This is a genomic window from Butyricicoccus sp. AM27-36, assembly GCF_003480945.1.
Lineage (GTDB): Bacteria > Bacillota > Clostridia > Oscillospirales > Butyricicoccaceae > Agathobaculum > Agathobaculum butyriciproducens.
In genome coordinates this window covers 229,185-286,855 of the sequence record NZ_QUJR01000002.1, presented here as the reverse complement: position 1 = coordinate 286,855, position 57,671 = coordinate 229,185, and the positions used below count along the sequence as shown (strand labels likewise).

The 57,671-nt window shown below is 55.8% G+C and carries 44 protein-coding genes and 2 riboswitches (2 of these 46 cut by a window edge); of the genes, 18 read left to right on the top strand and 26 right to left on the bottom strand.

Going from position 1 to position 57,671, the window contains the following annotated elements; all coding sequences use genetic code 11:
* The 4 genes from DW724_RS04945 to DW724_RS04930 all read right to left on the bottom strand — a co-directional run.
* Nucleotides 1-746, bottom strand: the 5' portion of a protein-coding gene (locus DW724_RS04945; protein WP_118760836.1) for a hypothetical protein. Its footprint begins 103 nt before the window's first position; the window shows 746 of its 849 coding nt (coding positions 1-746); it begins with the start codon at nucleotides 744-746; the stop codon falls past the left edge of the window.
* Nucleotides 747-767: 21 nt separating this feature from the next.
* The gene (locus DW724_RS04940) at nucleotides 768-10,091 is read right to left on the bottom strand and encodes a prepilin-type N-terminal cleavage/methylation domain-containing protein (protein WP_118760835.1); all 9,324 of its coding nucleotides are present in this window, start codon (nucleotides 10,089-10,091) and stop codon (nucleotides 768-770) included.
* A 231-nt stretch (nucleotides 10,092-10,322) separates the two neighbouring features.
* The gene (locus tag DW724_RS04935; RefSeq protein WP_118760834.1) at nucleotides 10,323-11,684 is read right to left on the bottom strand and encodes an NCS2 family permease; all 1,362 of its coding nucleotides are present in this window, start codon (nucleotides 11,682-11,684) and stop codon (nucleotides 10,323-10,325) included.
* A 62-nt stretch (nucleotides 11,685-11,746) separates the two neighbouring features.
* Nucleotides 11,747-12,271, bottom strand: a complete 525-nt coding sequence (locus tag DW724_RS04930) for an adenine phosphoribosyltransferase (protein WP_118753490.1) — start codon at nucleotides 12,269-12,271, stop codon at nucleotides 11,747-11,749.
* A 440-nt stretch (nucleotides 12,272-12,711) separates the two neighbouring features.
* Here DW724_RS04930 and DW724_RS04920 point away from each other — a divergent pair, with 440 nt between their 5' ends.
* Nucleotides 12,712-12,906, top strand: coding sequence for a hypothetical protein (locus DW724_RS04920; protein WP_117489659.1), 195 nt, complete (start codon nucleotides 12,712-12,714; stop codon nucleotides 12,904-12,906).
* Between the two features lie 81 nt (nucleotides 12,907-12,987).
* Here the strand turns inward: DW724_RS04920 and DW724_RS04915 are convergent, their stop codons facing one another.
* A complete protein-coding gene (locus tag DW724_RS04915; protein ID WP_118760833.1) occupies nucleotides 12,988-13,362 on the bottom strand; it encodes a DUF4186 domain-containing protein in 375 nt (124 codons plus the stop codon).
* A gap of 138 nt (nucleotides 13,363-13,500) precedes the next feature.
* Between DW724_RS04915 and DW724_RS04910 the strand changes: the two genes are divergently transcribed.
* A complete protein-coding gene (locus DW724_RS04910) occupies nucleotides 13,501-15,915 on the top strand; it encodes an ATP-dependent helicase (protein ID WP_118760832.1) in 2,415 nt (804 codons plus the stop codon).
* 139 nt (nucleotides 15,916-16,054) lie between these two features.
* Nucleotides 16,055-16,657, top strand: a complete 603-nt coding sequence (locus tag DW724_RS04905) for a hypothetical protein (protein WP_118760831.1) — start codon at nucleotides 16,055-16,057, stop codon at nucleotides 16,655-16,657.
* Between the two features lie 84 nt (nucleotides 16,658-16,741).
* On the opposite strand, the gene DW724_RS04900 is transcribed toward DW724_RS04905, so the two are convergent.
* The 8 genes from DW724_RS04900 to pflB all read right to left on the bottom strand — a co-directional run bounded on the left by DW724_RS04900 (nucleotide 16,742) and on the right by pflB (nucleotide 25,347).
* A complete protein-coding gene (locus DW724_RS04900) occupies nucleotides 16,742-17,449 on the bottom strand; it encodes a sigma-70 family RNA polymerase sigma factor (protein WP_242988048.1) in 708 nt (235 codons plus the stop codon).
* Nucleotides 17,446-17,883 (bottom strand): anti-sigma F factor, encoded by a 438-nt coding sequence (gene spoIIAB / locus DW724_RS04895; protein ID WP_110435313.1) that lies wholly within the window; start codon nucleotides 17,881-17,883, stop codon nucleotides 17,446-17,448. The genes DW724_RS04900 and spoIIAB overlap by 4 nt, the downstream gene beginning before the upstream one ends.
* The gene (locus tag DW724_RS04890) at nucleotides 17,883-18,203 is read right to left on the bottom strand and encodes an anti-sigma factor antagonist (RefSeq protein WP_117489662.1); all 321 of its coding nucleotides are present in this window, start codon (nucleotides 18,201-18,203) and stop codon (nucleotides 17,883-17,885) included. Before DW724_RS04890 ends, spoIIAB begins: the two co-directional genes overlap by 1 nt.
* A 157-nt stretch (nucleotides 18,204-18,360) precedes the next feature.
* A complete protein-coding gene (locus DW724_RS04885; protein ID WP_158580215.1) occupies nucleotides 18,361-19,665 on the bottom strand; it encodes a bifunctional folylpolyglutamate synthase/dihydrofolate synthase in 1,305 nt (434 codons plus the stop codon).
* Between the two features lie 203 nt (nucleotides 19,666-19,868).
* The gene (locus DW724_RS04880; RefSeq protein ID WP_110435316.1) at nucleotides 19,869-20,309 is read right to left on the bottom strand and encodes a NifB/NifX family molybdenum-iron cluster-binding protein; all 441 of its coding nucleotides are present in this window, start codon (nucleotides 20,307-20,309) and stop codon (nucleotides 19,869-19,871) included.
* Nucleotides 20,306-21,124, bottom strand: coding sequence for a P-loop NTPase (locus DW724_RS04875; protein WP_117489666.1), 819 nt, complete (start codon nucleotides 21,122-21,124; stop codon nucleotides 20,306-20,308). Before DW724_RS04875 ends, DW724_RS04880 begins: the two co-directional genes overlap by 4 nt.
* 1,113 nt (nucleotides 21,125-22,237) lie before the next feature.
* A complete protein-coding gene (gene pflA, locus DW724_RS04870) occupies nucleotides 22,238-22,936 on the bottom strand; it encodes a pyruvate formate-lyase-activating protein (protein ID WP_118760830.1) in 699 nt (232 codons plus the stop codon).
* A 182-nt stretch (nucleotides 22,937-23,118) separates the two neighbouring features.
* A complete protein-coding gene (pflB, locus tag DW724_RS04865; RefSeq protein ID WP_118760829.1) occupies nucleotides 23,119-25,347 on the bottom strand; it encodes a formate C-acetyltransferase in 2,229 nt (742 codons plus the stop codon).
* A gap of 75 nt (nucleotides 25,348-25,422) precedes the next feature.
* A riboswitch (ZMP/ZTP riboswitch) is annotated at nucleotides 25,423-25,537 on the bottom strand.
* Between the two features lie 191 nt (nucleotides 25,538-25,728).
* Between pflB and DW724_RS04860 the strand changes: the two genes are divergently transcribed.
* Nucleotides 25,729-26,808 carry a 6-phosphofructokinase gene (locus DW724_RS04860; RefSeq protein ID WP_118760828.1) on the top strand — a complete coding sequence of 360 codons (1,080 nt, stop codon included), beginning with the start codon at nucleotides 25,729-25,731 and terminating at the stop codon, nucleotides 26,806-26,808.
* Nucleotides 26,809-27,226: 418 nt separating this feature from the next.
* Here DW724_RS04860 and DW724_RS04855 read toward each other — a convergent pair whose 3' ends face one another.
* The gene (locus DW724_RS04855; RefSeq protein WP_118760827.1) at nucleotides 27,227-28,510 is read right to left on the bottom strand and encodes an adenylosuccinate synthase; all 1,284 of its coding nucleotides are present in this window, start codon (nucleotides 28,508-28,510) and stop codon (nucleotides 27,227-27,229) included.
* A gap of 223 nt (nucleotides 28,511-28,733) precedes the next feature.
* On the opposite strand from DW724_RS04855, the gene DW724_RS04850 reads away from it, so the two are divergent.
* The 10 genes from DW724_RS04850 (at nucleotide 28,734) to DW724_RS04805 (ending at nucleotide 42,808) form a co-directional block, all read left to right on the top strand.
* Nucleotides 28,734-29,861 (top strand): cysteine desulfurase family protein, encoded by a 1,128-nt coding sequence (locus DW724_RS04850; protein ID WP_118760826.1) that lies wholly within the window; start codon nucleotides 28,734-28,736, stop codon nucleotides 29,859-29,861.
* Between the two features lie 40 nt (nucleotides 29,862-29,901).
* Nucleotides 29,902-30,576: a hypothetical protein gene (locus tag DW724_RS04845; protein WP_118760825.1), complete on the top strand. Its 675-nt coding sequence runs from the start codon at nucleotides 29,902-29,904 to the stop codon at nucleotides 30,574-30,576.
* Between the two features lie 5 nt (nucleotides 30,577-30,581).
* On the top strand, nucleotides 30,582-30,968 hold the full coding sequence (locus DW724_RS04840; RefSeq protein WP_118760824.1) for a hypothetical protein: 387 nt from the start codon (nucleotides 30,582-30,584) through the stop codon (nucleotides 30,966-30,968).
* A 23-nt stretch (nucleotides 30,969-30,991) separates the two neighbouring features.
* Nucleotides 30,992-32,161 (top strand): tRNA uracil 4-sulfurtransferase ThiI, encoded by a 1,170-nt coding sequence (gene thiI, locus DW724_RS04835; RefSeq protein ID WP_118760823.1) that lies wholly within the window; start codon nucleotides 30,992-30,994, stop codon nucleotides 32,159-32,161.
* Between the two features lie 86 nt (nucleotides 32,162-32,247).
* Nucleotides 32,248-33,477, top strand: coding sequence for a competence/damage-inducible protein A (locus tag DW724_RS04830; RefSeq protein WP_117751043.1), 1,230 nt, complete (start codon nucleotides 32,248-32,250; stop codon nucleotides 33,475-33,477).
* A 243-nt stretch (nucleotides 33,478-33,720) separates the two neighbouring features.
* Nucleotides 33,721-35,940: a 1,4-alpha-glucan branching protein GlgB gene (glgB, locus tag DW724_RS04825; RefSeq protein WP_118760822.1), complete on the top strand. Its 2,220-nt coding sequence runs from the start codon at nucleotides 33,721-33,723 to the stop codon at nucleotides 35,938-35,940.
* Between the two features lie 96 nt (nucleotides 35,941-36,036).
* Nucleotides 36,037-37,245 carry a glucose-1-phosphate adenylyltransferase gene (locus tag DW724_RS04820; RefSeq protein ID WP_118760821.1) on the top strand — a complete coding sequence of 403 codons (1,209 nt, stop codon included), beginning with the start codon at nucleotides 36,037-36,039 and terminating at the stop codon, nucleotides 37,243-37,245.
* Between the two features lie 15 nt (nucleotides 37,246-37,260).
* Complete coding sequence (glgD, locus tag DW724_RS04815; RefSeq protein WP_118760820.1) at nucleotides 37,261-38,388, top strand: glucose-1-phosphate adenylyltransferase subunit GlgD; 1,128 nt, start codon at nucleotides 37,261-37,263, stop codon at nucleotides 38,386-38,388.
* 192 nt (nucleotides 38,389-38,580) lie between these two features.
* A complete protein-coding gene (glgA, locus tag DW724_RS04810; RefSeq protein WP_118760819.1) occupies nucleotides 38,581-40,017 on the top strand; it encodes a glycogen synthase GlgA in 1,437 nt (478 codons plus the stop codon).
* Nucleotides 40,018-40,360: 343 nt separating this feature from the next.
* Complete coding sequence (locus DW724_RS04805) at nucleotides 40,361-42,808, top strand: glycogen/starch/alpha-glucan phosphorylase (RefSeq protein ID WP_118760818.1); 2,448 nt, start codon at nucleotides 40,361-40,363, stop codon at nucleotides 42,806-42,808.
* A 234-nt stretch (nucleotides 42,809-43,042) separates the two neighbouring features.
* Here DW724_RS04805 and spoIID read toward each other — a convergent pair whose 3' ends face one another.
* Nucleotides 43,043-44,002 (bottom strand): stage II sporulation protein D, encoded by a 960-nt coding sequence (spoIID, locus tag DW724_RS04800; RefSeq protein ID WP_118760817.1) that lies wholly within the window; start codon nucleotides 44,000-44,002, stop codon nucleotides 43,043-43,045.
* A 156-nt stretch (nucleotides 44,003-44,158) separates the two neighbouring features.
* On the opposite strand from spoIID, the gene DW724_RS04795 reads away from it, so the two are divergent.
* Both DW724_RS04795 and DW724_RS04790 read left to right on the top strand, forming a co-directional pair.
* Nucleotides 44,159-44,401 carry a hypothetical protein gene (locus DW724_RS04795; RefSeq protein ID WP_118359956.1) on the top strand — a complete coding sequence of 81 codons (243 nt, stop codon included), beginning with the start codon at nucleotides 44,159-44,161 and terminating at the stop codon, nucleotides 44,399-44,401.
* Nucleotides 44,379-44,696: an RNA polymerase sigma factor gene (locus DW724_RS04790; protein ID WP_110435333.1), complete on the top strand. Its 318-nt coding sequence runs from the start codon at nucleotides 44,379-44,381 to the stop codon at nucleotides 44,694-44,696. Before DW724_RS04795 ends, DW724_RS04790 begins: the two co-directional genes overlap by 23 nt.
* 241 nt (nucleotides 44,697-44,937) lie before the next feature.
* Here the strand turns inward: DW724_RS04790 and thiC are convergent, their stop codons facing one another.
* From thiC to DW724_RS04775, 3 genes are all read right to left on the bottom strand, one after another.
* Nucleotides 44,938-46,260: a phosphomethylpyrimidine synthase ThiC gene (gene thiC, locus DW724_RS04785; protein WP_118760816.1), complete on the bottom strand. Its 1,323-nt coding sequence runs from the start codon at nucleotides 46,258-46,260 to the stop codon at nucleotides 44,938-44,940.
* Nucleotides 46,261-46,755: 495 nt separating this feature from the next.
* Nucleotides 46,756-47,946, bottom strand: coding sequence for a 2-iminoacetate synthase ThiH (gene thiH, locus DW724_RS04780; protein ID WP_442861253.1), 1,191 nt, complete (start codon nucleotides 47,944-47,946; stop codon nucleotides 46,756-46,758).
* 22 nt (nucleotides 47,947-47,968) lie between these two features.
* A complete protein-coding gene (locus tag DW724_RS04775) occupies nucleotides 47,969-48,733 on the bottom strand; it encodes a thiazole synthase (RefSeq protein ID WP_110435335.1) in 765 nt (254 codons plus the stop codon).
* Nucleotides 48,734-48,811: 78 nt separating this feature from the next.
* Here DW724_RS04775 and mscL point away from each other — a divergent pair, with 78 nt between their 5' ends.
* Nucleotides 48,812-49,225, top strand: a complete 414-nt coding sequence (gene mscL / locus DW724_RS04770) for a large conductance mechanosensitive channel protein MscL (protein WP_118760815.1) — start codon at nucleotides 48,812-48,814, stop codon at nucleotides 49,223-49,225.
* A gap of 47 nt (nucleotides 49,226-49,272) precedes the next feature.
* Here the strand turns inward: mscL and thiF are convergent, their stop codons facing one another.
* Together thiF and thiS are read right to left on the bottom strand one after the other, a co-directional pair.
* On the bottom strand, nucleotides 49,273-49,908 hold the full coding sequence (gene thiF / locus DW724_RS04765; protein WP_117751049.1) for a sulfur carrier protein ThiS adenylyltransferase ThiF: 636 nt from the start codon (nucleotides 49,906-49,908) through the stop codon (nucleotides 49,273-49,275).
* Nucleotides 49,909-50,116: 208 nt separating this feature from the next.
* Nucleotides 50,117-50,311, bottom strand: a complete 195-nt coding sequence (gene thiS / locus DW724_RS04760) for a sulfur carrier protein ThiS (RefSeq protein ID WP_202183505.1) — start codon at nucleotides 50,309-50,311, stop codon at nucleotides 50,117-50,119.
* 72 nt (nucleotides 50,312-50,383) lie between these two features.
* Nucleotides 50,384-50,486: riboswitch (TPP riboswitch) on the bottom strand.
* 98 nt (nucleotides 50,487-50,584) lie between these two features.
* Between thiS and dinB the strand changes: the two genes are divergently transcribed.
* Nucleotides 50,585-51,799, top strand: a complete 1,215-nt coding sequence (gene dinB, locus DW724_RS04755) for a DNA polymerase IV (protein WP_118760813.1) — start codon at nucleotides 50,585-50,587, stop codon at nucleotides 51,797-51,799.
* 34 nt (nucleotides 51,800-51,833) lie between these two features.
* Here the strand turns inward: dinB and DW724_RS04750 are convergent, their stop codons facing one another.
* From DW724_RS04750 to DW724_RS04725, 6 genes are all read right to left on the bottom strand, one after another.
* Nucleotides 51,834-52,874, bottom strand: coding sequence for a hypothetical protein (locus DW724_RS04750; protein WP_118760812.1), 1,041 nt, complete (start codon nucleotides 52,872-52,874; stop codon nucleotides 51,834-51,836).
* Complete coding sequence (locus DW724_RS04745; protein ID WP_118760811.1) at nucleotides 52,840-53,340, bottom strand: RNA polymerase sigma factor; 501 nt, start codon at nucleotides 53,338-53,340, stop codon at nucleotides 52,840-52,842. The genes DW724_RS04750 and DW724_RS04745 overlap by 35 nt, the downstream gene beginning before the upstream one ends.
* An 87-nt stretch (nucleotides 53,341-53,427) precedes the next feature.
* Nucleotides 53,428-54,834 carry a MocR-like pyridoxine biosynthesis transcription factor PdxR gene (gene pdxR / locus DW724_RS04740; RefSeq protein ID WP_118760810.1) on the bottom strand — a complete coding sequence of 469 codons (1,407 nt, stop codon included), beginning with the start codon at nucleotides 54,832-54,834 and terminating at the stop codon, nucleotides 53,428-53,430.
* A gap of 697 nt (nucleotides 54,835-55,531) precedes the next feature.
* Nucleotides 55,532-56,482, bottom strand: coding sequence for an AEC family transporter (locus DW724_RS04735; protein ID WP_118284652.1), 951 nt, complete (start codon nucleotides 56,480-56,482; stop codon nucleotides 55,532-55,534).
* Complete coding sequence (locus tag DW724_RS04730) at nucleotides 56,475-56,939, bottom strand: MarR family winged helix-turn-helix transcriptional regulator (RefSeq protein WP_118359970.1); 465 nt, start codon at nucleotides 56,937-56,939, stop codon at nucleotides 56,475-56,477. Before DW724_RS04730 ends, DW724_RS04735 begins: the two co-directional genes overlap by 8 nt.
* A gap of 338 nt (nucleotides 56,940-57,277) precedes the next feature.
* Nucleotides 57,278-57,671, bottom strand: the 3' portion of a protein-coding gene (locus DW724_RS04725) for a hypothetical protein (RefSeq protein ID WP_118760809.1). It continues 140 nt past the right edge of the window; 394 of the gene's 534 nt are visible here — the last part of the coding sequence; the start codon falls outside the window, past its right edge; it ends in the stop codon at nucleotides 57,278-57,280.

The following is a 57,671-nucleotide window of genomic DNA, read 5'->3' as shown; positions in this document are numbered from 1 at the left end:
ACATGCTCTTTGCGGGCATCCTCGCCTTCGCCAATGTCCTTGGGTTTTACCGGGTCCTCGCCGTTGGCACTTCGGCAAAAGCGGCCGTTTACCCAGTAGACCGGGAACTGTACGCCGTCTTCCCCTTTCCATGTGTAGATTGGCTGAAAACTGTCCTTTCGGCGGTATTCTGTGGTGTACATGTAGCTGTCCGCTCCCTTTTCCGCCTTGACGCCTACCCAAACCTGATGTCTGTTAAAGGTTGTCTGCTCTGCCTTTTCGGTGCCTTCGTCCCGAGCATCGTATGCAAAGGTATCGCCTGTGATCGGGTCCTGCACATCGGTAACATCACGGAGCAAAATCGTAATCCTGCCGTAGTCATCCTCGGTCGAACCCGCATTATAGCAGGCAGTGGTTTCATCTGAACGGTCCGGATCGTAAATACCCAATCCCGTATCTTCCGCTAAAATGTTGTTCACTTCACGGTAGAAACAGCCTTCCGGCGCAAAATTGGTATCCAATTCCGGCTTTATTGTTTTGTATTCCTGCAGTTCGCTGTCCAGCACCTGTGCAAAGGACTGCGCCAGCTGATAACAGCGTTCCCTGCCGATCTTGCGGTTGGCCCGCGAGAGCAGCATGGATGAGGAATACACGATACTGAGCGAAAGCCCGATCAGGACGGCGACAGCACAAAGTGCTACGATCAGCGAAACACCGCTTCGCCTGCTGCGCCGCAGGGTGTTCCATCCCTGACGTATCCGCTTCATGTCTGCCGCCTCCCTTCGTAACTAAAATCTGCGCTCAGCAGGATCGGATTCCGTATAACGGTCGCTCTTGCTGTCCGCAATGACAGTTACCCTGCTGATCTGTATACCATTCGTCAGCTGCAGGGTCTGATTCTCGTGCGTTACCACGGAGAAAATGTTAGGCAGCTTCAAGGTAAATGTACCGTCCTTCACCTGCAGCATGGTATCCGGCTGATAGCTGTAATAACGAATGCTGCCATTGGTAAGGCTGTATCTGCCGTTGACCGCACTGCCCTGTTTTACAGTATACCAGTCATCCCCTGCAACTGCAAACGTATTTTGACCATTTATGATAATCTCCGGCAGGTTCCCGCTCATATCGACGGTAACCGTCGTGGAATGATCGTCCTTATCGGTCAATTCAATCCGATACCGGTCAGCGTCTGCCACCTCGTCCCACGAGAGCGCGGTAAGCTGTGCAGCCCACTCTGCCGTATTGATAAGACGATTCATCGGACCGTAGCTGACCGCAATCGTCTCATTCACGTTTGCAAGCGACGCGCTCGGCGCTTCCAGCTTCACACACGGGAATACCACATCGCCGCTCGATACCCAGACCGAGCTTACCTGTCCCGCCGACTGCGAAATACGAGCCTCAAACCGTACGGAACAGCCTGCGTATTTCGTATCCAGATCGGTCAGGCTGCAGACGTAGCTGCCGCCGCTTTCGCTCATTGCGGAAACGGGGTAAGTCTCCGTTGTGCCGTCCGTCCCGGTGATTTTTGCCCGCAGCAGATAGGTACTGCCGCCGGGCGGTACGCTGTTCGTGCCGGTTTTCGGCGTAACGGTGACCTGCAGGCCGCCGCTTCGGAAGTCGGCCGCCGGAATCGGGTTGTTTGCTGTCGCACTCCAGTTGTACGACCACTTGACGCTCGGCGTATCCAGACGCATCGGCACGGTCATCGTGTACACGATACCGTTCGGGCTGTCTGCGTAGCCGGAATCATCAGCAGCCACCGCCACCAGATAGAGGTCGATGGTCTTTCCGGCGTAATCCTCCAGACTGCGGCTTACCGAGCAGGTGCCGCCCCTGACGGGCACAAGCGCACCCAGGGCAGCGGCCGTTTCGCCCTCCGGCTGCACATAAATCTGATAGCCTGCACAGCCGTTTTCGCTGCCGATGGCACTCCAGCCGATGGTGTATTCCAGCTCGTTGGTATCCGGGTTGGTTACCGACGGCTGTCCCGGACGCTCAAGGCGCTGCTTGACAGCGTACTTCTTCGTCGTACTCAGGCCAACCTCGCCGTATGCCTGTCCCAGACGGGTAACGGTCAGCTCAACCTCGGCATACTGCCAGTCGTCCGCGCTGATGGTGAACGATTGGGAAGTATTCGGATTCTCCTGCGTACCGTAAACCTCGTTGACCGGAATGCCGATTCTTGCGCCTGCCGCGGTAATACCGGTCAGCTTGACGCTGTAGTGCGGCACTGCAGTCCCCTGCCCGGGCTGCATCCACGAGAACCGGTAGCTGATACTGCCGTTATCTTCCTGTAGCAGTACCGGGTCGTTCAGCTCCGGCGCCGTCAGCGGCTTGATGTTCAGCGCCGCGGTTCTAATGTAGTTTGCAAAGTCATTCGCGTGGCCAAGGACATGACTGTAAATGATCTTGTCTTGCTGCTGAACGCCCTCTGCGCTGTAAGTCCGCAGCGTAACGGATGCATCGCCGGTCTGCTGGGTATCGCCATAGGTGTAAACCGGTCCCAGACCGGAGGCGGCGTACCATGCACGCACCCGACGATTTGTGACATTCTCCGCGAAATACTCCTTCGGCAGGTCGCGGAAGTTTGCCGTAACCGTGTTGCCCGCCGAGGTCAGCACATCCTCATATGCAAACACATACTCATTTGTGCCAACCGTGCCGAGCACCTCGATACGGTAAATCGGCGGTGTTTCCATCTGCGACTCGTTGACCGTCAGTGCAGCCGTGACCGTGCAATCATCCACCGTACTGCCCGAGTACGATACCGACAGCCTGTTAATACTGCCGTCCGGCTTGTACTTCGGCGTGTCAGTCGGGATGGTATCCGTCACGGAAGCCGGCTGAATGCCGTTCGTAATGCCTGCCGCTGCCGTGACGATCAGCTCCTTCAAATCATCGCCGTTGATCTCGGCGGTATGGTTGTTCTGATCAATGGTCACGATCTGCGAGCCGAGCCTGAAGGTGACTTTCCAGTTGCTGAAGACCGCATAATCTGCAAGGTTTTTCAGCGAGATCTGGTATTTCGCGCCATTGTTCCAATGGCTCACCAGTCGGATATTGACATCCGGTGTCGGCAGCACCGACACATCCTGCGTAGCCGCAGTTTTCCATGCAGAAGGCGCGGTATCCTCAAACAGACTGACAGCACGAACCGACAATGTAATGGTCTTGCCTGCTGTGTCTGCCGCAAGGCTTGCCGGCAGCTGGAACGAACCGCCGGTCGTACCGGAGCCGTACGCCTGTGTGCCGTCCAGCTTCGGGTCCCACTGTCCCTGTCCCTTTCGGTTCGGGATAAAGCGCAGATTGGACAGCACCTCCTCACCGTCAACGAACACCCTGCCTTCGTAGTACAGGGGACGGTCGTCGTCCGTGATGGAGACGTTGAAGGCACCGTCATCGTTCTGCCGGAGCGAAACGTCAAAGGAGTCGTCCAGTGCACCGGATGCCGTCTTGCTGTGCTCCATATCGCGGTAATTGGTGCGGACGTACTCGTCCATCGTGTTGAACTGACGTCCCGGGATCTTGATATCGTTCTGCAAATTGCCGCCGCCGTAGTTGCTGACAATCCCTGTCCATCTGTCCGGCATGTAATAGATCACACGGCCAATAATCTTCTGCACACCGTTTACGGTACCGGTCATAATACCGTGATCGTCAATCACAGTATTATTGTCATTAAGATTATAATACAACGCGGCTCTGGTGCTTTTATTATCCGTATCCTTATTGATATTCAGATCGTCCAGACGCGGACCGACCACAGCGGCGTAAATATTATGATCTGCTGTGCCGTTATACCGCTGACCGTATGCCAGCATGCGCGAATAGCCAACACGCGATTCACCCTGCCCATTGCGGGCATAACTATTATAGATGATTTTTTTATAGGAGCCTCTGCCGCTCGTCAGCAGCCAGTTGTCATCAATATAGTAGTTGTTGCCTACATTATCTGCACTGATCGCCGTAGAATAGCTGCCGTTTGCAAGCGAAACGATTGCCTTATCCGTCCATGTTGCCACGGACAGACAGTTCTGTATATAGGTATTCTTCATCGAGCTCTGCGACGTGCCGTTTTTATAGCGGTCACCGAAAATACCGGCAACATAGTTATTACCGTCCAATGTCTGCGCATAGTTGCGGCAGCGGTCGATGTTCAGAATAATATTCTCGGTTGCCTTGCCGATCTTCGGACCGGCGGTACCGTTGCTCTCATTGCTGCCGATACCGTCGGTCGAGAAAAAGCCGACAATGCCGGAGGCCATGGAGTTGGAATAAATCTTTACACCCGGACCGTTTACGCAATCCACCACGTTGATGGTATACGACTGACCGCCGCCATTATCGGCGCGGTACGCCGTGATATTGCCGAGAATACCCGCACTGTCGTTTGCGCTGTTGCTCTTGTTTTCGCCGTGGCGGCCGTACAGACTGCCGTGGTTCTGACAGCTGATGATATTGAAATCCTGACCGGAGGCCGCATGGTACATTTGCGCTACAATACCGCCGGATGCACCGACCCAGCCGGTTTCATACGTCGTCTGCAGATTGCCGTAATTGTAGCAATCCTCAACCGTACCGCCGTTATTGGTCCACTGGCCGACGATACCGCCCGAATAGTGCGATTGATAGCCGTACACCGTGCCATAGTTGACACAGTTTTCGATCGTCCAGTCGGTTGTGGTCTGGTTGGTCTGTGTGCCGATGATACCGCCTGCAAATCGGCTGGTCGCGCCGTTTGCCAGCTGGCGGCCGACAAACGCCTGATTGAGCAGATAGGACAGGTCCTTTTCGCTCTCGTTCATACCGACAATACCGCCGGTGCCGACACCGATGCCGTCCGACTTGTTGACCAGCAGCCAGCTGCCGCTGACGCAGCGATTCAGCTCACCGGTCGGCGCATTGTAGCCCGCCACGCCGCCAAGGTTGCCGTTGCTCGATACGATGATCTGCATGGTGCGGTCTGCCGCTACGCTCTTGCTGCCGCCGTTGTAGGACAGCTTTTCCACATCCGTCCGGTCTGCCCACTTTACCCAGGCGGAATCCGCAGACAGCTTCTGTGCCTCGGCATTGGACAGCAGGTCGCTCACCTTGCTGACATTTTCCATCAAGGTTTCGGTGCTCTTATCGCCGGACATGGTGATCGTGCCCTTGTTATAGCCGGTCACACCGCCGACCATGCCGTTTTTGACCGTGATCGTGCCGGTTCCGGTATTGTCTATGTAGCACTGCTCGATGATGCCGGTCGTATCATTCTTGCCTGCAATGCCGCCGATATGCGAGGACAGGCGTTCCTTCTCAGCCGCCGAGCTGGTGGAGGTTGCGGTGTACACACCGTCCGCCGTCAGCGTCAGTCCGGAAACGGTGCTGCCCTGCAGCAGACCGCCGTTCAGACCGACAATGCCGCCGTAGCAGTTGCCGACCGCGCTCTTTCCTTCGTCGATCGTGCCGGAGTAAGTGCATTCGGTTACCTTGCCGCTTGCATTATTCTGACCGACTACACCGCCGAGATAGATATACTTAGTGAATTTCTCGAAATCCGAGGTGACCTTCACCTTGCTGACCGTACCGCCCGCTCGATTGATGCCGACTGCACCGCCGACCTGCAGCGTGCTTGCGGAAACGCTGTATGTCGGCTGCTGCGAAACCTCGGTTTCCGTGACCGTACCGCTGTTGTCTCCGACAACAGCACCCAGAATGAATGCACTGCCGGAAATCGTGATATGATCGCCGAGTGTCGCTCCCTGAACCGTACCGCCCTTGTGGTTTACTGCACAGATCGCGCCTGCCGCAGTCTTGTTGCGGGTGATAAGCGTTACCCTGTTATCCGTGCCGACGCCGCAGCTCCTGATCGTGCCGTAGTTTTCGCTGGCAACGCCGCCTGCATAGCCGTCGTTACTGGTGACACTGCCGTTGCCGATACAGTTCTCGACCGTGCTGCCCGCGCTGTTCATGCCGACAATGCCGCCTGCCGCACCGACATTTGCGGTCACCTGACCGAGATTCTTCGCGTACCGCAGAACAGCCTTTGTGCCCTCCTGCGCGCCGACAACGCCGCCTGCACTGCCCGCCGCTGCGCGGACCTCTGCCGCCTGATTGGTCAGGCAGTTGATGCTCGTGCCGCCGAGTGTACCGCGGTTGATGCCGGCAATACCACCGACCATACTGCTGCCGCGCACGGTCAGCCTGTTATCCGCGGCAATGACATCGCCCTGCACGCTGCCGCTTGCCGGATTGAGCGTGCCGGTTGCGGTATTCACGCCGATCACGCCGCCGACACCGCTGCCGCTGCCGTTGACACGGCGCTTTCCTGCCGGTGTGCTCGAAAGCGTAATCGCACCGCCGTTTTCGCCCGCAATACCGCCGACACGGCCTGCACCGCTGACATTGGCGCTGCTGGTATTGTTCTGTATCCTGCCGCCGCTGAGATTATAGCCGACGATGCCGCCGACCGTGTTCCGTCCGGTGACAGTGCAGTTTTTCTCGGTCGTGCAGTTTTCAATCGTGCCCGCCGTCCTGCTGCCGACATTCAGACCCGCGATGCCGCCGATATAATCCTGCGTTGCGCTGCCCATGCTGCCGGAGAGCGTGCAGCCGCGGATGATGCCCTCGTTCAGACCGACCACGCCGCCCATGGCATTCAGGCCGTTCATCGTGCCCTTGCTGGCACAGTGGTCTATCACATGTTTCTCACCGTTGACGCCGATCACACCGCCGATGACGGAAACACGCAGCTCGCCGCCGCCCAGCTCATCGGAGAGCGCCTTCGCGGCATCCGTGTACTTCTGCGCCTGCAGATAGGACACCATATCCACACCGGTTTTCAGCTTACTGTCCGGGAAGGTGTCCTCTGCCGGACGGTCAAAGCCGCCTGCATTCAGGCAGTGCTCCACCTTCATCCGGGTCTGCGGCTCACAGCTGCCGATAATGCCGCCTGCATACGCATACGCGCGGATGGTCATGTTGTTGGAAACCGCAGACAGCCTGCCTGCACTGTTGCCGTCCGCTGTGATGGTGATGGTATGCGTATTGGTAGAAGCCTTGACCGTTCCCGGCACATTGCTGTTGTTTGCCGCGATGCCCGGCAGAAGCGCATACAGCGTTCCACCTGCCCGGTCTTTCTCCGTGTAGGTGCGCTGATAGCCGATCAGACCGCCGCAGAATGCCTCTGCAGTGACCGTGCCAAGGCTGTTATCGACCTTGAGACCGCTGACCGTGACATCCTCTCCCGGATTGACTACATTTGCACCGATCGCACCGCCGACATAGTACCGTCCCTGCACACTGCTCGGCTTGATGGTCAGCTTCTTCTCGAGCAGCTTTGTCGAAGCATTCAGACCGATCAGACCGCCGACGCAGTCTCCGGTTGCGGCAACACGGCCGCCGATGAGCGTATAATTGATATCAATCGTGCCGTCTGTGTCGTTATAGCCGACCAGACCGCCGACATAGTGTCTGCCGACAACGATACCCGCCACACTCCGGTTAGAGACTGCGTTATCCTTGTCACTGAAGGTGATCGTGCCGCTGTTGTAGCCGGTCAGACCGCCCGCATAGCTGCCGACGGCTCCCCAGTCCGTGACACGCCTGTAGATCGCATTATTGGTGTCCGAAACATAGCTTGCACAGTTTATGATGGCCGCATTGTTCTCATTTGCACCGCAAATACCGCCGATAAATACATTGTATCCTGCAACGACACCTGTGTTGACGCAGTTTTTGATCGTCGAACCGCCTTTATTCTCACCAATGATGCCGCCGACATACGAATTGCCGATGACATAGCTTGCGTTAACGGTTGTTCTGGTGCCGTTTTCACTGAGCAGTGCCGTCTGCGTATCAGACTGATTCAGCGCACCGATGATGCCGCCAACATACTCGCTGCCAAGAACGTAGCCGTTTGCCTCGGTCTCGCAGTCATACAGCACACTTTGTTCGCCGTAGCCGACAATGCCGCCGACATATCTGCCGCGCAGCTTGTCTCTATCCTCCTGCTTATAGGTGTAGCCGTCCGCATATCCGGCACGGCTCCTGCATTCCGAAAGAGACGCGTTATGCGCGTAACCGACAATGCCGCCGATATAATGTCCTGCCAGCGAATGATCATCTGCGGCTGTGCTGCTGAGAATCAGGCCCTCATTTTTGCAGTCAGACATATCTTTTCCCGTGGCCTGATCCTTGCCGGAAAAATAGCCTGCAATGCCGCCAACCGAGCGATTGCCCGTTACAGCAGCGCTGTTGGTGAGGGTCTTGACTGCGGCACCGTTTGTTGTCAGGCTGCCCGCAATACCGCCGATACCACGCGCAGTACCGCCGGTCGGCAGCGTACCAGTTACAGTACCCGATGCAGACAGCTTGATTACTGACTTAGAATCGCTGACCTCAATCACACCGGCCACACCGCCGATGCCCTGCGCCTGTGCCGAGGTCAGCGCAGCTTCCACCTCGGCTTCGGTGCCGTCCACGGTATCGCCCTTCAAAGAGCTGTTGCTGTAACCGCAGACTGCGCCGACACCCTTGAGCTTGCCCGATGCGATCTTCACCTGCGGATTGAGCAGGCGCAGATCATGGATCGTGCCTGCGTTTTTTTGGAACAGACCAAGATACTCTGCGTCATCGGCAATCGAGGTCTTATCCAGCTTGAGATTACTGATGACATTCCCGCCGGTAAACACGCCGGCAATGCGGTTCAGCAGACCGCCTGTGCCATCCAGTGTCTGATTGCTGCGCAGCGCAGGGATGCTCGGGAAGCCGATATCCTTGCCGGTGGAAACCGAAAGTGCACCGCGGGCTGCCGTACCGTAAACCTTTACACTGTCACTCATCCAGTCCAGTGAACGCGCGGTAACGGCAAATGCCGTCGTCGTATCCATATAACGGATATTGGACAGATGACGGAAGGTTTCGATCTCGCACCGGCCGTTATCCGACCGGGTGCCGTCACCGAAAAGCGTGTTCGCCTTATTGGATTCTATAGCGTCACTCTTTTGATACTCCTCACCGCGGGTGTTTTCTGCGTTCGGGTCCGGAAACACCTGCACGGCTGCGTAAACATTCAGCGGGGTTTTCAACTTGCCGCCGAAGCGCGTGATGCTAGTATCGCTGCTCTGCCGGAAGGCTGCTTTATCATCAGACAGCTTGTCCAACCGGTCATACAGCTTCGCATTCATCATACCGTCCAGCACGAGTGTTGCCCGCTTGCCGGTCCGGTCATATTCCATGGGGAAGGTATAATTCTTCGTCGCATTATCCTCGGTCGTAACCGCAACCGACTGCGAACCCGTTTTCAAATCCCTGCCCGGAATATTGATCGACAGAAGCTGCGCTTTATCCTCACTGCTGTACAGCTTGACCTCGTAATAAACCTTATCCAGATCCTGATCCTTCACATTGCTCGACCAGTTCAGCGACAGAGTTTCACCGTTTACCAGATTGATCGAGGTGATCTTCAGCTTAGTCGCATCCAGACTGACAGCATTGACTGCATCCTGAACCGAGTAATAGCCCAGCCGTTCTTCCCGGCGCGTATCGCGGCCGCGCTTGCTGTAATCAATATCCAGCCAGCTGCCGGACATATCCGCCGGTTTGCTGTCCTCATTCGATCCGTAGTACAGTCCCTTGCAGTTTGTGCCGTAGAAAACCGAATAAACCTGACCGCTTTCCACGTCGATTTCGATGCAGATTGCAGCATTCAGCACACTTTTATCATAGGTATCCTGCGAAAGAAGCGCACCGACGAGCGCACCGTCACCCGACAGCTCACCTTCTGCGTATTCGCCTGCATCCAGACGAATGCCGTAAATACGACCGACCAGCTTTTTCCGGTCCTCATCCGACTCATCAAACGACTGATTCAGCACGCCTTCCTTCTTCACCTTGCTGCAGAATGACTCCCATTCACCGCCGGTACGAAGGTAGGTCAGCTCGGATTCTGCCGACAGATACATGGTCTTAGCGTACGATTCATTTTTTCGGAACTGTGACAGATGGATATACCCCAGAAGGCTCGGTACAGCGATGGCAAACAGAATGCTCAGAATGACCAGTGCAACTACCAGCTCTACGAGGGTAAAGCCGCCTTTTCCGCACTTTTTGCGCTGCTGTGTCATATTCGCTGCCTCCTTCCCTTCGGATATAGGATAAATGGGTATACTGCCCCAATTTAGTCATTTTATATTTTACCAACTCCTACGTTTTCTGTCAAGTATCGACACCGTTCAGCTGCAATCCCCCACTGTTTTCGCGTATTTTCTCTGATATTCACCATGATTTTCATGCCATACAAAAAAGGCTGCCGAAGCGAGCTTCGGCAGCCTTCTGCAATCTTTACGATTTCTTAATTAAAGGAAGATGTACTTGAGTACGAACAGTACTGCCAGAACGTACATCAGCGGAGCAACCTTCTTGCCCTTGCCGGCTGCAACATTCAGCAGAACGTAGGAGATAACGCCCAGAGAGATACCCTCGGAGATGCTGTAGAACAGCGGCATAGCGATGATAGCGAGATAAGCCGGGATGGACTCGGTCAGGTTGTCCAGATCGAAGTTGATCTCGGTTACGGTGCCTACCATCAGGAAGCCGACCATGATCAGCGCCGGAGCGGTTGCGAAGGACGGGATGGCAGTGAAGATCGGCGCAAACAGCGTGGATACAAGGAACAGGATGCCGGTAACCAGAGCGGTCAGGCCGGTACGGCCGCCGACTGCAACGCCGGATGCGGACTCAACAAAGGTGGTGGTGGTGGAAGTACCCAGAATTGCACCTGCGGAGGTTGCAATCGAGTCTGCCATCAGAGCAGGCTTGATGCCCGGCAGCTTGCCGTCCTTATCGAGCATCTTCGCCTTGGTGGCAACACCGATCAGCGTGCCGAGGGTGTCGAAGATATCAACGAACAGGAACGAGAAGATGACAACAATGAAGTTTACGATGCCAACCGCGCTGAAATCCACGTTGAAGCACTGGCCGAAGGTCAGACCCAGTCTGGAGAAGTCGGTCATGCCCCAGCTCGGGAACAGAGAATAGAAGCCTGCGTCCGGCGTCGGAACGTAAAGGCCGGTTACCTGACAGATCATGCCGAGGATCCAGGTCAGCAGGATGCCGTACAGGATGGCGCCCTTCATCTTGCGGGTATAGAATACTGCGGTGAAGAACAGACCGATCAGAGTCAGCAGCGCGCAGATGCCTGCGGTGTGGAAATTCTTCGGGAAGCTGATGATGCCGACCAGCGTTGCGGAGTCCACGCACAGGCCGGAGTTCTGCAGGCCGATGAAGGCGATGAACAGACCGATACCAACCGAAACACCCTTTTTGAGCGTCAGCGGAATGGCATTGAAGATGGCCTCACGCACATTGGTCAGCGACAGGACGATGAAGATCAGACCCTCAATGAATACGGCCAGCAGCGCAACCTGCCAGCTGTAGCCATAGCCTGCAACAACGGTGTACGCCATGAAGGCGTTCAGACCCATGCCGGCAGAGAGCGCGAACGGCAGGTTTGCCATAAACGCCATGCACAGCGTGCCCAGGCAGGATGCCAGAGCGGTTGCCAGCAATACCGCGGTGGTATCCATACCGGTGGAGCCGAGTACGCTCGGGTTTACGGCAAGGATATACGCCATGGTCATAAAGGTAGTGATACCGGCCATGACCTCGGTCTTAACTGTGGTTTTGTGTTCCGATAGCTTGAAAACACGTTCAAACATCGAATAACCCCCTTTTTAATTTTCAGGCTTTCGCCTTGATTACTGTGAAATGATAATTTTACTTACTTCCCCTCGTAAGCGACAACCGTCTCCGCCGGACAGGTAGTGATGCGGTCGCGTCCGTGCAGACCCTTGAGCTCCAGCAGGCAGACAACCTTGACCACCTTCGCGCCGAGCTGCTCCAACAGATGGACAGCCGCCTCAAGCGTGCCGCCGGTAGCGATGAGGTCGTCCACAACGACAATCTTCATGCCCGGCTTGATGTCATCGCGGTGTACCTCGATGGTCTCCATGCCGTATTCCAGCTCGTAGGACATGCGGGACGTTGCACGCGGCAGCTTGCCCTGCTTGCGGATCGGAATGAATGCCTTATGCAGATTGTACGCCATCGGTGCACCGAACAGGAATCCGCGGGATTCCAGACCGGCGATTGCGTCAAACTCCACGCCGTCCAGCAGCGCAGTCATCTCGTCCACCGCCAGATGGAAGCCGTCCGCGTCACCGAGCACGGTGGTAATATCGCGGAAGATGATGCCTTCCTTCGGAAAATCCGGAATGCTGGTGATATACTGCTCAACCTTACTCATGAAACCTCAATTTCCTCCTTATCCCTGCCGCCCGGCAGAGAATCAATTATGCTGTTTTTACCATTTAGCGCGTAAAACAGCAACACACCTTATATATTATCAAATCGTGTCGTTTGTGACAAGAGATTGATTGTACGAAATGTAGATTTTTATCATGAAGATTATTGCAGCTATACAAATCCTCATCAAATTGTTCACTATCGGATATGGAGCGGGCGCCGTCCGGACGACTGGGTGGTTCGCCGCACCCGCGGCGGCGGGCAACTCGTTGGCCCAGTGGTTACGGACGGCACCTGAGAGTTTCATCTTTAGTACCTCTTACCTTTTATATAACCGCTATTTACTGTAACCATCTGCATCACATTTATTGCGTTCTTCCTATCGCTGTGCTATGCTGTGTATATACCGACTAACCTCGTTTATGATGGGAGGCTACTGTGATGAATCGAAAAAGCGTTATCAATATTCTCTGTGCCCTGTCGGCCATGATTGCTGTCGGAATTGCGGTTTGGATCACTCTGACTGCCCACACACCGCACACGATGGACGATTATATCAACCATCAATACCTGATTGGTGTTTCCAGCGGAATCGCACTCATACTATGTATTATCCGCAGCTATATGCCAAAATAGCAGAAGAGACGCAACTGCGTCTCTTTTTTATTCTATGGAGAGCGGTAAACCGCAAGTCTCTCTTCACTCTCACTCTAATTCTCAATTTTCCATTTCTCTCCTCATCCAGTTCATCAGCATTCCAACGATATAGACCTGCTGCTCCGCCGAAAGCGGCACGCCCTGCGGGATGCCATGCCATTTTGCCAGACAGCCGCGGCAGCAGCAGGCGGTCGCGTGCTGCGCGATGAACACCGGATGTCCCCGCATGGGTGTCTGCTTGCCGTCGTTTTTCGGCTCGGCCGGTGCAAGCCGCTTGGAAACGAAATCTGCCGCGTGGTCGGCAACCGTGTTCCATCCCTTCTCGCGGATGTACTGCTTGTCCTGTGCCTTCAAATGAAAACGGCTGCGGAAATTCGAGCGCGAAAGCCGCACGAGCATCTGTGCATAGGTTTCCTGCCGCTGTTTGTCTGTCATTACGCTCACCTCTTTTTATAGTATACTCCGATCGACTTTTTTACGCAATCCGGATAGAACATTTGTTTTCTTTTCCCGAATATGATATACTATCTCTGCATTTGATTTTCTGTATCTTCAAACGAAACGAGGAAACCTATGGAACCGACCAAATTTGATATGAAATATGCCGCTGTCCGGCGTGCGATCATCGAACAGCGCTTTTCCAAGTTAAACGACAAGCAGCGCGAGGCTGTCTATCAGACCGAGGGTCCGCTGCTCATCCTGGCGGGTGCAGGCAGCGGCAAGACGACCGTGCTCATCAACCGCATCATCAACATTCTCAAGTTCGGTGATGGACTGGAAAGTGAACTTGCGCCCGACTGGGCGACCGAGGACGATCTTCTGTTCCTGACCGAATACCTGACCGATCCTAAGCCGGAGAACCGCGCCCGCGCGGAGCACCTGTGCGCGATGAGTCCCGCCCGCCCGTGGCAGGTGATTGCGATCACGTTCACCAACAAAGCCGCGCGTGAGCTGCGCGAACGTCTGGAGTTCGCCCTCGGCGACGAGGAAGCCGCGTCCGCTGTCTGGGCGTACACCTTCCACACGGCCTGCCTGCGCATTCTGCGCAAGCACGTTGACCTGCTCGGCTTTGAGAGCGCGTTCACCATCTACGATGAGGACGACAAGAAGCGCGTCATTCTCAACGTAATGAAAAAGCTCGATCTCGATCCCAAGAATTTCGATCCGCGAACCGTAATGGGCATGATCTCCCGCGCGAAGGACAAGCTGATGACCCCGCGTCAGTTCAGCGCGGATGCCGTCGGTGACTACTTCCGTGAAAAGGTCGCAGACGTCTACCGCGATTACGAAAAAGCCATGAAAAAGGCCTGTGCGCTGGATTTCGACGATATTATCATGAAAACCGTTCTGCTGCTACAGAACAACCCCGAGGTGCTGGAATACTACCAGCGCCAGTTCCGCTACGTGCTCGTGGATGAGTATCAGGATACCAACTACGCGCAGTATGTGCTCACCAGCCTGCTGGCAGGTTATTATGAGAACATCTGCGTGGTCGGTGATGACGACCAGAGTATCTACAAATTCCGCGGTGCAACCATCACGAACATTCTGGAGTTTGAAAAGCAGTTCAAGGACGCGAAAACCATCCGTCTGGAACAGAATTACCGCTCGACCGGCAACATTCTGAATGCCGCAAACGAGGTCATCCGCAACAACGTCGGCCGTAAGGGCAAGGAGCTGTGGACCGACCACGGTGACGGTGCGAAAATCCGTCTGCATCGCTCGGACAGCCAGGAGGGCGAAGCCGCCTACATTGCCGATACCATCCGCGAAGGCGTGGAGCAGGGCCGAAAATGGGGAGATTTCGCCGTTCTGTACCGCAATAACGTCCTGTCGGATAACATTGCCGCCGCATTCATCCGCGCGGGCATCCCGTACCGCGTGTACAAGGGCCGCGACTTCTTCTCGCGCGCCGAGGTCAAGGACATGTTCGCCTACCTGTGGGTGATCGAAAATCCTGCGGACGAGCTGCGTCTGCGCCGTATCATCAACACGCCTGCCCGCAAGATTGGCGATAAGTCGGTCGAAACCGCCATGCGGCTTGCCGTTGAGTATGGCACAACACTGTATGATGTGGTATGCCATGCTTCTCAGTACCCTGCCCTGTCCCGCGGCGCCGCGGCAATGGAGAAGTTCGGCGAGATGATCGAAAATCTGCGCAAGCTGCGGGAATTTGTTTCGCTTTCCGAGCTGTACGATGAACTCATGGACAAAAGCGGCTACATCCGTGCGCTGCAGCTAAAGGGCGGCGCAGAAGAGGAAAGCCGCATTGAGCACATCGAGGAGTTAAAATCCTACATTGTCGATTACGAGGACAAGACCGAAACGCCGTCGCTCGGCGATTTTCTCGAGAACATGGCGCTGTACACGGATGCCGACCAGTCTGGCGAGGACGATGACGCGGTTATCATGATGACCATGCATGCCGCCAAGGGTCTGGAATTCCCTGTCGTATTCCTCGCGGGCATGGAGGACGGGCTGTTCCCCGGCTTCCGTGCAATGGAGAAGGACGAGGACATGGAGGAGGAACGCCGCCTGTGCTACGTTGCTGTCACCCGCGCGAAGGAGCAGCTGTATCTCACCTGCGCGGAGCGCCGCCTGCTGTACGGCCGCACGCAGTATTCGCATCCGTCGCGCTTTGTTGATGAGATGCCGGAAGAGCTGCTTGAGAGCAATATCACCGAGAGCCGCCGGTTCTCAAACGCGACTGCACCCGATCCGACACTCTCCCGTCCGCAGGTGGCGCGCGCGCGGTATGTCTCTGCCGCAAATACTGCGCCGAGCGCGTCGCTGGCCTCGGCAGCCCAAAGCAAGCCGCTGCCGAATTTTGCCGCAGGCGACCGCGTGTTCCATAAGGCCTTCGGCGATGGACTGATCGTGTCGGTAAAGCCGATGGGCGGCGATGCCCTGCTCGAAATTGCATTTGATCAGAAGGGCACCAAGCGCCTGATGGCAAAGTCGGCAGGACAGTTTATGCAGAAGGTTTAAGCTGTAATTTAGCATAAAAAAGGAGTTCTCAAAAGAGAACTCCTTTTCTGCATTAGTTATCATCCAAATCACTTTACAAATATTTCTTGAAGGAGTATACTCATACTAAAGAATCTTGAAAAACAGAGGGGACAATTGTATGAAAAGTACTATCTTGCAACCGCAACATGTTGAAGCTGCACTAAGTGAGCAAGTCCCTATTTTAGCAAGCAAAGCAGCAGAGCACGTAGCTGACATGCTGCCCGAATTCGCTAAAGCGATTTGTGCGCGCGATATAGTAAAAGTACAAAGTATTGCACAAACTCTTCAAATTACGATTCCTGAATTAACAAAACTTCTTACCAATGTCTTCCGAGAAGCAATGGCATTGAACAAAGAAGAAATGGACATTGGTAAAGAAATATCTGAAAATTTTGTTTTTACCAAAGAGCTAATTCGCTCAGATAAATCGTTATCCTTGAAAGAAAAACATCAGCTTATCCGAGAGCTTCGCACCGAACAAAAGGAATGGCGTTATTCTTTAAGTGAGATGGACAATAAGCGTTTTTTGAATAGATGTGTAGGTGTTTCTCTATTCACAGCAGTTCTGGGCGGCTCGATTTTCGCGGCTCATCCTGACGGATTGTCATCCGTTCTTAAGACCTCCATAAAGTCTCGAAACATCAAAAAAATTTTTAAGTACTTCCACAAAAATAGTGTTACGAAAGCGTTTTTTAAATTTTTGAAAAAAAGTAATATATAACTACACATATATAAAAATACCGGGCAACATGCACCGGTATTTTTGTTTTAGCTCTTGTACATAGTCTATTATCGTACTCCTTGCTCACTCTCTCAGCATTTCCCTCAGCTTCTCTATGGCGCGTTTTTCGATGCGCGAGACCTGCACCTGCGACACACCGACGATGCGGCTGACCTGCTGCTGCGTCAAATCACGCGAATAGCGCAGACTGAGCACCTGCCTGTCGCGGTCGGGCAAGTCCTGCAGTGCCTCGTGCAGCGACAGATGCAGGCAGGTTCTCTCCTCCATTCCCTCGTCACCGACCAGATCACCTACGCGTCCGCCGCCGGACAGCTCCCGCTCGAACGAGTCCACCGACACGTCCGCCTGCTCGCATGCCGCTACTTCCTCGACCGTCAATCCGGCGGCCTGTGCCAGTTCTGATACGGTCGGTGACCATCCGTTCCGGCTCTCCCAGTCGCTTTGCAGGCGGCGCACACGAACCGCGCGTTCCTTGACCGCCCGGCTGACCTTGACCGCACCGTCGTCCCGCAGAAACCGCCGAATCTCACCCGCGATTTTGGGCACCGCATAGGTAGAAAACTCGTTGCCGAGCGACACATCGAAACCGCGCACGGCCTTGATGAAGCCGACACACGCCAGCTGATACAGATCGTCCGGCTCGGTTCCGCGTCCGTAATACCGCCGCACGATCGACCAGATTAAACCGCTGTTGTCCTCGATCAGCCGCGCTTCCGCATCCCTGTCTCCCGAAGCCGCCTGCTCGAGCAGCGTGCGCATTTCTCCGGTCACGCCTGCCGCTCCTTCAGCACCTTGACCATCGCAACCAGCGTTCCCTTCCCCGGCGTAGAGCGCACGCGCATTTTGTCCGTGAATGTCTCCATGATAGTGAATCCCATGCCGCTGCGCGTGTCGTCGCCCGTGGTGAACATGGGCTGGCGCGCCTGCTCGACATTCTCAATGCCGCATCCGGCGTCCTTTACTTTCAGTTCCAGGGCTCGTCCCTCGAACAGCCGCACCGTGACCGTGATAAATCCGCATTTGTCCGCGTAGCCGTGCACAATGGCATTCGTCACCGCCTCAGAGACCACGGTTTTGATGTCGCCAAGCTCCTCCATCGTTGGGTCCAGCTGCGCGACAAACGCGCCGACCGCCTGCCGCGCAAACGCCTCGTTGACCGAATGGCTCTCGAATTTCAGGCTCATTTTGTTGATGACCGCCCGCATTATTCCTTCCCCCTTTCAAAAACCATCACCTGCGGCAGACCGGCCGCCTCAAACACCCGCATCGGCTGCGGCGGCGTGCCGCGCACCGCAAATTCGCGTCCGCTGCGGGCACAGGTGCGGTACAGGTGCAGGACGACCGCCAGACCGGAGCTGTCCATAAACGTCAGCTCGGACAGGTCGAGCACCAGCTTTTCACACGGAAACAACACCAGCAGATCCTCGGTCTGCTCGATCGCCTCCCGTGCTGCATGATGGTCCAGTTCACCGGTGTACACCGCGATCAGCGTGCCCTCCTGCCTTCTCTGCGTGATTTGCAGCATATATGTCACCTCGAAATCAGCAAAATATTACCTCTTATTTCGCATGGTACCCCGCCCTGCGATATACCAAACAATATACCTATTGAAAACAACTGACACAAAAATAAAAGGCTTGTACTTTCAAAGTACAAGCCTTATTTTACCTGTTTATTCCATTTTAATCTGTCGCTTTCGGTCGCCCGCGCAAAATCTTCTCGCACTCACCGATGAGGTACAGCGAACCGCAGATAAGAATGCAGTCGTTCATCTTCGCATGCTCCAGCGCAAGCTCGATGGCGTGCTCAGCGGATTCGCATTCGTACACGCGCTTGCACGACTGCCGCGCCAGCTCTGCAATCGTGTGTGCATCCAGCGAACGCTCACCCGCATCCGGCACACAGGCGTAAAAGTCATCCGCGCGGCTGGCGACCTCGTGAACACAGGTTTCGTAGTCCTTGTCGCGCACCATGCCCATCACAACGTGCAGCCGCTTCATCTTGAGCAGCTCATCCACCGCGTGACACAACGCGTCCGCGCCTGCGGCATTGTGTGCGCCGTCAAGCAGGATGAGCGGCTGATCGACCACGCGTTCCAGCCGGCCTGCGATACGCGCCCGCGCCAGACCGCGCACGGCGGCTTCGGTCGGAATGTTCCAGCCGCGCTCACGCAGTGCGTTCAGCGCCCGCAGAGCCGTCCGCGCATTCTGCAGCTGATGCCGCCCGGGCATGGCAATGGTGTAGCCCTGTCCCTCATACACGAACGCCGAACCGCTGATGTCGCACCGCAGCACGCGGCAGTCCTCCGCTCCGCCGAACCAGACAGCGCCCGCCGCATCGCAGGCACGGCGCAGCACCCGCTGTACATCGTTCGGCTGACCGTCCGCGCAGACAACCGCCGTACCCGGCTTGAAAATACCTGCCTTCTCGGCCGCAATGACCGCCGTTGTGTTGCCGAGCACCGCCATATGGTCGAGCGAAATCGGCGTAATCACGCAGACCTCCGCATTTTTGATGACATTTGTCGCATCACAGCGGCCGCCCAGACCGGTTTCGAGAACCACAATATCGCATTCCTGCTCAACAAAACAGAGGAATGCCAGTGCGGTCGTGAACTCAAACTCGCCGATGGTCTCACCCTCGGGCAGTGTGAGCGATTCACACGCCACCGTTACTCGTTCGCACAGGCGCGTCAGATCGTCGTCCGAGATCATCACACCGTCCACGCGGATGCGCTCGTAAAACTGCACCAGATACGGCGAGGTATACAGTCCGGTGCGCAGTCCGGCCGCCTGCAGCGCCGAGGCGACCATACACGCGGTCGAGCCCTTGCCGTTCGTGCCCGCAAGATGAACAAACTTCAGCCGGTCCTGCGGGTTTCCCAGCGCCTCGCACAGCGCCTTGATGCGGTGCAGACCCGGCTTGCCGGAAAATCTGCCGAGAGAGTGTATGTATTCGATTGCCGTTTTCGGATTTTCGGTATCCATAATAGCTTCTTTCCTTATATTATAATGATACATTTGATTATAACACAGTTTCATCAAATTGAGAATGGAGAATGAAAAATGGAGAATTACCTTTCTGCAAAAGGAGCGGCACTCGCTTCATCTTAACAATCATTTTCCATTCTCCATCCTCAATTCTCCATTAAAACCATAAAAACCACCGAAATTCGGTGGTTTTTATAGTTTTACTTGATCTCCTCGACCGGAATCTGCTTGAGCAGCTCGCTCGGACCGCATCCGGAGCACTTTGCACAGTCGTGCATGCATGCCATCGGATCATCCGGATCTTCCTCACGGCCGATCTCGAGGATGGTCGGGTCACCCTGCTTTTCACCGACGAGGAACTTTGCAACCGATTCCTCCGCCGAGCCTTCGCAGCCGGGCACGAGCAGCACGCCGAGCATCTCGAGTGCGTTGCGCGTTGCCAGACCGAGCGAACCGCAGATGAGCACGTCGATCTGCTCCAGACCGGCGAACTTGATCAGGTCGGTCGCGGACGTGCCGGCAATCCCGGCAATGCGCTTGCCGACCGGTTCCCGGCCCTCGGTGGTGATAATGAGCACCTCACGGCAATCACCCAGATTCTTGGCGATCCGGCCGTTTTCATATGCTACGCCAATGTTCATAACAGACCCTCCACGGTCTTAAGCGCACCGGAAAGCTCGTCCGGCAGCTTTGCATCCTCGATCTTGCCTGCGTCAACCGCCGCAGCCAGCTTCGGGTCGATCGGCAGTTTTGCCAGAACCGGCAGCTCGTAGTGTGCGGCTACCTCGTCAATGTGGCTCTCACCGAACACCGAAATGTGCTTGCCGCAGTCCGGGCACGCCAGATAGCTGTAGTTCTCCACAATGCCGAGCACCGGAATGTTCATCATCTTCGCCATCTTAACCGCCTTGCCTACGATCATGGAGACCAGATCCTGCGGCGAGGTGACAACGATGATGCCGTCCACCGGCAGGGACTGGAATACCGTCAGCGGTACATCGCCCGTTCCGGGAGGCATATCAACAAACAGGAAGTCTACGTCGTCCCATACAACGTCCGACCAGAACTGCTTGACGGTCTCCGCGATGATCGGACCGCGGTAAATAACCGGATCGTCCTCGTTCGGGAGAACAAGGTTGATGGAGATCATCTGTACGCCGCCTTCACTGCGTGCCGGAAGAATGCCTTCCTCGCAGCCCTCGAGCTGACCGTGTACGCCGAAGGTCTTGGGGATGGACGGGCCGGTGATGTCGGCATCCAGCACACCGCAGGAATAACCCTTGCGCGTCATGCCGACCGCCATCATCGAGGTGAGCAGGCTCTTGCCTACGCCGCCCTTGCCGGAAACAACGCCGATGACTTTTTTAACAGAGGCCGCCGGATTGGCTGCAACCTTGAGGCTCTTTTCGCCGCCGCAGTTAGACGAGCAGCTATCGCAATTATGCGAGCAACCCATAAAAAACAACTCCTTACCTATATATCTTGCCTAAAAAACAGTATACCCTAAAAAAACGTTTTCCGCAAGCATAGCACCGGCTTATTTATTGACAAATGTCAAAAACAGAAAAGCACCGCTGTTTCGTGGGGGAACGAAACAGCGGTGCTTTCGGTTAATAACACAAATTGAAAAAAGGGAAAAAGAGAAATGAAAAAATCGGATGACGCCAATGCGGGATTTGCGGCTCTCCCTCACTGACAAATACAGTATACCGTCTTTTTATGCCGAATGTGTGAACAAAATTTGAATATGCTGTGAAGGATCTGCAAAGAAAACGGCTTATCGTCCAAACCGCAGTTTGGCGATAAATCAAGAGAAACGCCCTGTTTCCCGGGGGAAGGAAACAGGGCGTTCTCGTTGATGCAAATGAAAAGAGTTTAAGAAAAGGTGATAAAATCAAAGAAAAGAGGTTGTCAGCTTGAGAAAAGGGGGAACTCTTACTGACACCTATAGTATATCGCGCAGACACCCTTTAATTGTGAACAAATCGTGAACAGACCTTGAAATATTTTTAACAATGTAAACAAGTACCCTGCTTAACCATTTCAAAGATACTCCGAGACAGGAAAACACCCCGGCTCCGTGGGGGAAACGGAATCGAGGCATTTTCGATCATTTCACAAAATAAAGGGGGTAAAAGAGAAATAAAAGATTGTAGATGACTATCGATTCGGGATTGCGGCTTCCCTTATCGACAATGTTAGTATACCGCACTTTGCTTCAAAATGTGTGAACGAATTTTGAACAGAATTTGAAAGGTTTGTGTACTGCCGAAAACCCGGTTTCGGACAGGAAAACACCCTGCCTCCGAGGGGGAACGGAAACAGGGTGTTTTCGGTCATTTCACAAAATAAAGGGGGTAAAAGAGAAATAAAAAAATCAGTAGGCTGTGTCGTTCGGGATTGCGGCTTCCCTCATCGACAATGTTAGTATACCCCACTTTGCCGCAAAATGTGTGAACGAATTTTGAACAGAATTTGAAAGGTTTGTTTCTAAGGCAACACCGCATAATTGAACAAGAGCGATTTGCGCGTAAATTTTGCGTACTGACAAGACGAAGAATTTTCCGTGTTACAGCTGTGCGACCATGGTTTTCAGGGCATCCGGGTTCATGGCAGGCGTATCCTTCAGCGGAAATTCCAGACCGAGCCGTTCATATTTTTCCATGCACAGCTTGTGGAACGGCAGAAACTCCAGCTTTTCAAAGTTGGGATAGCTTTCCGCCTTGGCTTTGACGCGGCGCAAATGGTCCATACCATCGGTCAGACCGGGCACAACCACATGCCGAATCCACAGCGGCACGTTTTTCATCGCGGTCAGCTGCAGGAAACGCTCAATCTGGTCGAAATCCGCGCGGCAGTTCTTGAGATAATCCGCTTTGGTGAGAAATTTCAGGTCGCACAGGACTAAATCCGTGTGCGCGAGCACCTTTTCCGCTTTGGAGAGATTGCCCACGCCGGAGGTATCGAGCGCGGTGTGTACGCCGTGCTCATGCAGCTTGGCGAAGAATTCCTCGACGAATTCGGCCTGCAGGAGCGGTTCGCCGCCGGTGACGGTTACGCCGCCGCCATTCTTCCAGTACGGACGAAACCGGAGAGCCTTGCGGACCAGCTCGTCCACATCGGTCGGTGTGCCGCCTTCGGTCAGCCATGTATCGGGATTGTGGCAATAGACGCACCGCAGCGGGCAGCCCTGCATAAATACGACGTATCGCACGCCGGGGCCGTCCACCGCGCCGAGGGACTGAATGGAATGAATGTTTCCGGTCATATTGCCACTTTCCTTTCTATTCGGGAAAAATAAATGGTTCCGTGGCTTTGCCGCGGAACCATACCGCTGCCCGCGCCGCGGCGGCGCGTCCTCGTCCGCTGTGCGGGCGAGAGGGGGTTATCCCAAACGGTTTCGCAAGGAACCGGTTGGGTATCTAAGGGGGACAGCGTCCCCCTTAGAGGTTAAATCGCCTCGTGGAAGGTACGCGAAATAACTTCACGCTGCTGCTCGCGGCTCAGCTTGTAGAAGTTTACCGCGTAGCCGGAAACACGGATGGTCAGGTTCGGGTACTGCTCCGGATGCTCGTAAGCCGCCATCAGGGTTTCGCGGTTGAGCACGTTTACGTTCAGGTGATGCGCGTTCTGCGCGAAGTAGCCGCCCATGATGGCAACAAGGTTGTTCACCTGCTCCTCATCGGTCTTGCCAAGCGCACCCGGCGTGATGGAGAACGTGTTGGAGATACCATCGCGGCAGTAGGTGTAACTCAGCTTTGCAACCGAGTTGAGGGAAGCCAGCGCGCCGGAAACGTCGCGGCCGCTCATCGGGTTTGCGCCCGGTGCCAGCGGTTCGCCGTGACGGCGGCCGTCCGGCGTGTTGCCGGTTTTTTTGCCGTACATGACATTAGAGGTGATGGTCAGGATGGACATCGTGTGGATCGCACCGCGGTACAGCGGGAACTGTGTCAGTGCCTGATAGAACTTCTCAACCTGCTCGCACGCGATCTGATCTACGCGGTCGTCGTCGTTGCCGAACTTCGGGAAATCGCCCTCGATCTCAAAATCCACGATAATGCCGTTCTCCGGATTACGGATGGGCTTTACCTTGGCATACTTGATCGCGGAGAGCGAATCCGCCATGCAGCTCATGCCCGCAATGCCGAACGCCATCAGACGGCGAACCTCAGTGTCATGCAGCGCCATCTGGCTCTTCTCGTAGGCGTACTTGTCGTGCATGTAATGGATGGTGTTCATCGCGGAAACGTAGGTCTTAGCCAGCCACGGACGGTAGAAGTCCATGCGGCGGAGAACCTCCTCGTAATCCAGCACATCGCCGTCCATGACCGGCATCTCCGGGCCGACCTGCTCGAACTTGTTCTCGTCACGACCGCCGTTGATCGCCATCATCATCAGCTTTGCGATGTTGGCACGCGCACCGAAGAACTGCATGTCCTTGCCGACGCGCATCGCGGATACGCAGCACGCGATGGCGTAATCATCGCCGTAGTACGGGCGCATAACGTCGTCATTCTCGTACTGCAGGGCATCCGTGTCGATGGATACCTTTGCGATGAACTTCTTCCAGTTCTCCGGCAGGTTTTCGCTCCACAGAACGGTCAGATTCGGCTCTGCGGCAGCGTTCAGGTTGTACAGGGTGTTGAGCATGCGGTAGCTGTTCTTCGTAACCATGTGACGGCCGTCCTCACCGATGCCGCCGACCGCCTCGGTGATCCACATCGGGTCGCCGCCGAACAGCTCGTTGTACTCCGGCGTGCGCAGGTGGCGCGCCATACGCAGGTGCAGAACGAAGTCGTCCATGATCTCCTGCGCCTCGGACTCGGTCATCAGACCTGCCTTGATATCGCGCTCAAAGTAGATATCGAGGAAGGTGGAGGTGCGGCCAAGGCTCATTGCGGCGCCGTTCTGCTCCTTGATGCCGGCAAGATAGCCGAAGTACAGCCACTGAACGGCCTCCTTTGCGTTCTCCGCCGGACGGGTGATATCAAAGCCGTAGGACGCCGCCATTGCGATCATGTCCTTGAGTGCCTTGATCTGGTCGGAGAGCTCCTCCGCGCAGCGGATTTCCTTCTCGGTGGTCGGCACATCGCCGAGCGCATCCTTGTCCTTCTGCTTTTCCGCAATCAGTCGGTTGACACCGTACAGCGCTACGCGGCGGTAGTCGCCAATGATGCGGCCGCGGCCGTAAGCGTCCGGCAGGCCGGTCAGCAGACCAACGTGACGCGCTTCACGGACATCCTTGGTATATGCGGAGAATACGCCGTCGTTGTGGGTCTTGTGGTACTTGAACTCCTCCTCAATCTTGGGAGAAACCTCATAGCCGTACTGCTTGCACGCATCACGGACCATACGCATGCCGCCGAACGGATTGCATGCACGCTTGAGCGGCTCATCGGTCTGCAGGCCGACAATTACCTCGTTGTCCTTGTCGAGATAGCCCGGGCCGAACGCCGTGATGGTGATAACGGTCTCGGTGTCGATATTGCGGACACCGCCCTTTTCGCGCTCCTCCGCGAGCAGTGCATCGAACTTCTCACGCAGCGCAGTCGTGCGTGCGGTAGCCGGAGCCAGAAAAGCGCCGTCACCATCATACGGGGTGTAATTCTTCTGGATAAAGTCGCGGACATTGATCTCGTTTTCCCAGTTGCCGCCATTAAAGTTGTTCCATGCGTTCATGTTCTTTTCCTCCTGTTTGTGCTGTCTGCTGTCCTTTTTATGGCAACAAAAAAGGACAGCATCGCGTATTGCTTGCGACACTGCCCAGACGGTCGGCATTGAGACACACTTCACGGTGCATCTGATTACGGAACTCCCTGCTCCCCGGTGGTTTGCGCTCCACCTGTGTCCGTCAGTTGCAGGGAATCTGTCTGGCATTAGCATAACACATCTGCCGTTCAATATGCAACTGCCGAAAGTCACAAAAAATCCATGTGAAAAAACCGTGGAATCTGTGTAAAGTATCTTTTCAATTTACACAAAATAGGGTATAGTAAAAAAATGATACTGCGCATTATACACATATAGAATGCGGAAAACAGAGTCAGGAGGCAGACGAGTATGTTGAAGATTGGTATGCTGACCAGCGGCGGCGACTGTCAGGGTCTGAACGCGGCACTACGCGGTGTAGCGAAAACACTGTATAACGAACTGGGAGATAAAGTAACCATCTATGGTATTCGGGACGGCTACCGCGGTTTGATCGAGGGCGATTACCACGAAATGCTGCCCGAGGATTTTTCGGATATTCTGACCGTCGGCGGCACCATTCTCGGTACGTCGCGCCAGCCGTTCAAGGAAATGCGCAAGACCATCGAGGACAGCGAGGAGACCAAGCTGGATAAAATGCTGCACACGGTGAAAAAGGCAGGCTTTGACTGTCTGGTCATTCTGGGCGGCAACGGCACGCACAAGACCGCAAACCTGCTGAGCATGAAGGGCGTAAACGTGGTAACGCTGCCCAAGACGATCGACAACGATCTGTGGGGCACCGAGCTGACGTTCGGTTTCCAGTCCGCGATTGATATCGCGTCCACGGTTATTGATTCCATCCATTCCACCGCATTTTCGCACTCGCGTGTGTTCATCGTGGAGGTTATGGGACATAAAGCCGGCTGGCTGACGCTGTACGCAGGCATTGCCTCCGGCGCGGATGTCATCGTCATTCCGGAGATTCCCTACTCCGCAAAAAAGATTGCCACAGCGATCGAAAAGCGTGCCAAGGCGGGCAAACGATTCTCCATCATTGCAGTGGCTGAGGGCGCGATAAGTCAGGACGAGGCGAAAATGAGCAAAAAGGAATTCAAGGCTGCCCGCGAGGCGATGACCTATCCGTCCATCTCCTACCGCATTGCGGACGAACTCAAGGAGCTGACCGGTCAGGAGATCCGCGTTACCATTCCGGGCCATTATCAGCGCGGCGGCGCTCCCTGCCCGGCCGACCGTGTGCTGACCAGCCGGTTCGGCGTAGCGGCAGCGCAGCTTATCACGCAAAAAAAATTCGGCTATATGGTCGCGCTGCAGGATAACCATATCGTGCCGGTTCCGCTGACCGAGGTCGCAGGCAAGCTGAAAACCGTTCCGCCCGATGGCGAGCTGGTGAAGCAGGCAAGAGCGCTCGGACTGTCGATGGGCGACTGATTGCCGAATTGAGAATGGAAAATGGAGAATGGAGAATGAACGCAGCTATTTAATCCGTTCCAAAAAGGACGCATAATATGCGTCCTTTTTTCGTGCGAAAGCACATATAAAATTCCGGTTTGCTTGCAAACCGCAACTACATGACAGGATTTCGTTCAGAAATCTGAGTCATTGTCCCGTGCCGTGCACGACCGCCGTTTCACGGCGGCATTCAATCGCGTTTGCCGTGCAAATGCAAAAAAACGCAGGACATGCGCGCGCAGCGCGGACATAGCCGCGCAAGGATAGCGCCTGCGTTTTTTTACAAGAAAGGGATTTTGTGTGCCCGCCAAGGCGGACGCGCAAAATCCCGTATAGGACGTATCCGAGCCATTGGCTCGGTACGTCCCTCTCGTCCGAAAGCGTGGTTTCGGACGAATTATTTGATGGTCATAACCTGATCACGAGCAGGGCCTACGCCAAGCATGGTAATCGGGCACTCGATGATGCGCTCCAGCTCCTTGATGTAGGACTGCACGGTTGCCGGCAGTTCCTCGAAGGAACGGCAGTTGGTGATATCCTCGGTAAAGCCGTCGAACTCCTCGTAAACCGGCTCACAGTCTACCAAATCCATGAAGTTTGCCGGGAACTCGGTAACGGTCTCGCCGTTCTTCAGCTTATATGCAACACAAACCTTGAGCTTCGGCAGGCCGCGCAGCGGGTCGATCTTGTTGATGACAACATCGGTCAGACCGTTTACACGAACCGCATAGCGTGCAACGACTGCGTCGAACCAGCCGGTACGGCGCGGACGGCCGGTAACGGTACCGAACTCGCCGCCTGCATTGCGGATGTAGTCACCGGTTTCATCGAACAGCTCGGTCGGGAACGGACCCTCGCCCACACGGGTGGTGTAGGACTTGAAGATACCCATGATCTCGTTGATGGCAGTCGGGCCGACACCGGAACCGATGCAGCAGCCGCCTGCTACCGGATGAGACGAGGTAACATACGGATAGGTGCCCATGTCGAGGTCGAGCAGCGTGCCCTGTGCACCCTCGAACAGCACCTCCTTGCCGGACTTGATAGCATCATAGGTCATAACGGTGGTGTCGCGCACCATCGGACGCAGACGGTCTGCGTAAACCTTGTACTCTGCGATAACAGCGTCCGCGTCGATCGGCTCGCCGCCGTAAACGCCGGTGATCACGCGGTTCTTGCGGGCACAGGTCTCGCGGATAACCTCCTCGAAACGCTCTGCGTCTACAAAATCGTGCATGCGGATGCCGCTGCGCTCGGACTTGTCCATGTAGGTCGGGCCGATGCCCTTCTTGGTGGTGCCGATCGCGGTGCCTTCCTTGGCCTTCTCTGCCTCGCTGAGCGCATCCAGCTCAAGGTGCCACGGCATGATGCAGTGGCAGCGTGCGTCGATGAACAGCTTGTCGGTGGAAACGCCCTTCTCGTGCAGGCCGTCGATCTCGCCGAGGACAGCCTTCGGATTGACCACAACACCCGGGCCGATGACGTTGACGCACTCCGGATACAGGATGCCGGACGGAATCAGCTGCAGCTTGTACTTCTCACCGCCGGCTACAACGGTGTGACCAGCATTGTTGCCGCCCTGGCTGCGGACAACCAGATCCGCCTTGCCTGCGAAAATATCAATAAACTTACCCTTGCCTTCGTCGCCCCACTGGGCGCCGAGAATTACCTTACCTGGCATTAGGATTTCCTCCCTTTCTATCTGCAACGTGCTCTTGTCACGCAGTATACTTATAATAGGTAACAGCCATACCCTTAAAATTATAGCATACCCTTTTCTACTTTTCAATGCCGTTTTGCACGTTTTTGTCTTGTAAAAGGCGGCCCGCCGTTGTAAAATATTTTATAATAGCGGGAAGTATGGCCGCACGGCGGTCTGCCCCGATGAAGGAGTTCGTTTTTCTATGCATTATCTTGATAACGCAGCGACGACCCGCGTGCTGCCCGAAGCAGCCGAAGCGGCCGTTCACGCGATGTGCGAGGAGTTCGGCAATCCGTCCAGCCTGCACCGCATGGGTCTGGAGGCCTCGCATCTGCTCGAGGACAGCCGCAGGACGGTCGCGTCTGCGCTCGGCTGTCTGCCCGAGGAAGTATATTTCACCGCCTGCGGCACGGAGAGCACCAACATCAGCCTGCGCGGTGCCGCTCACCTCAATCGACATAAAAAGGGCCGCATCATCACGACCGAGATCGAGCACGCGGCAACCGTCAACACCGCAAAGCAGCTTGCTGCGGACGGCTTCGACGTGGTTTTCCTTGCGCCGGATGCAACCGGCCACATCACGCCCGAGGTGCTGAGCGAAGCACTGACCGAGGACACGATTCTTCTCTCCTGCCAGCTGGTCAACAACGAGATCGGCACGGTGCAGCCGGTCGAACAGCTCGGAAAGCTGCTCAAGGCCAAGGCACCCAAGGCACTGTTCCACATTGATGCCGTACAGGGTCTTTGCCGTGTACGCCTGACGCCGAAAAAATGGAACTGTGACCTGATGAGCGTTTCCGGCCACAAGATCGGCGCACCCAAGGGCATCGGTGCGCTGTATGTGAAAAAGGGCCTGCGCCTGCCTCCGCTGACGTTCGGCGGCGGTCAGGAGCGCGGGATGCGCCCGGGCACCGAGGCCGTGCCGAATATCGCAGCATTTGCCAAGGCGTGCAAGATTCGCATGGCGCATTTCGACGAGGATTACGCCCATGTGCAGGAGCTGGCCGACTACCTCAAGCAGCAGGTCAGCGCCGAGCTGCCGGATGCTGTAATGAACGGCGAAGGCGATATCCCGCATGTTGTCAATCTTTCCATGCCCGGCTGCAAGAGCGAGGTCATGCTGCATGTACTCGAGGGGGACGAGGTTTACATTTCCAGCGGCTCAGCCTGCTCCAAGGGCAAGCAGAGCGGTGTGCTCAAGGCACTCGGTCTGCCGAAGGCGCGCACGGACAGCGCGCTGCGCGTTTCGTTTGCACCGTTCAACACCAAGGAAGATGTGGATGCTTTTGTGGCAGCGGTCAAAAAGGGCGCGAAAATGTTCCGCAGATAAGCTAATTCGTAATTAGGAATTATTGCGAGGAGGTAGGGTTATGAGTAAAAAACATATTATGAACGCCGGTATCTGCTGTATCTGCACGGCCGTGATTTTCGGTCTGCACTTCTTCGTGTACGGCCGGATGCTGCTGGACAATCCTGTGCTGGTTGGCGCCGTATGCTTTATTTTTATTGCATCAGCCGCAGGCCGCACAGGCGAGGAACGGGAACCATGGTTTCCGCCTAATCATATCGTTACACGGCTTTGTCAGCTGATATTCTGCGGTATCCTCTGCACCATTCCGTACATACTGTTCACGGAACCGTATTCTCTCGACAACTGGATTTTCCTGCCGCTTTGGGCTACGTTGAGCATTATCGAGCTAAGATATCGAGAGCAAAATTCCACTGCCTATGCGGCTGCTATGGTAGCTGTTCTGTGTATTACCGGTGCATTTCTGCTGATTACCCACCCGATTACCGCATCGCAGGCGCAGAATATCGTTGAGCAGGCAGGCTACACAGACTGTGTTTACTACAAAGTCAATCCCAATAACAATACCGCGTATAAAGACGGTCGGGACAGCGAGGCTCTCTACTTTACTGCGCCCGAACCTGCGGACATGTCCGACTACTATGCCTTTTCCGCAAACAAGGATGGCGAAAAATACGGTGTTCTTGTTTCTTATTTTCGCGGAACCATTGACGAGGAACAAAAACAAGGAGTTTAATCTATATGGAATACAAAACCATCACCAAACCGAACGGCTCCGCGCAGCAGATTGCCGTTTACGACGGCAAATGCCGCTTCTGGATGGAGGGCCTTTACGACAGCCTGCCGGACACTGCCGAAAAGCGTGCGGAGGAATGCAGTCTGCCGGTCAAGATCGACCGCCGGGAGGACGGCACGGTGAGCGTCGGCACGCAGTCGCTCGTACCGTGGGAGACCGATTACGGCAAACTGGAAATCATGGCGGACGTTTACTTAAACTATCTGGCACAGGTGTTCAACCTGCCGGATGATGACTATGTAAAAACCAAGCTGGAGTTCGGCTCGGACAGCGCCGACCGCGACAGCCTGATGACCGCTGAGGAGAAGGAAATCATCAGCGCAAACGAATAAATTTACCATCAAGGAGACAATAAATGAAAGAAGTATTACTGCTCAAGTGCGGTGAGATCGTCCTCAAGGGACTCAACCGCAAAACCTTTGAGGATCGTCTGCTGAAAAACCTCAAGCGCCGCATGGCGCACGTTGCAGACTGCGAGATCACCATGCGCCAGTCGGTCGTTTATGTGGAGATTCCGGACGATGCGGACGCAGATGCGGTTATGGAGTGCGCAAGCCGCGTATTCGGCTTTGCCACCATCTCCCGCGCGGCGGTCTGCCCGGAAAAGACGCTCGAGAGCGTCATTGCGACCGCAAGGGACTACCTTGCGCCCAACTTTGCCGCGGCAAAGACGTTCAAGGTCGAGTCCAAGCGCGGCGACAAGAAATTCCCGATGACATCGACAGAGATCAGCCAGCACGTCGGCGGCGAGCTTGCTGATCTGTTCCCGGATGTTCGTCCGGACATGCACCATCCCGACCTCATCGTACACGTTGAAATGCGTGAGAAATACGCCTTTGTACACGCCGGTCCGGTTCCGGGTGCGGGCGGCATGCCGATCGGCTCGAACGGCCGTGCAGCGCTGCTGCTCTCCGGCGGCATTGACTCCCCTGTTGCCGGCTGGATGATGGCCAAGCGCGGTCTGGAACTGTGCGGCATCCACTTTTTCAGCTATCCGTATACGTCCGAGCGCGCTAAGGAGAAGGTGCTTGAGCTGGGTCGCAAGCTGACCGCATGGTGCGGCCGCATGAGCGTTATGGTCGTGCCGTTCACCCACATTCAGGAGGAGATCCGCGACAAGTGCCACGAGGAGCTGTTCACGCTCATCATGCGCCGCTTTATGATGCGCATTGCCGAGCGCGTAGCTGTTGAGTACGGCTGCGGCGCACTCATCACCGGTGAGTCGCTCGGTCAGGTTGCCAGCCAGACCATGCCCGCCATGGCCGTTACCGGCGCGGTGTGCGACCTGCCGGTGTTCCGTCCCTGCATCGGCATGGATAAGGAGGAAATTGTGACGATCGCCCGTAAGATCGACACCTTTGAGACCTCTATCCTCCCCTACGAGGACTGCTGCACCGTATTTACCCCGAAGCACCCGAATACCAAGCCGAAAATGCCGAAAATCCTCGAGGCGGAGAGCCACCTCGACGTTGAAGCACTCGTGGACGAGGCGGTTAAGGGTGTGGAGATTATTCATCTGCCGTAAACACAGGTATTCGCTATGCCGCAGGGCGGGGACACCCCGCCCTGCAATATAACCTCTATCACGTTTTTCCAAAGGAGGAAAATCCATTGAACGCAGAACTTATCGCAGTCGGCACAGAGATCCTGCTGGGCGACATCGTAAACACCGATGCACAGCTCATCTCGCAGGGTCTGTCCGAGCTGGGCATCAATGTATTCTACCAGACCGTTGTCGGTGACAATCCGGCGCGTCTCGAGCGCGTAGTCCGCGAGGCAAAGGACCGTGCTGACATCATCATCACCACCGGCGGCCTTGGCCCAACCCTTGATGATCTGACCAAGGAGACGCTGGCAACCGTTTTCGGCAAAAAGATGGTGCTGCATCAGCCGTCCATGGACCGTCTGACCGACTTTTTCAAGACCATCGGCCGCGAAATGACCAAGAACAACGAAAAGCAGGCATGGCTGCCCGAGGGCTGCACCGTATTCACCAACCTGTGGGGCACGGCGCCCGGCTGTGCGTTTGAGGCCGACGGCAAGCACGTTCTCATGCTGCCCGGCCCTCCGCGCGAGTGCAACCCGATGTGGAAGGAATGTGCAATGCCGTATCTGTACAAGCTGGCAGGCGGCTGCATCGTATCCCGCAACATCCGCGTATTCGGTCTCGGCGAAAGCAACATGGAGAATATCCTGCACGACATGATGGAAAAAAGCGCAAACCCGACCATCGCGCCGTATGCCCGCACCTCGGAGTGCTTCGCGCGCGTTACCGCCAAGGCGGACACCCCGGCAGAATGCGAGAAGCTGCTCGATCCGGTCGTTGACGAAATCCTGAAGCTGCTCGGTGACGATGTTTACGGCGTAGACGTTGACTCTCTCGAGCAGGTAGTCGGCGACGGCCTGCGCGAGCGCAAGCTGACCCTTGCGGTAGCCGAAAGCTGCACCGGCGGTCTGCTGTCCAAACGTCTGACCGACATCCCGGGCGCATCCGATTACTACCTCGGCGGTGTGTGCTCGTACAGCAACAGCGTCAAGGAAAAGGTGCTCGGCGTGAAGAAGGAGACCCTCGACACGGTCGGCGCGGTATCTCCCGAAACCGCAGAGCAGATGGCAGTCGGCGTTGCAAATGCGCTCGGCTCGGATATCGGCGTAGGCATCACCGGCATTGCCGGCCCGGGCGGCGGCACCGAGGACAAGCCGACCGGTCTGGTCTATATCAGCGTTTGGTACGACGGCAAGTTCTTTACCCGCAAAATGCAGTCCTCGCTCGGCCGCGACCGCGTGCGCATGCAGGCTGCTTCTACTGCGCTTGATCTCATCCGCCGCCACATTTTCTGAACAAATTTATATCGAATTGTACGTTATTTTGTCATTTCCACTCAAATGATGTGGAAAGCAAACAAAATTTCTGTAAAGAAAGTCCAGTAATTGTGCTAAATTGCTGGACTTTTCTATTTATGTGATGTATACTATATCTAACTAAAGTGAGGGTATTCCGCCAAAATTCTGTCGAAGTACACAAACTGTTGGAAAATATTCGTATTTTCCTTCATTTGGCGGCTGTAAAGGGAGAGATGCTGTATGAAGAAAAAATCCGCAGCACCCGCCGTGGAAAAGCGAAGCGAGCTTTTCTATTCCGGCCGGGATTGTCGCGCGTTCGATTACATGGGAGCCCACCCTTTCGTGCAGGATGGTGAACAGGGTTATCTGTTCCGTGTTTATGCACCGGAGGCCGAAAAAGTTTCCGTCATGGGTGAGTTCAACGACTGGAATCGCGACGCCGATTATATGACGCGCGATGAACAGGGTATCTGGGAGAAATTTATTCCGAATATTCCGGAATATGCCGCGTACAAGTATAGTGTATGGGCTAAGTCCGGCGATGTGTTTGACAAGTCCGACCCGTACGGCTTCCATTTCGAGACCCGTCCGGGCAACGCCACCAAGGCGTATGACCTCGACGGCTACGAATGGGGCGACGCCTCGTGGCTGGACTGGCGCAAAAAGCACCTGCCGTATTCCAATCCGGTCAACATCTACGAATGCCACCTTGGCTCGTGGAAGATGCACGAGGACGGCAACTTCTACTCCTACCGCCAGCTGGCGGACGAGCTTGTGCCGTATGTCAAGGAAATGGGCTACACCCACATCGAGTTTATGCCGCTGACCGAGTATCCGTTCGACGGCTCGTGGGGCTATCAGGTAATTGGCTACTTTGCCGCCACAAGCCGCTACGGCACGCCGAAGGATCTGATGTACCTGATCGACAAGGCGCATCAGGCCGGTCTGGGCATTATCATGGACTGGGTTCCGGCGCACTTCCCGAAGGACGGCTGCGGACTGGTCGAGTTTGACGGCTCGCACCTGTACGAATACGCCGATCCGCTCAAGATGGAGCACAAGGAATGGGGCACGCGCGTATTCGACTACGGCAAGGTCTCCACGAGAAACCTGCTGTTCTCCTCCGCGATGTTCTGGATCGAGAAATTCCACATGGACGGCCTGCGTGTGGACGCGGTCGCTTCCATGCTGTATCTGGACTACAACCGGCAGGGCGAATGGCGGCCGAACGTCCACGGCGGACGCGAAAATCTGGAGGCCGTTGACTTCCTGCGGCTGCTCAACGAGTACATCCTGACCGATCATCCGGACGTTATGATGATCGCCGAGGAGTCCACCGCATGGCCGATGGTGACCAAGCCGGGTTACGACGGCGGTCTGGGCTTCAACTTCAAGTGGAACATGGGCTGGATGAACGACATGCTGTGCTACTGCTCGGCGGACCCGTTCTTCCGCAAGGACATGCACGACAAGATCACCTTCTCGTTCATGTACGCCTTTTCCGAAAACTACATTCTGCCGCTCTCGCACGATGAGGTCGTGCACGGCAAGTGCTCGCTCATCAGCAAGATGCCGCCTCCGTACGAAAATCAGTTCGGCGGTCTGCGCGCGCTGTACGGCTACATGGCCGCACACCCGGGCAAGAAGATGCTGTTCATGGGCGGCGAGTTTGCACAATTCTCCGAATGGGCGTACCAGCGCGGACTGGACTGGATGCTGCTGGATTATCCGGCGCACCGCCAGATGCAGGCGTACGTCAAGGCGCTCAATCACTTCTACCTTGCTACTCCGCAGCTGTGGGAGCAGGATACCGACTGGCGCGGCTTTGAGTGGATCAGCCATGAGGACAACCGCAACAACATCATCGCCTTCCGCCGTATGGCGAAGGACGGCTCGGATATCGTAGTCGTTGTCAACTTCTCTCCGGAGGAGCAGCAGGAATACCGCATCGGTGTTCCGATCACCGGCACTTATGAAGAGATATTCACCTCGGACAAGACCGAGTTCGGCGGCAGCGGCATGGCAAACGGCAAGCTCAAGACCGAAAACAAGCCCATGCACGGTCAGGAACAGTCCATTGTTCTGAAGATTCCGCGCTTCGGCGTGCTGTTCTTCAAGGGCAAGGCAAGAGCCAAGCGCCGCACCAAGGCAGAGATCGAGGCCGCAAAAGCCGCGGCTGCCAAGAAACCGGTAAAGCGCACCCGCTCGACCAAGGCAGTTGCGAAATCCGGCACCAAGGCAGTTGCCCGCACAACCGAGAAGGCCGTAGCCAAGACCGGCTCCAAATCCGTTGCAAAGACCACTGAAAAGGCGGTGGCACGCACCGGAACCAAGGCAGTTGCGAAAACCACCGAAAAGGCGGTGGCACGCACCGGAACCAAGGCAGTTGCGAAAACCACCGAAAAAGCGGTTTCCGTACCGACAGACAAGGCAGTAACCGCAACCGGCGGTTCTAAATAAGCAAGCGCAAGTTTGCTGCAAAAGAGATACACAGAGGGGATACGCCAGACGGCGTATAGATCGCAGCGATGCAAACTGTGAAAAAGGAGAATTTACATGTATCGGAAAAAAGAATGCGTAGCCATGCTGCTCGCAGGCGGCCGCGGCAGCCGTTTGTATGTGCTGACCAAAAAGGTCGCTAAGCCTGCCGTACCGTTCGGCGGTAAGTACCGTATTATCGACTTCCCGCTTTCCAACTGCGTCAACTCCGGCATTGATACTGTCGGCGTGCTGACTCAGTACGAGCCGCATGTGCTCAACGCTTACATCGGTTCCGGCCAGACGTGGGACCTCGACCGCCTGCGCGGCGGCGTCTATGTTCTGCCGCCGTACGAGAGTAAAAAGACCGAGTGGTACAAGGGCACCGCAAACGCCATCTACCAGAACATTCAGTTCCTGGAAGATTACGATCCCGAGTACGTCCTCATTCTTTCGGGCGACCACATCTACAAGATGGACTACAACAAGATGCTCCAGCAGCACAAGGAGACCGGCGCAGACGCGACCATCGCGGTGCTGGACGTTCCGCTTTCCGAGGCTTCCCGTTTCGGCATCATGAACTGCAAGCCGGACGGCACCATCTACGAATTCGAGGAGAAGCCGAAGGAGCCGAAGTCCACGCTGGCTTCCATGGGCATCTACATTTTCACCTGGAAAAAGCTGAAGGAATACCTCATCAATGACGAGGCCAACGAGCAGTCCTCCAACGACTTCGGCAAGGATATCATTCCGGCGATGCTGAATAACGGCGAAAAGCTGGTTTCCTACCGCTTCAAGGGCTACTGGAAGGACGTAGGCACCATCGAGAGCCTGTGGGAAGCAAACATGGACCTGCTCTCTCCGAACTCCGGCCTGCAGCTTTCCGATGACAGCTGGAAGATCTACGGCCGCACCACCGGTTCGCCTCCGCATTTCACCTCCAAGCAGGCTAAGGTTACCCATACCCTGCTCTCCGAGGGCTGTGAGATCTACGGCGACGTTTCCGAGTCCGTCCTGTTCTCGGATGTTACGATCGGCAAGGGTGCCAAGGTGGAATATTCCATCCTGATGCCGGGTGCTGTGGTTGAGGAAGGCGCGACCGTGCGCTACTCCATCGTAGCCGAAAAGGCCGTTATCGCCAAGGGCGCGGAAGTCGGCGGCAGTCCGTCCGACAGCGACGTAGACAACTGGGGCGTTGCGGTAGTAGCCGAAGGCGTTCGCATCGGCAGCGGCGCAAAGCTGGCCGCTAAGGAAATGGCAGACAAGGATCTGCCGGACGTAAAGTAAGGGGGCGGCACAAACATGAACAGCGTTTTAGGCATGATCATTGCATTTGATACCGACAACGATCTCCGCGAGATCACCGAGCACCGCACGGTCGGTGCGGTACAGTGGGGCGGCCGGTATCGCATTATCGACTTTATGCTTTCCAATATGGTAAACAGCGGCATTTACCGCGTGGGCGTACTGATGAAGGACAAGTACCAGTCCCTGATCGACCACATCGGCAACGCCAAGGACTGGGATCTTTCCCGCAAGAACAGCGGCGTAACCATGCTGCCGCCGTACTCCTACTCCAAGAAGGCGTCTCCGCTGGTAACCGGCGAGTACCGCGGCAAGATCGACGCACTGGCCGGTGCGGTTGACTTCCTGCAGAAGAACCGTGCAGACTATGTAGTCGTAGCGGACGGCGACATTGTTGCCAATGTACCGCTCGACGACGTTATCGACCGCCACATCAAGTCCGGCGCAGACCTGACCATGGTATGCACCAAGAAGCAGAAGGATTCCCCATTTACCACCTATGTGGAGCTGAACCGCAAGAAGGAAGCCGTTGACATCCGCGTTGGAGACTGCAACGAGGGCAAGTGCAAGCATGCGGCACTCGGCATTTACGTCATGAGCCGCCAGTACCTTATCCACATGCTGTCCGACTGCGTAACCCATAACTGCATCCACTTCGAGCGCGAGTTCCTCACCCGTGCCCTGATGGACGGCACGGTAGCCGGCTACCTGTTCAACGAGTACGCCGTCAAGGTCGAGGACACCTTCGACTACTACCGCTCCAACATGGACATGCTCGACAAGGATGTCCGCAACGAGGTATTCAAGCGCACCCGTCCGATCCTGACCCGCATCAAGGACGAGGCTCCGACCTACTACGGCGATGAAGCCGACGTAGAGGACTGCCTCATCGCCGACGGCTGCCGCATTGAGGGCAAGGTAAAGAACTCCGTCCTGTTCCGCGACGTTGTGATTGAAAAGGGCGCCGAGGTCAATAACTGCATCATCATGGAAGGCGGACGCATTCTGACCGAGGCTTCGCTCCGTCATGTCATCACCGACCGCAATGTTATTATCCGTGATGGTCGCACGATGATGGGACACGAAAATTATCCGATCACCATCGCAAAAAACGCAACCGTTTGATCCTTTTCTGTTAAATCCGCATAAACTTCTGTTTAGAAGTTGCTATCACAGCAAAAACGCATTTTCCGCAGCGCAAATGTTCGTGAAATATTGCTATATTACATTCAGACAGAAACGAGTATAATAAAATTACAACGGGTGCGGAAACGGTCAGCGCTGTTTCCGCACTCTCTGTTGGGGAGGCTCGGCTTTATGAAAATCATGTATGTTACCAGCGAATGCGCTCCGTTCATCAAAACCGGCGGATTGGGCGATGTAGCAGGTTCGCTCCCGCAGGCACTCGCTGCCAAGGGACATGACGTGCGTGTATTCTGCCCGCTGTATTCTGCGATCGACCAGAGTATGCGCGAAAAGTTCTATTACATCAAAAACGCTTACGTCCGTCTGGGCTGGCGCAACCAGTACTGCGGTATCTTCCGCTATGAGGCGGACGGCGTTACCTATTATTTCATCGATAATGAGTATTACTTCGCACGCGGCCAGATCTACGGCGAGTACGACGACGCAGAGCGCTTCGCGTACTACTCCAAGGCGGTACTCGAGGTACTGCCCGATCTGGACTGGAAGCCGGATGTGATCAACTGCAACGACTGGCAGACTGCCCTCGTTCCGGTTTATTACAACCTGATGTTCGCTTCCCGTCCGTTCTACGAGAATATCAAGACCGTGTTCACCATCCACAACATCCAGTATCAGGGCCGCTATGGCCGTGAGATCCTGGAGTATGTGCTCGGTATTGACGACGCACACTTCCGCTCCGGCTTTATGGCGATGGACGGTGACGTCAACCTGATGAAGGCTGCTATCGTAGCTTCCACGGCTGTCACCACGGTTTCACCGACCTATGCCAACGAAATTCAGACCGAATACTACGGCTACCGTCTGGATTCCGTGCTGCGCATGAACAGCTACAAGCTGCACGGCATCCTGAACGGCATCAACATGGATGCCTTCAATCCGGAGACCGACAGCAAGATCTTCAAGAACTATGGTCCGAACAACCCGCAGGATAAGCTGGTCAACAAGACCGAGCTTTTGAAGCTCTGCGGCCTTGAGGGCGATGCAAACACGCCGGTTATCGGCATTGTCACCCGCTTTGTTGACCAGAAGGGACTCGACCTCGTCGAAGCAGTCCTGCCAGATATTCTGGCGGATGATGTTCGTCTGATCGTGCTCGGCACCGGTGACTACCGCTATGAGCAGATGTTCATCGAGGCAAAGCGCCGCTGGCCGGATAAGGTTTCCGCGTCCATCATGTTCTCCGGCGATCTGGCAAACCGCATTTACGCAGGCGCCGATATGTTCCTGATGCCGTCCAAGTTTGAGCCGTGCGGTCTGGCACAGATGATCGCACTGCGCTACGGCACCATTCCGATCGTCCGCGAGACCGGCGGCCTCAAGGACACCGTTCACGCCTTTGTCGATTATGCCGGCACGGGCAACGGCTTCACCTTTGCAAGCTACAACGCGCACGACATGCTGCACGTTATCCGCGAGGCCTGCGGCGTATTCCGCTTTAACAAGCCTGCGTGGAGCAAGCTGATTATGCAGGGTATGCAGAGCGACTTCAGCTGGGGCAGCTCTGCCGATAAATATATCGAGGTTTACAAGACCGCGATGGGTCAGTAACCGACCTGTCAGCCCGACCCGTCACCCGATTTGAGGGAATACGGTGACGGTAACTGGTGATTCCGTAATTTTCATCCCATTGAAATCTACGGCACCCTTAGAGGTGCTGACGAGTGATACGGCAGCCGCATCGCTCAGCAGTACCTCCAAGGCAGTCCCGCGCGGTTCAGCGGCGAGGGATTGTCGAGCAAATTTTGCGTCCTGACGAGGCGCGGGTTTGCAGCAATACTTTGTGTATTGCAAAAAGCCGCAACGAAATCAGGGCACAAAATTTCCGACAAGCACCGCCGATGCAACCGCGTGGGACTGCCTACCAAAATTATGTGAGGAGATAAGAAAGACCATGCCAAAGACCCAGTACACAAAGACCGCTTTGAAAGAAGCCATTGCAGGTAAACTGCAGCGACATTTTGCCTGCGAGGTAGAGGACGCTACCAAGGATCAGGTATACGAAGCTTGTGCCCTCGTAGTGCGCGATGCACTGACCGAGCACATGATCGAGACCCAGAATGAGGTAGAGCAAGACGGAGAACGTCAGGTACATTACCTGTGCATGGAATTTCTTGTCGGCCGCAGCCTGCGCAACAACGCCTACAACCTCGGTATGCTAGACGCTCTGACCGCAGCCCTCAAGGACATGGGCTTCGAGATGGCGGACATCTTCGAGGAGGAAGCTGATCCCGGTCTGGGCAACGGCGGTCTTGGCCGTCTGGCTGCCTGCTACATGGACGGCATGGCGACCGACGGCGTACGCGGCACCGGCTACTCCATCCGCTACGAGCACGGCATTTTCAAGCAGAAGATCGTAGAAGGCCAGCAGGTCGAGCTGCCGGATTCCTGGCTGTCTACCGGCGAGGTTTGGCAGATTCCGGCAATGGATGAGACCCGCGAGGTCAAGATCGGCGGCACGGTTGACACCTACTTCGATGATAACGGCAAGCTGGTTGTCAACTACCACGATTACACGCCGGTTCTGGCAGTTCCGTATGATATGCCGATCTCCGGCTACGGCACCAACAACATCGCGCGTCTGCGCCTGTGGAAGGCACAGAGCCCGATCGCACTGGACATGAAGCTGTTCTCCTCCGGTGAGTATCTGAAGGCACTGGAGAAGCACGCGCTGGCGGAGACTATCTCCATGGTCCTCTATCCGGAGGATAACCACCGCGAGGGTCAGTCCCTGCGTCTCAAGCAGCAGTACTTCCTGGTTTCCGCAACCCTGCAGGACATCTGTGCAAAGCACAAGGCCAAGTACGGCACGCTTGAGAACTTCGCGCACAAGCACGTTCTGCACATCAACGATACGCACCCGACCCTGGTTATTCCGGAGCTGATGCGCATCCTGATGGACGAAAACGACATGAGCTGGGAGCAGGCCTGGAACATCACCAGCCAGTCCGTCGCTTACACCAACCACACCGTTATGCCCGAGGCACTCGAGTGCTGGCCGGTATCGCTCGTTCAGGAGCTGATGCCGCGTATTATGCAGATCATCTACGAAATCAACGAGCGCTTCTGCAAGGAGCTGTGGAACTACTTCCCGAACGACTTCCAGAAGATCTCCAAGCTGGCTATCGTTGCCGACGATACCGTCCGCATGGCGCATCTGGCTATCGCAGGCTCGTTCTCTATTAACGGCGTATCCGCGCTGCACTCTGAGATCCTCAAGGAGCGTGTATTCACCGATTTCTACAAGATCTACTCCTCCAAGTTCTGCAACGTCACCAACGGCATTGCACACCGCCGCTGGCTGTGTGAGGCCAACCCGGAGCTGGCTGAGCTGATCGAGAGCAAGATCGGCACCGGCTACCGCACCCATCCGTCCGAACTGCAGGTTCTGAACAACTATGCAGACGACAAGGAGCTGCTCAACAAGCTGGGCGAGATCAAGCGCCACAACAAGCAGCGTCTGGCGGACTATATCAAGGAGCACAACGGCATCGAAGTCAACATGGACTCCATCTTCGACGTACAGGTTAAACGTCTGCACGAGTACAAGCGCCAGATGCTCAACATTCTGCACATCATCAGCCTGTATCACAAGCTGAAGGACAATCCGGATATGGATTTCGTTCCGCGCACCTTTATCTTCGGCTCCAAGGCCGCACCGGGCTACGCAGTAGCAAAGAAGACCATCCAGCTGATCAACTCTATCTCCAAGATGATCGACAACGATCCGGCAGTACGCGACAAGCTGAAGGTCGTATTCCTCGAGGACTACAAGGTATCTCTGGCTGAGATTATCATGCCGGCCGCCGAGGTTTCCGAGCAGATCTCCATCGCCGGCAAGGAAGCATCCGGTACCGGCAACATGAAGTTCATGATGAACGGTGCTCTGACCATCGGTACGATGGACGGCGCAAACGTCGAGATCTGCGAGGCAGTTGGCAAGGAGAACATCTTCATCTTCGGCATGGAGACGCCCGAGGCTGAGGCACTGGCCGCTTCCGGCAGCTACGAGCCGATGGTCATCTACCAGAACGATCCGGTGATCCGCCGCGTGCTCGATCAGATGATCCACGGCTTCGGTGACGGCGTGGACTACACCGATATTGCCAACCTGCTTCTGCACGGCGGCAACGGCGGCCCGGCTGACCGCTATATGAGCCTGAAGGACTTCGCATCTTACGCTGAAGCACAGGAGCGCGTAAGCCAGACTTACCGCGATCAGGATCAGTGGAACCGCATGGCTCTGATCAACATTGCAAACTCCGGCCGCTTTGCAGCGGACCGCTCGATCGCTGAGTATGCACAGAATATCTGGAGAGTTAAGACCAACTTCGCCTTCTAAGGCTTCGCCTTCGATAGAAAGGACGTAACCGTCCTTTCTATCGAGAAACGCCCTTGCCAGGCAAGCCTGTAAGGGCTATTGCAGAGAAATCCCCCGAAAACTTCCCGGTTTTCGGGTGATTTCTCTGTTTGTTAAAAAAGGCAGGCACATGTCCTGCCTTTTTTGTCGCGCAATGCGCTCCTTTTCATATGCGAACAAGGTTCGCAATTTTCCATTCTCATTTTTCCATTTTCTTCACTCTCCACTCTCCAATCTCAACTCTGTATTCGGGTAGTAATGTGCAAGTATCTCGGTATAATCATATCCCTGCTCCGCCATATATTTAGCACCGTACTGCGACAGACCAACACCGTGTCCGTATCCGATGGTGTGAAACGTAATACTGTCCTCGGTGGTTGTGATGGTGAAATTCGTGGACTGCAGGCCGAACAGCGCCCGCACTGCGGTTCCCTCGACGGTCACGCCGCCGAGCTTCACGGTTTTCACGCCGCCAGCCGCCGAGCGCACCGAAGACGCAAACCAGCGGTCGGGCTTGCCGCTCACATCCGCTTTGGGCAGAGTCTGCGCGACCTTTTCGCGGAACGCATCCGCCGTTAGTGTCACCGCGCTCTCGTATCCGGCGTACTGCGTGCCGCCCGGACTTACCACGCTCTGCAGATACGGAATATCCTCGCCCCAGACATCGGCGGCAGACTCGGTCTTCGGACCGCTGACGCAGTGGAACACGGCCGCAATCGGTGCACCGTCGCAGGTCAGGATCTGCCCTGCCGTGTCCTTGACCGCCTTGCGTATCCGCGAATAGCCGACACTGAACGTCTTGACCGCGTCCGGCTGATATGCCGCACAATGGCTGTAATCGTCACAGACATCCGCATCCGGATGCTCTGCCGGCCGTCCTCTCGACTGCTTATACACCGCATACGTCCGCGCTGCGACCGCCTGTGCGCGGATGGCTTCAACCGGAAAATCGTCCGCAATCTCTGCCGCCGTTACGCCTTCCACATAGGTCTCCAGCGGCATTTCCTGCGCCTTGCCGTTCACCAGAACCGTGATGTCCGAACCGCCTGTCGCTGCCGCTGTGACGCTTTCTGAGGGTGTCTGCGGCTCTGTCTTGTCCGTTTCCGCTGGGTAAAATACCGGCAGCAAATACAGCACCAGCACCAGCCCGACACCGGTCAGCAGCAGTCTGTGCATGGTATCTCCTCCTTCCCTCTCTACCACAATGTATGATGCGGATTTTTGGAATATAACACAAAATATAGTTTTTCATTGACAACTCATACTTTATGTTGTATTATAAGGGACATAAAGAATCGAACATTTGTTCGTATATCGTAAGGAGGGGCCGCCATGAAATTGTGTGAGATGGCACAGGAATACCGTGTAAATGTCGCTCTGCTGGAGCTGCGTATCAAGCAGCTTCAGGCGGCACAGAAGCGTACGCGTCAGCCGGAGGTGCGCTACCGGCTCAAACAGCGCGCAAAATTCCTGCAGACGCTGATCAACGAGAGCCGTCAGACCGTATTCCTGATGGAGCACTACCACGACCACAGCGAAGAAGGTGACGCGCATGCGGACTGTCGCGCTGTCTGAGCACACAGCGACACGGCTGGCCTACCGGCAGTATCTCGGTCTGCTCGCGGAGGACGACCGCGGCTTCCGGCAGGCATTCCGCACGGCCTTCTTCCGGGCCATGCGCGAGCAGCTGACACCGCGGCAGTACGAGGTGCTGTGGATGATCGAGGTGGAGGGATTATCCTGCAAGCAGTGCGCCGAACGGCTTGGGATCAGTCCATCGGCGGTATCGCGGCACTGCTCCCGCGGCAAAAAGCGGCTGCGGACGCTGCTTGCGTACAATCTGGAGCTGAGACATCAGTATTTTTCTTAGCTGCAAGCGAAAACCGGCACATACAGAGGTTTTTCTCCTTATGTGCCGGTTTTGTTTGTTTGATTGCCGAATCGAGATCGAACACTTGCGAAGCAAACTAAATCCTGCCTGCAAGGCGCGATTTTTCTTCACATTTCGATTGAAAGCGTGGTTTTTATCGAGAGGCGGCTCGGAAAACGTTAGTTTTTCGACAGTCTCAAAAAAGAGCGGTCTCCCGACCGCTCTTTTTTATTCCGAAGCATCAGCATGCGCCCTTTTCCGAGCAGAATTTGACTTCTTTGCCCTCAAGGATCATATTTGTGGTGCGCACGGCGCACATTTTACCGCACATCGAGCAGGTATGACGCTCGGTCGGCGGAACCTGATTATAGAACCGCTCTGCCTTTTCCGGGTCGAGTGCCAGTGCAAACTGCGCGGGCCAGTCCAGCTTATGACGCGCGTCCGCCATTGCGTTATCGCGGTCACGCGCACCGGGCAAACCGAGTGCGATATCGGCGGCATGGGCCGCGATCTTGCTGGCGACGATGCCCTCGCGGACGTCATTTTCATCCGGCAGACGCAGGTGCTCCGCCGGTGTAACGTAGCACAGGAAGTTCGCGCCCGCCTGTGCGGCAATAGCGCCGCCGATGGCCGAGGTAATATGGTCGTAACCCGGTGCAATGTCAGTAACGAGCGGCCCGAGGACATAGAAAGGCGCTCCATGGCAAAGGCGCTTTTCCATCTGCATATTGGCCGCAATCTCGTTCATCGCCATATGGCCGGGGCCTTCGATCATAACCTGCACGTCCTTCGCCCACGCACGCTGTGCAAGGTTGCCCAGCTCGATCAGCTCACTGATCTGCCCTGCATCGGACGCATCATCAATGCAGCCCGGACGCAGTGCGTCACCCAGCGAAATGGTAACGTCGTAGCGGCGGAGAATGTCCAGCACCTCGTCGTAATACTCGAAGAACGGATTCTCATTGCCGGTCATCTTCATCCACGCGAACAGCAGCGAGCCGCCGCGGGAGACGATATTCATTTTGCGGCCCTCACGCATAAAGGCTTCAACCGCACGGCGATTGATACCCGCATGAATGGTCATGAAGTCCACACCCTCCTTGGCGTGCGCCTCAACAACCTTGAGGAAATCCTGCGCGGTGATCTCGAGCAGATCCTTTTCCAGATACCCGATCGCGTCGTACATCGGCACGGTGCCGATCATCGCCGGCGACATGTCGATCAGCTGCTTGCGGAAGGTGTTGGTCTTGCCGTAGTTGGACAGGTCCATGATGGACTCCGCCCCCATGTCAACGGCCATGCGCACCTTGCGCAGCTCCATCTCGTAGTCCTTGCAGTCACCCGAAATGCCGAGATTGACATTGATCTTTACGCGGGTGCCGTCGCCGACCGCCTCTGCGGACAGGCTTTTGTGATTGATGTTCGCCGGAATCGCAATCGTACCCTTTGCGACTCGTTCCATGATGAACTCGACCGGACGGTTTTCCTTTTTGGCGACCGTTTCGATCTCCGGCGTGACGATACCGCGCTTTGCGGCATCCATCTGTGTTGCATAATTTCTCATGGCTTACTGATACTCCTTCTGAATTAGGCAATGCCGCATAATTAAACAAGAGCGATTTACGAGTAAATTTTATGTACTGATTAGGCGTGGTTTTGCAGCAATACGAGTGTATTGCAAAAAATCACAACAACATCAGGACGCAAAATTTCCGTAAAGCGCCGCAGTTTTAATTGTGCGGGATTGCCTTTTATATTGCTTCCGGAGTGCGGTATGAAAAGGGGACGCCGAGGCATGCGGTGCGCTCTGTCCTGACGACCCCGCCGCACTTCGGCGGCTGACAAGCCTTGTTCTAAGGGGGACTCCGTCCCCCTCGGCGCATCGCAATGCGCCGTTACAATACTTCAACAAAGTCCAGCTTTGCCGGACTTTGTTCCCTATACTTTGGGACGCGTGTCCCGAACCACCTTTGCCGTGCAAAGGTGAGGGGGTTATCCGAAAAAGTTTCTATGGAACTTTTTCGGTATCTAAGGGGGACAGAGTCCCCCTTAGAAGTCGTCAAACGTACAGATAATCTGCCATTACAGGCTGCAGATTATGCTCTACGATTGCGTCATACACCTCATCGACCGAACGGCCGTCCGAAATCTCGAACTGCTCATCGCCCTTATCCTCGCCGGAGTGACCGCCGATACCGACGTCTACGCCGGCGGAAATCTTGGTGGCGGCGATGCCGATGATATTATCGCGGAAGCCCGCCCGCTCGCGGGTCGAGATAGTGATGGACGCGAACGGCATGAAGATGCGGTAGGCGCAAACGACCTGCAGCAGCTGCGGCTCGTGCACGTCCTTCGGGTTGATCTTATCGTTATTGATGATCGGGCGCAGGCGCGGACACGAGAACGCGATCTCTGCGTGCGGATACTTGCGCTGCAGCAGATACGCGTGCAAACCGGTCGCAAACGCATCCTTGCGGAAGTCGGACAGACCGAGCAGCGCCGCAAAGCCGACACCGCGCATGCCGCCCATCAGTGCACGCTCCTGTGCGTTCAGGCGGTACGGGAAAATGCGCTTGTGACCGCCGAGGTGCAGGGTTTTGTATTTCTGGTCGTCATAGGTCTCCTGAAATACGGTGACGTAGTCCACACCGCACTCGTGCAGATAAGCGTACTCATCCACGTTGAGCGGATAAATCTCGATACCGATGACACGGAAATACTTGCGCGCCAGCTTAACGGCCTCGCCGATGTAGGATACCGGCGACATGGCACGGCTCTCACCGGTCAGAATGAGGATTTCCTGCAGACCGGTCTCCGCGATAGCCTTCAGCTCCTGTTCGATCTCGTCCATATCCAGCTTGGCACGGCGAATCTTGTTGTGACAATTGAAACCGCAGTAAATGCAGTAATTTTCGCAGTAATTGGCGATATACAGCGGCGTGAACATCTGCACCGAGTTGCCGAAATGCTTGCGCGTTTCGGCCTGTGCGCGCTGCGCCATCTGCTCGAGGAACGGCAGCGCCGCGGGAGACAGCAGTGCGCCGAAGTCCTCCGGCGAGAGAACGTCCTTGCGAAGCGCACGCAGTACGTCAGCCGCCGTATAGGCATCCGCGTCATAGGCGTTCATGCGGGAAATGACCTCGTCCTGCACCTCGGAGCCGATATTGTCCATGCCCGGCTGGTACTCCATGTGATTGGTTTGTTCAGTGATATATTTTGCGGAGATGATCTCCGTTTTTTCGTTTTCCATGACAAATATCCCTCTTTCCGTCTTAATCCTGCAGGAAACCAGTCAGCGGAGAGGATGCCGAAGCCGTCTCACGGACACGTCCCAGACCGGCAAGGTATGCCGTGCGGCCTGCCTCAATCGCCTGCTTGAACGCCTCAGCCATCGCCGGAATATCACCTGCGGTGGCAATCGCGGTGTTGGCCATGATAGCTGCCGCGCCCATCTCCATCGCCTCGCAAGCCTGCGACGGACGGCCGATGCCCGCGTCCACGATGATCGGCAGATCAATTTCATCAATCAAAATCTTGATGAACTCGCGGGTGGCGAGACCCTTGTTCGTACCGATTGGAGCTGCCAGCGGCATGATGGAAGCCGCACCGGCATTGACCAGATCACGCGCAACGTTCAGATCGGGGTACATATACGGCATAACGACGAAGCCCTCTTTCGCGAGGATCTCGGTCGCGCGGATGGTCTCCTGATTGTCCGGCAGCAGGTACTTGCTGTCGCGCATGATTTCGATCTTAACGAAATCGCCGCAGCCGCACGCACGCGACAGACGCGCAATGCGAACCGCCTCGTCGGCATTGCGAGCACCCGAGGTGTTCGGCAGCAGCGTTACGCCCTCCGGAATATAGTCGAGGATGTTAGCCGTGCCGCCCTCATTTGCGCGGCGCAGCGCCAGCGTGATGATCTGTGCGCCTGCGTTCTGCACGGCAGCGTTGATCAGGTCGAGCGAATACTTGCCGGAACCAAGGATAAAGCGGGATTGGAACTCATGTCCGCCGATTACAAGTGTATCTTTCATGTGAAAAACTCCTTTTTCTTGCCCCATTTAAGGGAAATGTGTAAACTGATAGTATAAATAAGAAAGGGGAACGTAAAAGTGAAAAGGTTTATCGAAGAATTCAAAGCCTTCGCGCTGCGCGGCAACGTGATGGACATGGCGATCGGTGTTATCATCGGCGGTGCGTTCACCAGCATTGTCACCTCGCTGACCGAAAACCTTATCAACCCGATCCTCGGCCTGTTCGGCGGCACCGATTTAAGCGGTTTCGTGCTGAATCTCGGCGGTGTGGAGCTGCGCTACGGTGCATTCATCACCTCGATCATCAACTTTTTGATCATGGCGTTCGTGCTGTTCTGTCTGCTCAAAGCGGTCAATAAGCTGACTGCGCTCGGCAAAAAGCCGGAAGCACCCGCAGAGCCGACCACCAAGGTCTGCCCGTTCTGCTGCAGCGAAATTCCAATCAAGGCCGTGAAATGCGCGCACTGCGGTTCCGATCAGCCGAAAGAATAATGGAGAGTGGAGAATGAAAGCTGCGGCTTCCGTTCTCCATTTTCTATTTACGGCTCCGTTTCGCCAATGAGCAGACGCAGCACCATGGTTCCCTCGTGTGCCGAGCAGACCGCTACGCGCGGCGCCATCAGACCGAGACCGTCGGCTACATCGCTTGTACCGTCGCCGCAGAGGTACACATGGCCGAAGCGTTTTTCGGTCTTGATCAGGTTCGCTGAGCCGTAGCCTGCCATGCCGCTGCCCGACACGACCGGCTTTTCCGGCAGTCTGGTAAGCAGATTCTCGAGCAGCATAGCCTTCTGATCCGGCTTGTCGAACGCCTCCACGACCACATCACAGCCGGAGAACAGCCGCTCCACGTTGGACGGAACGACCCGCTCGGTGTAAGTCTCGTAGGTGAGATACGGATTGATGGCCTCAAGCTGCTCGACAAGCGCGAGCGTTTTCGGGATGCCAAGGTCTTTCATCGTGTAATGCTGACGGTTGAGGTTGGTGATATCCACCACATCGAAATCCACGAGGATGAGATGACCGACACCCAGCCGCGCCAGAAAAATCGCAAGGTTGGAGCCAAGCCCGCCCAGACCCGCAATGCCGACACACGCCTTGTCCAGCTTAGCCTGAATATCCGCGCCGTGGCGTTCCACCAGTGCGTCATGCAGTTGTTCTTTGGTTAAAATCATGATTTTTCTCCTGTAATCACGCGCAGCGTGCATTTAATCGGAAAGAAATTGCATTGCAATTTCTATGAAAACCGGGAGCATGTATCTCGGTTTTCATACCAGTAAAAAATGTGTGTACCGCTCGCGGCGCGCAAATTTCTTTGGGATATATCCGCGTTTTACGCAGTATGTCCCCTTCGCACCAAACTGTGGTTTGGTGCGAAGGGTATCAGCCGCCGCCCACGAAGCATACGACTTCCAGATGGTCTGCATCGGTCAACTTCTCTTCCGCGAACTGCGCGCGCGGAATGATGGTGCCGTTCTTCTCGACAGCCACACGCTGCGGGTCGTGACCCAGCTCATTCAGCAGACCCAGTACGGTGCCCTCTGCGGGCACTACTCGGTCTTTTCCGTTAACTTTCATGCAAATATCCTCTTTTCCGCAAGAAAAAATGCTCCGGTTTCACCATTCGGTAAAACCGGAGCATTAAAATTTCAAGTATATGCGACAGCTTCCCTACGATGGTGCTAACCAACAGGTTCAAAAGGTTAGGCTCTCGCCCTCTCAGCCGCTCATCACGGCACCCTTGCTTGCAAATACAGTATGCACCTCATTCTCCCACTTGTCAAGCACATTTTTTTCGGATATAATGCAGTTATACAATGCAAACATTCGTTCGAAAGGAGATGATGACCGATGGACAGAACCATTCTGCACTGCGACTGTAACTCGTTTTTCGCGAGTGTGGAAACGCTGCTCGACCCGTCGCTCGCCGATGGTCCGACCGCGGTCTGCGGTGATCCGGAGAGCCGCCACGGCATCATTCTCGCCAAGAACGAGAAGGCCAAAGCCTTCGGCGTACAGACCGCCGAGACCATCTGGCAGGCGAAACGAAAATGCCCGGATTTACGGCTGGTAGCACCGCACCGGAGCGAATATGTGAAGTTTTCGCGCAAATGCAACGAGTTGTACCTGCAGTACACCGATCTTGTCGATCCGTTCGGCATTGACGAATCCTTCCTTGATGTCACCGGCTCGATGCACCTGTTCGGCTCCGGCGAGCATATCGCGGACGAGCTGCGCCGCCGCATGCGCGAGGAGGTCGGACTGACCATCTCGGTCGGCGTGTCGTTCAACCGCGCGTTCGCCAAGCTCGGCAGCGATTACAAAAAGCCGGATGGCACGACGGTCTTTTCGCGCGAAAATTTCAAGCAGCGCGTGTGGTCCTTGCCCGCGAACACGCTCCTGTATGTCGGCAAACGCGCCAGCGACCGGCTGAACCGACTGGGCGTACGCACGATCGGCGAGCTTGCCGCCTGTGATCCGGCGTTTATCCACAGCATTCTGGGCAAAAACGGCGATCTTCTGCTGCGTTACGCCAGAGGCGAGGACGATGAGCCTGTGCGCTCGTTTTACGCGGAACGAGAAGTCAAATCGGTCGGCAACAGCATGACGTTCGCGCACAATCTGCTCGGCGCGGACGAATGCCGCATGGGCATCACGGCGCTGTGCGACAATGTCGGCAGACGTTTGCGAAAGCGCGGCATGGTGTGCCAGACCGTGCAGCTCGGCATCCGCGACCCGGAATTTCACAACCGCTCGCGTCAAATAACGCTTGAGCGGCCGACCAATTCCACGCGTGCGCTCATCGACCTGTCCATGCAGCTGCTGCTCGGACATTGGCCGATGGACAAGCCGGTGCGCCTGCTCTCGGTCACGGCAGCCAATCTGCTGCCGGAAAATCAGTCGTGCGAGCAGCTTTCGCTGTTTGACGCCACCGAGGATATCCAGAAGCGCGACCGTCAGCATAAGCTCGACCAGACGGTTGACGCGCTGCGGCAGAAATTCGGTGATAAATCAGTCATGTTCGCGCATTCGGTGAAGAAAAAGGATAAAACGGATAAAAAATGAGGACATATCTGCCGGATATGTCCTCATTTTTGCGTTACTGCGTTAGCCGGAAGGATACCGCCCAGTTGCCGTCCATCAGGTCGCTTGCGGTGTAGATATCACCGGTAAGTGTACAGCCGGCAACATCCTCGTATGCCATCGGGAAAACGTACTCTGTGTAATCAATATCATTGTCAAAATCCTTGTAGGATACCGTGTATTCGCACATCCGTTCCGTGCCGTCCGCAAGGTGCAAGGTCGAAAAATCTGCGTGATTATCCAGCGTCAGCGAACCATCTGTGCGATAATGCAAATGCAGTTCTCCATTTCGCCATCCGGCAGCAATCAGTGCGCATACCCCGTTCTCGCTCTGCCACAAAGTGCCCTGCGGAACAAGAAAATCATAGTCGTGCATGGTTTCGTACAGCGAGATATCCGACGCACTCAGACCGTTGATATCGTGATTCTCGGTCGGTGCATTCTGCATCACTGCGGACAAATCCGCCGTTACCGGAACACCTTCCTGTTCTACTTTTCCAATCAGCAGCTTGTTAAACGAAAACTTGAACGCGCCTGCCGGAACATCTCCTCCCAAATCGTCAATTTGAAGAAAATATGTTGCCGTGTGGGCACTTGGATCGTAGTCAACCGTCGAGCAGCCGCAGGACAGCGGTGCAGTTCTGCCCAAGCGCGGATAATCCAAATGCCAGCTGTCGTACATATCCGGCGCGGCATCGCCGAACACGCTGCCCGTGGTGTCGGTCAGCGACAAATAAACCTTTGCCGTGCTGCCTTCCACGTCCGCCGAAACGACCTCCAACTTAACGCCCCGGTCCTCACAGACCTGCCCGACCGGCTGCAGGTACTCCGCCATGCCGGGCGCGATTTGGTACAGCACCCGCAGAACCGCCTCCTGATTGGCGGCTACGGCGGTGCTCACGCAGGCCAGTGCCGCCGCAACCGCAAGGATGATCTTGAGCGGTTTTCGCGCTCTGTGCGGCCTGCCGCTCTCCATTTTTGCGATCGTCTGCTGCACCAGTGTGTCGCTCGGCGTGATATTCTCATTCATGTCGCGGTACTGCTTGTGAAAATCCATCGTCCAGTTCTCCTTTCATCAATTCGCGCAGCTGTGCCCGTGCGCGTGTCAGCCGTGTACGTATCGCGGACGGTTTTTCCCCGCTCATGCGCGCAATCTCCTCTGCGGTGTAACCCTCGTAGTAGAATAAATGCACTGCCGCGCGGTACTTAGGCGTCAACCGCCGCAGAGCTTCATCCAGCGCGCTGTCCTCCGGCTCGGGAAACGGAATGCGGTCATCGAGCGGTGTGTCGTGCCGCCGCCATGCCATGCGCCAGTGGCTTTTCAGGCAATTGAGCGTCACCCGCAGCAGCCATGCCTTTTCGTGCTCCTCGCTGTCGAAAACCGGCTTTTTACGCACGGTCTGGAGAAAGACCTCCTGAAAAATATCGTCCGCGTCGTGACGGCTGCGCGTCTGCGCATACGCCAATCGGTATACCATGTCGCCGTAGACGCTGACGAGTTGTTCGGGTGTTTTTGTGGTCATGCTCCATCCTCCTTTCACCGGTAATACGAAATAGAAACCCGAAGTGCTACAAATTTTCGCAGAAATTTATCGCACTTCGGGTTGCATTTATTTTGTCCACGCTTGCTTGAGCAGCTTTGCCGCCTCGCCGATCTGCTGTTCGGTCAGACCGGCATAGCCGAGCACAAGCGTTGCTCGCGGTGGCTTGACCGGCGGCGTATAGTACGCCGAAAGCGGGTAAACGCGCACACCGACCGTCTTTGCGCGCTCAATAAGTTCGTGCTCGAGCATGCCGTTGCGCATGTGCAGCAGCAAGTGCAGACCGGCTTCCGAGCGCGAGACCTCATGCGGCAGGTCAGCCAGCTCGCGGTCAAGTGCGGCCATGAGCGCGTCGCGGCGTGCCTGATAGACCTTGCGGCTGCGACTGATGTGCCGCTCGAAGCCGCCGGTGTGCATGAAGGCCGCCAGCGTGTGCTGGTCAAAGCTCGGCACGGTAGACGAGTACCGCGAAAACCGTTCGCGATAGCGCGCCATCAACGCATTCGGCAGCACCAGATAGCCGATGCGCAGTCCGGGTGCAAGGCTTTTCGCAAAGGTGTTGACGTACACAACGCGTCCGGTCCTGTCCAGCTCCCCTAACGCCGGAATCGGGCGTGAGGCATAGCGGAATTCGCTGTCGTAGTCATCCTCGATGATGTAGCGGTCGGGCGCTTCCGACGCCCAGCGAAGGATTTCCAGTCGGCGGGCAGCCGTCATAACCGTGCCCAGCGGAAAATGGTGCGACGGCGTAAGGTAAACCACCGATGCGTCACTCGCGGCCAGCGCGTCAGCACGCAGACCGTGCTTGTCCAACGGTGTCGGACGCACGGTCACACCGTTCGCTGCGAAAATCTGGTACAGCTTGCGGTAGCCGGGATTCTCGAGCGCGTACACGCGGTCGCGGCCGAGCAGCTGAATGACAAGATGCATCAGATACTCCGAGCCTGCACCGATCAGGATGTTGTCCGGCGAGACGTTGATGCCGCGGAAGTCGTGCAGGTATCGCACGATCTCCTCTCGAAGTTCCGCCGCGCCGCATGGGTCGGTCGCACGGAGCAGCGCACTCGAGTATTCGCTCAGCACACTGCGCGACAGCCGCGCCCATGTGGAGAACGGAAAGCAACCGTTATCGACAAAATCCGTGCGAAAATCGTAAGGATAGGTCTCCTTGGAGGCGGAAATCGGCGGCAAAGGCGGTGTGGATGGCTCCTGTGGCTCGGAAATCGGCACGGCAAGCTGCTCCTGCACAAAGTAGCCGCGCCGTGGCGCAGAGGCGATGTAGCCTTCGGCGGCAAGCTGGCCGTAGGCGGTTTCCACGGTAATCTGGCTGACGCGCAGATTTGCCGCCAGCTGGCGTTTGCTCGGCAGGCGCGTGCCGCCGGGCAAGGCGCCGGACATGATGTCCGCGCGGACAGCGTGGTAGAGCTGCTCGTAGAGCGGCTGTTGATCGTGCGGTTTAAGGTGGTAAGTCAGCATGACCGGAGGCTCCTTTCTTTGCGTCTTTTGCAAAATCTGTGCTGATTTTATGAGTTATCGCTTGCAAGCGAACGAAATCTGCGCTGACGCCGCGCGGGCGCACAAGAGGGTAGACACCAAGGTTTCTACCCTCTTGTGAATCACCCGTTTCCTGTCATAGTCTGGCGCAGACCAGAGACCGGCGACCGCTGCGAAAATAGGGGTACGGCAGTCGGGTTACGCTTGCGTTTGTTTCGTAAAATATTTGCAGTTCCCGGATAGCTTACTGCTACACAGACCGGCTACTTCCAGCAGGCGCGACATACCCGTGTCGCGCAATTCGTTAGCGTGTTATCACAGACGGCACCTACGAAGATAAATGTTACCAAGTGTCTATATTCGCAGGTGCTGTCTACAATCTCCAGACTAACGATTCGTGCGGCACTGTTATGCCGCACCCAGCGTAGAGTCGCCGATCTGTGTAGCAGTCAGAAAACAGCTTGAGCATCTGCGGTTGAGAAATGGGCGGCCATTGGCCGCCCCTACGGAAGATGAATAGTACAGCCGTTCCCCCATAGTCTCAGCTCTGCAAATTTCGCCGTGCTCTCCCAAAGGGAAACGGGAGTCCCAAGAGGGTAGAAACCGCAGGTGTCTACCCTTTTGGTTTCCCCGGCGAAACCGCCGGCGTTCCCCTCGCCTCAAAGGCGAAAACCTTACGTTAAATAAGCGCCATCGAACGCAGAATGAACAGCGTCAATGTCAGCGTAACCGCACTCAACGCCGTGCTGAGCACAATGATCGACGATGACAAAACATGATCGCCGCCCATATTTTTCGCCATAACATAACCGGACGCTGTGCTCGGCGCACCGCACAGGATGACGATAGCCACCAGTGTCTGCTCGCGGAAGCCGAGCGCCACGCCCATCGGCAGAAAGATAACGCTCAGCAGCACCAGCTTGATAAACACGGCTGCACAGGTCGGGCCCAGCTTTTTGATTGCCTTTGCGCCCTCAAAGCCCGCGCCGATGCTCAGCAGCGCCATCGGCGTTGCGCAGTTGCCCAGCATGGACAGACCCTTGTCCAGCATCGGCGGAAAGTCGATTGCCAGTAGCGAGAACGGCAGACCCGCGAAAATGCCCAGTATGATCGGGTTGGTGATGATGCCGCGCAGCGTTTTGCCGACCAGGCCGCGGTGGTCCGCCTGCTGTGCATCCGGCGCGGTGACAGTCAGCACCAGCACCGAAAAGATGTTGTACAGCGGCACGCTTGCCACGATCATCAGCGGCACAAGACCGGCATTGCCGTACAGATTCTGCACAAAGGCCACACCCAGTATCGCCTGCGAGCCGCGGAAAGCGCCCTGTGTGAACGCGCCCACCATACTCTTATCTTTAAGGAAGAGGGATGCGCCGATCCAGACGGCAAAAAAATACACCGTCGTCGCACCCGCACAGAAAAAGAAAAACACGGGGTCGAACTGCTCGGTGATGCGTCCCTGTGCGATATCGCGGAACAGCAGGATCGGCAGCAGCACCTTGAACGACAGACGGTCAATGTCGGTCAGCGTCTGCTTGGTGAAAAAGTTTTTGCTGCGCAGCCAGCGGCCAAGCACGATGATCGCAAAAATCGGCACGGTGGCATTCAGACAGAATATCAGGTTATCCATTGGTTTCTCCCTCCACGGCTGCTTCCTCGTGGCGGAAAAAGTCCTGCAGTTTCTCCAAGCTCTGCGCTAAAAGCGCGGTCTGCTCGGGCGAGAGCGTGTCCACCAAAGACGCGATCATGCGCTCGTGAAAGTCCTTGTGGTACTCGTAGGCGGCTCTGCCCTTGTCGGTGAGCATGATATTGACAACGCGGCGGTCCTCCTGGCTGCGCACGCGGCGCACCAGTCCCTTGGAGACCAGCTTATCGCACGCAACAGTCAGCGTGGCCAGGGTTACGCCGATTGACCTGGCAACCTCGCTCATACGCACAGGTTCCCTGTCACCGATCTTCTCGATGATATGGATTTCGGTGATGGACACCGCGCTGCCCAGTCCGCCGGCCATAGCGCGTTCTTCAATTTTGTTGATCCGGCCGAACACATCGACCAGAAAGGAATTGAGCTGCTCTGCGTCTTCCATGTTCGTGCTGTCCCTCCGTTAGTTCGTTAATCTAACTAAATATTAGCATAAAATTGTCGAGCTTGCAACAAAAAAGGCGCAATCGAATGATTGCGTCAATGGATATAGGATTTTTCGAGCTAAATAATGAAGAAAGGAAAATCGACGTGGTCGTGAATCGGTTTGGAAAACGGCGGGGTGAGGGCAGCCCGCCCTCACCCCGCCGTCTATCGGATTGGCACCATTGATAATGAACAAATGAAACCGTCACATACGCAGCACAAACGAAACTTGCGCAAGGATAGGCCATTTTCAATTCTGCATCATTTCACTGTGCATTTGTGCATTTTTATACAGACTTACACATTGCACAGTGCCGCTATCGCGGCCCTCAGGAGGGCACTCAGCGCGGCGAGCGTAATGCACAGGAAATACGGCATCCTGCACGTTCGGCGCGAATACCGTCCGGTGGCTTCGCCGCCCTGCCAGACCATAGAGCACGCGGCAAGCAGCGCGGAGACGCTCAGCACGGCGGGTATGCCGGCCGCTCCGATGATGATGGCACTTTCTTCTCCCACACTAACCGCGACGGTCATGGCAAGTACGAAGCCGCGTGCCGCGGCAACCGCACTCAGCAGCAGCTCTCTCGGGCGCAAAAATGCGCACACGAGCGGCAGCAGCACCCAGATGAGCGCGCACAGCGTGCTCTGCACCACATGCGCGGGCAATTCAGCCAGCAGACCGGAAAGCACC

Excerpts from the sequence above, each read along its gene's own strand:
- thiH (WP_442861253.1), bottom strand. The coding sequence starts at position 47,946 with ATGGAAAACGAAAAAACGGAGATCATCTCCGCAAAATATATCACTGAA.
- DW724_RS04875 (WP_117489666.1), bottom strand. The coding sequence starts at position 21,124 with ATGGGTTGCTCGCATAATTGCGATAGCTGCTCGTCTAACTGCGGCGGC.
- DW724_RS04880 (WP_110435316.1), bottom strand. The coding sequence starts at position 20,309 with ATGAACATTGGCGTAGCATATGAAAACGGCCGGATCGCCAAGAATCTG.
- spoIID (WP_118760817.1), bottom strand. The coding sequence starts at position 44,002 with ATGCACAGACTGCTGCTGACCGGTGTCGGGCTGGTGCTGGTGCTGTAT.
- DW724_RS04795 (WP_118359956.1), top strand. The coding sequence starts at position 44,159 with ATGAAATTGTGTGAGATGGCACAGGAATACCGTGTAAATGTCGCTCTG.
- DW724_RS04820 (WP_118760821.1), top strand. The coding sequence starts at position 36,037 with ATGTATCGGAAAAAAGAATGCGTAGCCATGCTGCTCGCAGGCGGCCGC.
- DW724_RS04840 (WP_118760824.1), top strand. The coding sequence starts at position 30,582 with ATGGAATACAAAACCATCACCAAACCGAACGGCTCCGCGCAGCAGATT.
- DW724_RS04735 (WP_118284652.1), bottom strand. The coding sequence starts at position 56,482 with ATGGATAACCTGATATTCTGTCTGAATGCCACCGTGCCGATTTTTGCG.
- pflA (WP_118760830.1), bottom strand. The coding sequence starts at position 22,936 with ATGACCGGAAACATTCATTCCATTCAGTCCCTCGGCGCGGTGGACGGC.
- DW724_RS04915 (WP_118760833.1), bottom strand. The coding sequence starts at position 13,362 with ATGACAGACAAACAGCGGCAGGAAACCTATGCACAGATGCTCGTGCGG.
- DW724_RS04890 (WP_117489662.1), bottom strand. The coding sequence starts at position 18,203 with ATGCTGCAAATCACGCAGAGAAGGCAGGAGGGCACGCTGATCGCGGTG.
- DW724_RS04930 (WP_118753490.1), bottom strand. The coding sequence starts at position 12,271 with ATGAGTAAGGTTGAGCAGTATATCACCAGCATTCCGGATTTTCCGAAG.
- glgA (WP_118760819.1), top strand. The coding sequence starts at position 38,581 with ATGAAAATCATGTATGTTACCAGCGAATGCGCTCCGTTCATCAAAACC.
- glgB (WP_118760822.1), top strand. The coding sequence starts at position 33,721 with ATGAAGAAAAAATCCGCAGCACCCGCCGTGGAAAAGCGAAGCGAGCTT.
- spoIIAB (WP_110435313.1), bottom strand. The coding sequence starts at position 17,883 with ATGCGGGCGGTCATCAACAAAATGAGCCTGAAATTCGAGAGCCATTCG.
- thiI (WP_118760823.1), top strand. The coding sequence starts at position 30,992 with ATGAAAGAAGTATTACTGCTCAAGTGCGGTGAGATCGTCCTCAAGGGA.
- dinB (WP_118760813.1), top strand. The coding sequence starts at position 50,585 with ATGGACAGAACCATTCTGCACTGCGACTGTAACTCGTTTTTCGCGAGT.
- DW724_RS04905 (WP_118760831.1), top strand. The coding sequence starts at position 16,055 with ATGAAAAGTACTATCTTGCAACCGCAACATGTTGAAGCTGCACTAAGT.
- pdxR (WP_118760810.1), bottom strand. The coding sequence starts at position 54,834 with ATGCTGACTTACCACCTTAAACCGCACGATCAACAGCCGCTCTACGAG.
- DW724_RS04935 (WP_118760834.1), bottom strand. The coding sequence starts at position 11,684 with ATGTTTGAACGTGTTTTCAAGCTATCGGAACACAAAACCACAGTTAAG.
- DW724_RS04920 (WP_117489659.1), top strand. The coding sequence starts at position 12,712 with ATGAATCGAAAAAGCGTTATCAATATTCTCTGTGCCCTGTCGGCCATG.
- thiC (WP_118760816.1), bottom strand. The coding sequence starts at position 46,260 with ATGAGAAATTATGCAACACAGATGGATGCCGCAAAGCGCGGTATCGTC.
- DW724_RS04730 (WP_118359970.1), bottom strand. The coding sequence starts at position 56,939 with ATGGAAGACGCAGAGCAGCTCAATTCCTTTCTGGTCGATGTGTTCGGC.
- DW724_RS04940 (WP_118760835.1), bottom strand. The coding sequence starts at position 10,091 with ATGACACAGCAGCGCAAAAAGTGCGGAAAAGGCGGCTTTACCCTCGTA.
- DW724_RS04855 (WP_118760827.1), bottom strand. The coding sequence starts at position 28,510 with ATGCCAGGTAAGGTAATTCTCGGCGCCCAGTGGGGCGACGAAGGCAAG.
- DW724_RS04745 (WP_118760811.1), bottom strand. The coding sequence starts at position 53,340 with ATGACCACAAAAACACCCGAACAACTCGTCAGCGTCTACGGCGACATG.
- thiS (WP_202183505.1), bottom strand. The coding sequence starts at position 50,311 with ATGAAAGTTAACGGAAAAGACCGAGTAGTGCCCGCAGAGGGCACCGTA.
- thiF (WP_117751049.1), bottom strand. The coding sequence starts at position 49,908 with ATGATTTTAACCAAAGAACAACTGCATGACGCACTGGTGGAACGCCAC.
- DW724_RS04885 (WP_158580215.1), bottom strand. The coding sequence starts at position 19,665 with ATGGATACCGAAAATCCGAAAACGGCAATCGAATACATACACTCTCTC.
- pflB (WP_118760829.1), bottom strand. The coding sequence starts at position 25,347 with ATGAACGCATGGAACAACTTTAATGGCGGCAACTGGGAAAACGAGATC.
- glgD (WP_118760820.1), top strand. The coding sequence starts at position 37,261 with ATGAACAGCGTTTTAGGCATGATCATTGCATTTGATACCGACAACGAT.
- DW724_RS04850 (WP_118760826.1), top strand. The coding sequence starts at position 28,734 with ATGCATTATCTTGATAACGCAGCGACGACCCGCGTGCTGCCCGAAGCA.
- DW724_RS04790 (WP_110435333.1), top strand. The coding sequence starts at position 44,379 with ATGCGGACTGTCGCGCTGTCTGAGCACACAGCGACACGGCTGGCCTAC.
- DW724_RS04910 (WP_118760832.1), top strand. The coding sequence starts at position 13,501 with ATGGAACCGACCAAATTTGATATGAAATATGCCGCTGTCCGGCGTGCG.
- DW724_RS04775 (WP_110435335.1), bottom strand. The coding sequence starts at position 48,733 with ATGAAAGATACACTTGTAATCGGCGGACATGAGTTCCAATCCCGCTTT.
- DW724_RS04845 (WP_118760825.1), top strand. The coding sequence starts at position 29,902 with ATGAGTAAAAAACATATTATGAACGCCGGTATCTGCTGTATCTGCACG.
- DW724_RS04750 (WP_118760812.1), bottom strand. The coding sequence starts at position 52,874 with ATGGATTTTCACAAGCAGTACCGCGACATGAATGAGAATATCACGCCG.
- DW724_RS04860 (WP_118760828.1), top strand. The coding sequence starts at position 25,729 with ATGTTGAAGATTGGTATGCTGACCAGCGGCGGCGACTGTCAGGGTCTG.
- DW724_RS04805 (WP_118760818.1), top strand. The coding sequence starts at position 40,361 with ATGCCAAAGACCCAGTACACAAAGACCGCTTTGAAAGAAGCCATTGCA.